The organism is Paenibacillus sp. 32O-W (assembly GCF_007679495.1).
Classification (GTDB): Bacteria; Bacillota; Bacilli; order Paenibacillales; family NBRC-103111; genus Paenibacillus_L; species Paenibacillus_L residui.
In genome coordinates, this window is sequence record NZ_VEGP01000021.1 from 1 (window position 1) to 57,494 (window position 57,494).

Below are 57,494 nucleotides of genomic sequence, written 5' to 3' on the forward strand. Positions count from 1 at the left end.
CCGTTATCGAACACCTTGAACCCGTCTTTGACCCATTTCGTATTGTAGTGCTTTTTGATCTTATAGGGATATTTCGCAGATTTAATTCCCTTTCGTATCGCTTGGTGGGCAGCCTCTCGTGCCAAGGATAAACGGCTATCGCCGTCCTTTGGACAGGCGCGTTTACCGATGAAATATAAGAACAGGTATAAGGTGAAAACTTATACTTTCTTATATTTGAACAAATACTTATGACAAACGGCCTGGATGGATTGACTATGCAAGTGGAATTGGCGTTTGGTTTGCTTCTGAAGCTCTGACTGCGAAATCCATTTCCGATGCTCCGAATAGTAGTTCTTTGCGAGCTCTAAGCACATATTCCACACCTGGGCAGATTCGCGATTACAGGCATATAGTCGTTCGACATCTCGTTTCGAGGCATGGAAACGTACAATTTGAGCTCGAATCATGGAAAACCTACCTTTCCGGAACGTTTGTTCTATATCATCAGTATACCATACATTTGCATCAAAGTGATTAGAACAAACACATGCTCTTCCCAGCGAAAATTTTCGGGAAAGGCGTCATTCATCTCCCACCTGCTTCGCTGAGGAAGGAGACTTCTGACGCAAGTTGTTAAAGAGGCAGCTCCCGCAAGAAAGCACGAATTAAAGACTGAAATGCCGGCTTGGCGCGATTGGCTGTTTCGACAACCTGCTCATGGGTTAATTCCTCCAGTTCCTCGCCAATAGCCATGTCCGTTATACAGGATATACCCAGCACCTTAAGTCCGCAGTGCCGTGCGGCAATGACTTCCCCTACCGTGGACATCCCTATGGCGTCTCCTCCCAGGCGGGCAAGCATCGTTAATTCCGCTGGAGTCATATAGGACGGGCCGCTGATTCCGCAGTAGACTCCTTCCTGCAGCCGTGAAGGAGAGGCGCTCTCTCCCAGCCCCATTTCTTCGCCCAAACGGCGTACCAATTGTCTGTATCCGCGGTCATAGGCCTCCGACATATCGGGGAATCGGGGTCCCCATCCGGAGTCATTCGGGCCAATCAACGGATTCGTTCCGGTCATGTTGATATGATCGCTTATCACCATTAAATCGCCCGGCTTGAACGTCCGGTTCATTCCTCCAGCCGCATTGGTCATCACTAAAGAACGGACTCCAAGAGCTTTCATTACATAGACGGGAAAAACTACTTTCTTCATGGTATAGCCCTCATAATAATGGAGCCTTCCCTGCATAACGATCACCGGCTTGCCTTCCAGCAGCCCCGCCACGAATTGCCCTTCATGGCCTTCCACGGTAGAAACCGGGAAGTGCGGGAGCTGACGGTAAGGGATGCTCACCGCCTCGGTGACTTGTTCCGCGAGGTCTCCGAGTCCCGAACCCAGCACCAGCCCGATCTGCGGGGTTCTTCCCTGCAAAAGATTGCGCAAGCTCTCCGCCGCTTCCCGAACCTCATTCCAATACTGGACTGTCTGCATATTCCCTTCCTCCCTTAATTCAGCTTGGATAGCAAAGTCCGCATCAAATCGATAAATTTGGAACGGACTCTATTGGCTGTGGCGACTACCTCGTCATGCGATAGCGGCTGATCCAGCATTCCCGCCGCCATATTAGTAATGCACGACACCCCGAATACCTCCATGCCGGAATGACGGGCGGCGATTACTTCAGGTACGGTGGACATTCCGGCGGCGTCTCCGCCCAGTTTCCTGAGCATTCTGACCTCTGCAGGAGTTTCATAGGTGGGGCCGGTCATCCCTACATAGACCCCTTCCCTCACTTCCAGCCCCAGTTCAGAAGCGGCTTGTCTTGCCAGCTCCAGCAGCCGGCGGCTGTACCCTTCCGACATGTCGGGGAAACGGGGGCCAAGTCGGCCGTCATTCGGTCCGATCAGCGGGTTTCGGAACATGAAATTGATATGGTCGCGAATAAGCATGAAGTCTCCCACCCGGTAATCAGGGTTGATTCCTCCGGCGGAATTCGTCACCAGTAACGTGCGGACACCGAGTGCTTTCATCACTCTGACCGGGAGCGTAACCGCTTCTCCGTCATACCCCTCATACAGATGAAACCTCCCCTTCATCATAACGAGAGGGCGTCCGTCCAGAGTTCCGACTATAAGCTCACCGGCATGCCCTTCGACCGTAGAAACCGGAAAATGAGGAATATCCCGATAGGGAAGTACGGCGGGCCGTTCTACGGAATCGGCCAGCACCCCGAGCCCCGAGCCGAGAATAAGGCCGACCGACGGGGTAATGGCAATCCGTTGGCGTATCCATTGAGCCGCCTCCTCTATTTTGGCGTATGTGGAGGCTTGTTCTTCATGTGTCATTTGCCTGGCTCCTTTCTCCCATGTTATTAATCCGGTGTAGTGCTTCAGATAAATCCAAGCGGCAGCGTATGCTGCCGTTAGCTACTTTCAAGATTTCGAGGCTATTTCTCCGCTTTATCAAATTAATTGGGACAGAAAGCTGGTTCCGTTCTCTCTCCATTCCACACCGAAGTTATCGGCAATCGTGGCCCCCAAATCGGCAAAGGTCGATCTTATCCCCAATGATACCGGGGATTGCAGTGAAGGACTCCAGACGAGAAGCGGGACGTATTCCCGGGTATGATCGGTCCCGGAATGATAAGGATCATTTCCGTGATCGGCCGTGAGAATCAGTAAATCCTTGCTCCCGATTCCCTGCGTCAAGCCGGGAAGGCTCCGGTCAAATTCCATCAGGGCCTTCGCATAGCCTTCCGGATCGCGTCTATGCCCGTACAAGGAATCGAAGTCGACCAAGTTGGTAAACAGCAGCCCCCGATAAGGGCTTTTGAGTCGGTCCGCCGTCTTCTGGATACCGTCCGCATTGCTTGTTGTGCGGATGGCTTCGGTGACCCCTTCTCCAGAGTAAATATCGTTGATTTTGCCCACAGCAATGCAATCCAGCCCTGCGTCCTTGAGCTTGTTCATGACCGTAGGAGCCGGCGGCTTGACGGCATAATCGTGACGATTGGCCGTACGCGTAAAATTGCCGGACGATCCGACATACGGACGCGCGATGACGCGGCCGACGGCGTACTCGTCCCGCAGAGTCAATTCCCGGGCAATCTCGCAGGCCCGGTACAATTCCTCCAGCGGAATTACCTCTTCATGGGCAGCCAGTTGAAATACGCTGTCCGCCGAAGTATAGACGATCCAGGCCCCGGTTCGCATCTGCTCCTCGCCGAGCTCTTGAAGGATTTCCGTTCCGGAGGCCGGTTTGTTGCCGATCACCTTGCGGCCGGTTCTGTTCTCGAATTCCTCTATCAGCTCCGGTGGAAACCCGTCCGGATAAGTTTTGAAAGGAATGGTCACCTTGAGCCCCATCAATTCCCAATGGCCGGTCATCGTGTCTTTGCCGACGGAGACCTCCGCCATTTTTCCGTAATAGGCTGCGGGATCCGGAACGGAAGGAACCTTGGCAAGCGGCGCAATATTGCCAAGCCCCAAGCGCTTCATGTTCGGCAAATCGAAAAAGTCCACCCTCCCGGCAATATGACCGAGGGTATCGGCACCCTCGTCTCCAAAGCGTGCGGCGTCGGGAAGCTCTCCGATCCCTACGCTGTCGAGCACAATCAGACAAATCCGTTCATACTTCATCCCTGTTCTCTCACTCCTTGTCATCGTGAATCGATAGATACCCTACCATTTCGCCCGGGGATGGGTTCGGTCGTACACTTCCTTCATGCGTGTCCGCGAGACATGGGTATAAATCTGGGTCGTCGAAATATCCGCATGACCCAGCATTTCCTGAACGGCCCGCAAATCGGCTCCGTTGTCCAGCAGATGGGTCGCAAAGGAATGACGCAGCGTATGCGGGGTGATCTCCTTCGTTATATTCGCCTCGCGTGCATATTGCTTAATAATTTTCCAGAATCCTTGGCGTGTCATTCCGGTGCCTCTCTGGTTGAGGAACAAGGCGTCCTCCGGCCGGTCCGGCTTAGCAAGCTGCGGCCTGGCCGACTCCAAGTAACGGTTAAGCCACTCGGTGGCGAGACGCCCAACGGGAATAATCCTCTCCTTGGAGCCTTTGCCTATGCAGCGAACGAACCCCATGCCCAGGTTGACGCTCCCCATATCCAACGAAATCAGCTCGCTTACGCGAATACCGGTGGCATAGAGCAATTCCAGCATCGCCTTATCCCGGATGCCGGCCGCCTTGGAGCATTGGGGCGTATCCAGAAGCCTCTCGACTTCTTCCTGTGACAAAATTTTCGGCAGCTTCTTCTCCTGCCGGGGGGAATCCATATTCGCGGAGGGATCCTTCGCGATCATCCGCTCCTGCAGCAGGAACCGGTGGAAGGAGCGAATCGAAACCATCGTTCTGGACACTGTCGAGGCTGCTTTGCCCTGCTTTCGCAAGTGAAGAAGATAACCCTGTACATCCGTCGGCGCCAGGCTGTCTAAGGAATGTACGCCCGATTCCTTCAAATAGTCAATATATTGGCTTAAATCCCGTTCATAGGCTTCCAGCGTGTTGGAGGAGAGCCCCCGTTCCACGGAGAGAAAATAGATATAAGACTGCAAATAAGACTTCATGGATGACTTAAACTCCCTCCCTGAAAATAGTATGAGCTTTTCCCAAGAGGACTACCCTGTCATGACCCATCCTATACCCCTAGCGGGAAAACTAAACGTCGGCCCAAAACGGAAACTGCCGGTCATTAGGACCGCGCCACACTCGACAGGCAGCTTACCGGCCGGATCCCTGTCTGCAGCCGGGTTCCGTCGCTATATCCTTCCTCACGGCCTGCCAATTCCTTAGCCAGCTTCGCACGCCACGCGCTCAGTTCGTCGGCATATTCCGGCCGGCCTGCAAGATTGACAAGCTCCTGGGGGTCTTCGGTTAAATCAAACAACTGCTCCTCTCCGGTTTGCGAATACCAGATGTACTTCCGGCGGCCGTCGGTTAACCAGTGGTTCGACCACTTGCCCGCGGAATGCTCCCCGTGAAGTTGATTGCGCCATTGAACATCCTTGTCGCCCCGCGCTAGCGGAAGGACACTGCTTCCTTCCACCGTATCCGGAATCGGCAGGTCTGCGCAATCCAGCAGCGTCGGCATTATATCCCTCAGCTCGATGACGTCCCTAACCTCGCTTCCCTTACGGAGCCCCAGCAGGTTTCCGGGATCGGCCAGCAGGAACGGCACGTTCGCGCTGCCCTCATAAGGAAGCGATTTTCGAAACAAGTGATGATCTCCCAGCATTTCTCCATGATCGGAAGTAAATAACACAATTGTATTATTCATCACTCCGAATTCAATCATGGTCTGGAAGAAACGGCCCAATTGGGCATCTATATGAGTGATTAGGGCATAGTAAGCGGCTCTTGCCCGCCTTAAGCGTTCCTTGGGAACATTCCCGCGGGAGGTTACCGGGTCCAGCCCGTTCCGTTCCAAATCCTCGGTATCCGCCCAATCTCCACAAGGAGGCTCGGGAAGCGCCAGGTCCTTATACAGGTCTAAATATGACTGAGGCGGGTCGAACGGCGGATGCGGACGTACGAACGACATCTTCAGGAAGAAGGGTTTCCGCGGATCCCTGCGCCTCAGAAAATCTATGGATTGCGTAACGACCCAATTGGTCGGGTGCCATGCCTCCTGCAAGTGCCAAGGTCTGGCCATTGTGGACGAATTGCAATCGAGGCCGAGGTCTGTCAGATCCGCCTCCGTTCCTGCCCGCTGCCTTAACCACGGCAAATAGTCATCGCATGCGTCGAACGATTCCGCTACCGTATTGGCATGGCGATAACGGTTATGATGCAAGTAACCGTCATGCAGAATTACATTATGAAAACCGCACAAATTGCGGGTTGGATAGACATGCATCTTTCCGACACATTGGGTATGATATCCTGCCGCGGCCAATTCGCCGGGCAGCATGCGCTCGTAATCCCAAGGTACCTTATCCTGGTACCCTACCCTTCCATGGGAACGTTGGCTCATGCCCGTTAATACGGCTGCCCGCGCCGGTATGCAGCTTGGCGTTGCCGTGTATGCCCGGCGGAATAACACTCCGTTCCTTGCCAACTGATCCAGATTAGGGGTTTCCACTACAGGATGATTCAGGACACTCAGGCAATCTCCACGCATTTGATCCACCATGATCAGAAGAATATTCGGTTTCATCGCTTCCATCCCTTCGTCGGCATTTCCAGTCCACCCGGCGGTCTCATCGCTTCTATTAAAGCGTATTCGCCTCACGAACAAATGGCGTTCATGTCACTGGATATGTGCAGGAGGCAAACATTCCATAACGGAGTTCATCAGATTACCCGAATGTCGGCCTATTTGTAAAATTCGCCATTAGCCCGGCGTTTCCTGCTTACCGTATAAGCAGAAAAAACATCCGAAGGGTGCGATACCGCATTTTTCTTCGGATTCTATGCATAAAAAAAGGAACTCTCTCCGCCCAAAAATAGTCTGGAAATCGTCCCCGCTTATGTTATTATTCAATTGTCGGCAATACTTGCCGCCTTCTTTTTATAAACGAAATTAACTATTTATATCGGGACAAGGACGGTGTGATTTACTATGAAAATTCACGTTCTCGGCACCGCCGCGGCGGAAGGATTCCCTAACCCTCATTGCCGCTGTGAGCCTTGCGAAAGAGCCAGAAAACTTGGAGGCCGAAATATGCGATCGCGCAGTTCGGTCATTGTTGATGATATCATCAAGATCGATTATCCGGCGGATTCTCTGTTCCATGCATGGCGGGACCAAATCGATTACGGAAAAATCGAGCATCTGCTGTTTACGCATACCCATTACGACCATTTCTTCCCCGAAGATTTGTATAACCGGGTCGAAGGGTATTCTCATGGCTGCGCTTCCCCTCTACATATTTATGGAAATGATGCCGCTATCTCCCAAACTTATAAAGCGGTTCCAGCGCGTTCGGAACGGTATGCCTTTCACCGACTGCTTCCTTTCCAAACGGTTGCCCTGGGCTCCTTCCGCGCAACGGCTTTGCTGGCTGATCACAATCCGCTGGAGACCTGTTATTTGTATTATATCGAAAAAGACGGAAAAGCCCTGCTGCATGGCCATGACACAGGCTGGTTTCCGGAAGAAACCTGGAGCTGGCTGGAGGGCAAAAAAATCAATATGGCTCTCCTGGACTGTACGAACGGACAGCTGACCACAGACAAGCGGGAAAGAAATCATATGAACGTAGAGACTGTGCGGGAAGTGAAGCGCCGGCTTCGGGAGGGCGGCCAAATCGATGACCAATCCCAGTTGTTTGCCACCCACTTCTCCCATAACTGCGGCTTGCATCATGAGGATTTGGTTCGTATTTTCGCGCCGGACGGGATTCAAGTCGCCTACGACGGCATGGTTGTCCAAATCTGATCCGACTTACGCTACTGGCCATACCAATAGAACATTCTGAGCCTGTCGATCATCCCGTCAGGCTCTTCGGCCAGCATGCCGGGTTGGAACACTTTCACGGCCCTGCCTCCCGGCTCTTTGTACCGGTCGGCGGGCTGAATCCATTCGGAAATAACCGCCAGCAACAGATACATCAAATAAGTAAGGACGATAAATGTAACAAGAAACTTAAATCTTTGCACCCATTTCCGGACAGACAAGATCATGACTATTCCTCCATCCCTTCCTGTTATGGATAAAGTATGATCTTGTCCGTCTATGTATGCCTGGGGCTACAGCAATTCGGACAGTTTCCGGTAAGGGAGTGCCACTGCTTCGGCAACCGCCGGATGCGTGACCGCTCCTCCATATGTATTGACCCCGAGAGCAAGCGCCGGATTAACCTGTACAGCTTCCTTCAATCCTTTGCCCGCCAATAGCTGGGCGTAGGGAAGAGTAACGTTGGTTAATGCCAATGTAGAGGTGCGGGGTACGGCCCCAGGAATGTTGGGCACCGCATAGTGAACAACACCGTGCTTCAAATAGGTTGGCTCGCTGTGGGTGGTTGCATGGTCAATGGTTGCGATCGTTCCTCCCTGATCGATGGCGACATCCACAATGACGGCTCCCGGCTTCATCGTCCGAACCATCTCCTCCGTTACCAGCTTCGGCGCCTTCGCCCCCGGAATCAGCACGGCCCCGATCAGCAAATCGGCATGCCGGACGGCCTCCGCGATATTGTACGAATTCGACATAAGCGTATGCAGCCGCCCCCCGAATACATCATCCAAATAACGCATTCTATCCGGGCTGTTCTCCAGAACCGTTACGTTGGCCCCCATACCGACGGCGATCTTGGCGGCATTCGTCCCGACAACACCGCCTCCAAGAATGATGACATCCGCCGGAGGCACCCCGGGAACCCCTCCCAGCAATATTCCCCTTCCCCCATGGAATTTCTCCAGAAACCGTGCCCCCAGCTGCACTGCCATCCGGCCGGCAACCTCGCTCATCGGCGTCAATAAAGGCAGGCTTCCGTTAGGCATTTGGATCGTCTCATAGGCAATGGCAGTTACTCCGCTATCCGTCAGATGATTAGCCAGTTCCCCGGCGGCCGCTAAATGAAGATAAGTGAACAGGATCAACCCGCTGCGAAAATAACAATATTCGGAGGGAAGCGGCTCTTTGACTTTCATAATCATTTCGGAGCGGCCCCATACTTCAGCCGCATCCTTCCCTATGGAGGCACCGGCCTGAATATATTCCTCATCCATGAACCCGCTGCCGCTGCCCGCGCCCCTCTCGATGAGCACCTGATGTCCTTGCCCGGCAAGCACTGAGGCTCCTGCAGGCGTCAATGCGACCCTATACTCGTTATCTTTAATTTCTTTGGGAACACCTATGATCATTCAAATAAGCTCCTTTCCATCGATTCGATAATCCTTGTTCTATTCTTTCCGGAGAAGCCGTTCTACCATCCGTCCCTCCGAACAGCAACAAAAAAAGCTTCTATGAGAAGCCTTTACTTAGATGTTAATATCCGTTGTAACACTTCGTAAGTAGAGTAAGGCCACAGAAGCTGATTCCGGGTACTAGTCAGGGCCCGGCTATTTATGCCCATCGCATTTTTTTCAACTCAATGCTTTAATAAACTTAAACTATCTAATGTGGTAAAAAAAGCTTCTAACGGAGCCTCTTCGAAGACGAATAACCCGGTTTTAGAGGTAACTTTTTATGCCAATTAGAAAGTTGTTCCATTTTAATGCTTTAATAAACTTAAAACTTTCTAATGTGGTAAAAAAACACTCCTACAGCACATTCAGGCTTAAGAGTGTTTAATTCTACTTTTAACCGGGGCAGCGGCTTGTTCCTTCTCCTTACCGATACACCGATGGCAGATTCCTTGGAAGTCGAGACGATGATCCAACACCTTAAACGAAAATTCCTTCTCGAGTCTTTCTTCCAGCGGTCCCAGCCAATCCTCCATGATCTCATCCACCGCGCCGCATTGAACACATATTAAATGATGATGATGGTGGTGCGAGCTGTCGTTACGCAAATCATAACGGGCTACACCGTCACCGAAGTTCATTTTCTCCAAGACATGAAGCTCGCTTAACAATTCCAATGTCCGATATACCGTAGCCAAACCGATATCCGGATATTTATCCTTGACCAGCATGAACACATCTTCGGCGCTCAGATGATCTTCTTCATTCTCCAACAAAACGCGAACGGTCGCTTCTCGCTGGGGAGTTAATTTATAACCTTGAGATTGAAGCTGCTGTTTAATCTTCTCGATCCGCGTTTCCATTCTCCTCCCCCTTACCAAACTGCCAGCAGTCGAAAGGCATACCGACATTTATTTTCATTATAGGGGGATTATAACGATAAAGTCAAACCTTTTGCACGGACGAGCAGCCTACAGGAGAGAGACCGGCATTTCGGGCAATCCTGCCAGGGCCAGGAGATACGGAGTAACCCACTTCATAATGACCGGGCTGACATACGCCTCGAACAAGGAGACAACGACCACAATCAGGGCCAAGGTCAGAATGGTCGTCGAATATTTTACAAATATAGGATATATGCTGCCCGAGCGCTGGATGAACCGGTTTTTGACCAGATGAATCGAGAAGCTGATCGCCGCTACACTGGCTGTCAGAATGACGGGGATAAGCACCAAGTTCTGAGGCGCGATGGAAGCTAGAGCGAACAGCATCCCTTTCCACGAAAATTGGCCGACCATAAAACCGACGCTGAAGCCGATCAGCACCCCTTTAATAAAATCGAGGGCGAAAATAAGCGGCAGCCCGATGACGGACAAACCGAATATCCAGATAATGCCCACCCATTTCAAATTAAGCGACAGGGCCTGCAGGAAAGAATGCTTGCCGCTGAAATCGCCTTCCGCCCCTTGGTCAATTGTATGGAAGAAATGTCCCAAATGCCGCGCGATTTCCTGCTTCTGCTCCAGCGTCAAAGCTTGGACCAAGACGGCCCCGAACACCACTCCGGTAACAAATAACATAGCAACGAAGACATATAACGATAACTGATCCTTCGAATACATGCGCAAATCCTTCGGCATGCGGCTTCCTCCTCTTGTCCCATTAATTCACCTTATGAGACAAGATAGAAGATTATTCTATGTTTTCGAAGGAGAGGGTTGAGATTGCTAGGATCGGACAACCTTCCCGTAATGGCCCCCGCCTCCTACCTCCACAGGCAGAACCCCTTCTCTGGCCTGCATAATGTAACGGGCTATTTCCCCGCCAACGACTGCTTCCAGCGTTTCCTCCGTTGCCTGATGAAGAATATTCATCTCCGATCCGAACCGGTTCAGGAGCTGATTCAGCTTGGACGGACCGAGTCCGGGAATGAATTCCAGAGGGACCTGGAAGAAATAAGGCGGTCTGGTGCCGGCTTCAGGCGCTCTTTCGCGGTCCGAGATTTCCATGATCCGATCCAGAACCCCGCGCACAATTTTACGGCTGCCGCAGCAGGTGCACCGGTCTACTGCGGAATCCCGATCATCGAGGATGGTATCGCACTGCGAACAGAAGGTTCGATGATATTTCCCCAGCCGCGGGTTCAATCCGTAATTTGCGGTGATGGCTCTTCCTTCGCAGCCGGATAATGCCCGCACCAATTCCTCGAAGGAAGGCTCTTTCATCGCCATTTGGTTATATTCACGGCCAATTTTCCCTAAGGAGTGGGCGTCGGAATTCGTAACGAAGGACAAGGAATCCAGTTCGGAAATCGTGCCGGCCATCTCCGTATCCGAGCTTAATCCAAGCTCTACCGCGGCCAGCGATTCCAGATCCAGCAGATCGGAAATGCGGGAGGAGCAGCTTCCATACACACTCTTGTGCGGAGTGAAAATATGGGCGGGGATGACGATGCCGCCGCGTGCCGTTACTTCCTGCTGCAGCACCCGGGCGGGAACATAGATGCGCTGGGAGCTGAGCTCCACATTCTTCATATGGAGGCGCAGCCATTCTGTAAACCGGCGCATATCGTCCAAGGTAGGCAGATAAACGAGCAGATGGGCAGGCCCCATCCCCGGATCGCGCACTTCGATTTCGCTGCCCAGAATGACGGTCGTGTCGTGATAGCGGATGCCGCCCCCGGGCAGCTCCGTCATTTCCCCTTTATCCAAATAGAAATCAATTTCTTCCTGTACGGAAGGCGATTGACAATCTATGATGCCGATCATCTCTATTCCCTTGCGTTCGGCCGCTTCCTTGGCAATGTTGTAAAAAGTAAGATTGCGGGCAGCGCTGATCTTGACGGGGCTGCCCTTCTCAGTCCGGCCTATATGAATGTGCAAATCGACGTAATACCGGTTCATAGAAAGTCTCCCGTCAGCCGGTAAATCTGCCACGCATAGACGGCGGCTATCGTCTTGGCATCGCTTATACGGCCCTCGGCTATATATTGCTTGGCCTGTTCAAAGGTGAGGGCCGTGCAATCGAGAAATTCGTCCTCATCAAGGTTCGCCTGCCCGGGAGTTAGCTGCTCCGCGAAGAACAAATGCAGGAGCTCGTCCGCGAAACCAGGCGAAGTATAGAAGGAGCTGATAGGCCGCATTGAACCGCAGCGATAGCCGGTCTCCTCCTCCAATTCACGCTTCGCCGCTTCGCTCGGCTCTTCGCCGGGGTCCAGCTTCCCTGCCGGAATTTCCACCTGACTTCTGCCGAGAGGCTTGCGATACTGCTCGACAACCAGCATTTTATCGTCTACCAAGGCCAGCACACAGACCGCCCCCGGATGGCGGACAATTTCCCTTGTCGCCGTTTCCCCGTTCGGCAGCCTCACCCGGTCCACCTGCAGGGAAATGACCTTTCCGTCAAAAATTTTCTCGGTTTCCAGTGTCACTTCAGCGTATTTATCATTAGCATTTGTCATGGTTTCCTTCTCCCTAAAAATAGATTTGATGCTGACGAAAGAAAGTTCCTCCGGAGTGAATCATGGTCATCCGCCGACAATATCGTGAATAACTTGTCCCGGAGATCCATATCTTTTAATTATAACATGATCTTAGCAGGAAAGAGGGGCTTCAATGAAAAGTTATAGAGCTGCTAACCAGTTCAGATTGGTCGGAAAAGCCTGGGAAATCCGCCATTATTTAAACCGGATAAGTCACAACGGAGGACAAATGGAGGTAGCCGAATGGCTGGCCGGCCCTAGCCGCCATTCGGCAAACGGTAATGCGGGTATCTCCACAGACGCCAGCCGGTTTCGGCAGCGGCGGCCACGGCAAGGAAGAAGGCACGGTCTTCATTCCATCCCCTGCCCATCGTCCGAATAGGCTCCGGATAAGAGCGAATCGCTTCCGCGACTTGTTCGGAGCTGTTCCCGCCGACCCAAATCAAGTCATGCTTTCGGGCGCATCCTGATTCTTCGGCTTGCCGCACGATTTGCTGCTTTTCCCACGGCTGCAAATCATCCGGCAATGGAAGGATGGCCCGATGTGAGGCTACCTTAGCCAAAGTCGTCAGCACATGATGACTCAGTCCCCGATGGCGTACCCGTTCATCGGCAAAGCTGACCCTCGGAATAACGATCGGCCGGCCCCCGAGCGCTGCTGCTGCGTTAACAATCTCCCCAGCCTCTATTCCGCTGAAGCCATAGACCGTACCCGTTCCGGCTATGCCGGGCCCCATCGTAACAATGATCAGATCAGCCCTCAGAACATGTTTGGCCGCCAGGAGCGCCGTATATTTATTAACCGCTTCCAGATCTCCTCCGACTGCATGGCCATATGTAACGGTTCCAGCCAGGAATCCGCACTCGCCGAGGATGGAAGCATGCCTGCTGAAGGCCAGCGGAAGAGCTCCCCCATCGGTCATGACATAGACAATTCGCGGCATCCGTTCGGTGCATTCGGCCGCTGCCAATGTCCGGAGCCAGCAGACCGCAACGGGGAGCATGCTGTGAAGCTCTCCTATCAATACCGGAGTCCCTTCCAGGCTTCGCTCCTCCGTAAATAATGAATGATGCTCGCTATCAGGCTCCTCGACGGATTTCACGGCAGTCTGAACGGGAGTATAACGCCATTTCATCATATGTCCGTGCTGCTGCCTATCAATCTTAGTATCTGAAGCGGATTCCGCTCTATTCGAGTTCAGCGGGATTACTCCCGTTTCCGCACAAATTACGGCTTCCTCTGCACCTGAGGTTTTCGCGGCTTTGACAGCTTCAGCAGCCCACTCGTCGCAGGCTTCGATCCGCAGCGAAGCCCCGCGCCCCCAGATCGCCTCTTCGTCCTCCACACATCGGATAGGAATTTTGCTAGTCCGGATATCCTCTGTCGGACGCTTCAGCTGTCCTTGGCGGAGCACGGCAGCCACGAAATCGATGCCTCCGGAGCCAAGCCCCAGGCCGATCGCTGTGCGGTTAAGCAGTACGGTATCTCCCGGGGCCGCCGCTGGGTACAGATCCGTATAGACGACGGCCTTGGTCAGAGTCCGCGGCCCCGACAGCCGAACCCACACCTCCTGATAGCCGTTCCGTCGTTCCCGCTCTTTGACCACCGTCCCCCATTCCCACTCGACCATCCCCATCCCCCCACATGGCTTCTACCGTATATGTATGTCGTTAATGCTGTCCGCATAACGCCATTGGGGAAGATCGTGCCGCACTCCCGCTTGCATCAATATTTTCCTCTATCTTACATTCGGTGAAAGAAGCTGCTGCAGTCTTCTGTGCCGCCTCACCATGAAATGAACCACCCAGACGACTCCGGAGACGAACAGCATGTCGAAGCATACGTTAAACAAAAACAAATGCTTCGCCAAGTCCGCTTCCCCGTCGCCAATGACCGGCACAATAAACTGGATGACGCCAATTAAGGCAATGGTCATCAGCAGCTCCATATACATTCTTGCAGCCGGCCGTTTCGTTTCCAAATACGACTTGACCCAAACCAGAATAAAGGCGCCATAGAAGGCGATAAGAAACCACAGCTGATTGGGAAGCAGATGTTCCTTGAATTTGCTCCACAAAGTATAGGTATGGGACAATGCGCCCGGAGCCTTGTGCTCGCTAAGCTCATAATTGCCCAAATAGGAAGGTTTAATGGCAAATGCCTGGGTCGCGGTAATTTTCAGCTTTTCCCAATAACGGACCGGATGTTTCAGATAGAACAAAGCAATTTTGGAATGTCCTATCTTCTCATCCAACTCTTGTTCAAACTCGGGAGATTTAATATTAATAGGCAAATCGGGAATAAAGTAGTTCGTCCCCGCCAGGACGGCCCATTCCGGATTCAGCCCGAGCTCCTCCAAATCCTTATGCGGATTTGGAGAATCCTTCAATATTCCGTAGAAAACGGTTTGGTACTTATTAATGATCTTGATGCTGCTGCCGTGCGATAGGAATACGATGGCCGAGGTAAGGATAATGAGCACAGAACCGACCATCGCCGTATACTTCCATTTCCTTCCTTCCCCCCATTTCCACAAGCGGAGACTCAGCAGAAACAGTACGATCCCGATCGGCGCATTCTGGACCTTCGCGCTGATCGCGAAAACGGCAGAGACGTAAAAGCCCGCCAGCAAACCGATCGAGGGACGTTCACGCAAGGTTAGCGCGGCGCCGAAGGCAAACGTCAGCAGAAGGAACAGCATCGATACCGGCTCTCCGAATAAGGAATTGAAATAAGCGGCATATGCCCCGTCTGCAAAAACAAGCACGAGCAGGACAGCGAGAACCCAACGGGGCCAGGCCGAGATCGCCCGATGTTCTTTAACAATCCGGTAAAGAGCAGCCATCAGGATCAGGCTGTACAGTCCGGAGAGCACCCGAATATCATACCAATCCGCCTGAAACCATTGTTGGACCCAAGCGGTCAGCTTGACCAGAAGCGCTTGGGAGGACAAATAACCGCCCACAGCGGTTAACGCGTCGTCGACAAAGGCATATTTGCTGAAAAAATAGGAAAAGTATTTATCCGCCTGCTCCACAGGCATATAAGCCAACCCCGCCGAATTCATAATTCTCTCGAAATCCCCGTTGTTCGCCATTCCGACCAGCGGCTTTACCATTAGCAAATAGGCCAAAATCAGAGCAGTAAAAACAACAACCAGCCATTCCGGTTTCCACAGCTTAAGCTTCATACCCGTCTCCTTCTAAATCGTGAAAAATATTTCGAATTATTTCTATCTTACCCCGGATAGAAGAGTTCAAAACCTGCAGTCCCCGGCAATTTCAGCCCCTCTCTCAACAAAGAAAGCTCCTATGTGAAAAATAAAAACTCTTGAACCATTCGGGTCCAAGAGTTAAGAAGTTGAAATCTATTTAATTAGGTTGGCGGGCAATTAATTCTCCGTCATGCTTGATTAAGAGCGCATCGTTTCCTGCACAATGGCTACTACCAGCTCAGCGGTGGCCGCCAGTTCGCGCACCGGCATTTGCTCGGAGGTGGTGTGGATATGCTCATAGCCTACGGCCAGATTGACGGTAGGGATTCCCATGCCGTTAAAAATGTTGGCGTCACTGCCCCCGCCGGTATGGAACGTTGCCGGAGTCCGGCCAATCGCCTTCGCCGCCCTCATGGCCAAGCTGACTACCGGGGTATTCTCATCATATTTAAAAGAGGGGTAAATCAGCTCGCTGTGAAACTCCACCTTGGCGCCCATTTCCTCGGCTGCGGCATAGCAGGAGCTGCGCATCGCTTCCACCTGCCGCTCCAGCTTCTCTTGAACGAGACTGCGCGCCTCCGCCTCCAGCTTCACTTGATCGCACACAATGTTCGTCTGTCCGCTGCCCATGAAGCTGCCGATATTGGCTGTCGTTTCAGAATCTATCCGGCCCAGGGGCATCTTGGAAACGGCACGGCTGGCTACGGTAATCGCACTGATTCCATCCTCGGGATTGACCCCGGCATGAGCGGATTTCCCTTCGAATGTGATCGAAATTTTGGCTTGCGACGGCGCGGCGACCGCAATTTGACCCACTTCACCGTTGGAGTCGAGCGCATAGCCGAACTCAGCCTCCATCAGCTTCGGATCCATGGCGCGGGCACCGTTCAGCCCGGATTCCTCGCCGACGGTAATGACGAACTGGATGCGTCCGTGAGCGATCTTCTGCTCCTGAAGCACACGAATCGCTTCCAGCATGGCGGCAATTCCGGCTTTATCGTCACTGCCGAGAATCGTCGTTCCATCGCTGCGGATGTAGCCGTCTTCGTCCAGCCTCGGCTTAATATCATTTCCCGGAACGACGGTATCCATATGCGAGGTGAAGAAGATGACGGGAGCTTGTTCTCCTCCCTCCGTAGCTTCCAGAGTACAGATCAGATTCCCGGCCCCATGCCCGGAACGCGACGCCGAATCATCCTCCAGCACATGCAGTCCCAGGGCTGAAAATTTCTGCTTCAGTACCCGGCATATTTCCTGCTCATGGCCGGATTCGCTGTTTACCTGAACGAGCTCCATAAATTCTTCGATCAATCGGTTTTGTTGAATCATCGACTTTCCTCCATCCGGATTAGTAGGGTACAATAAGGAGTGAAGCTTTAAGAGGCTTGTCCTTCCGGCTTCCTCATGATCCGATACATAACTTTCCTAACAAATAGAGGAGTGACTTTCCTATGAAAAAGAACAAATTGTGGTTCCGCATCGTCATTTACATCATGCTTGCCAGCATGCTGCTCTCCACACTTCTGTTCAGCTTCGCGTTTATATTCCAGTAAGGCTTGACAGCCTTGCTTGGTACCTTACGCTCTAGTAAATATTCGTGTCGGCATTGTAGCCTTCCAGATTTTCCCTTACCCTTTGCAGGAATCGGCCGCAGATGACCCCGTCCAGAATCCGGTGATCCAGGGAGAGACACAGATTGACCATGGAGCGGACAGCGATCATGTCCTGAATGACAACCGGCTTCTTGACGATCGATTCGAAGGTAAGGATAGCCGCCTGCGGGTAATTGATAATCGGATAGGATAGGATCGACCCGAAGGAACCGGTGTTGTTAACGGTGAAGGTTCCCCCCTGCATATCATCTAGCCCAAGCTTGCCTGCCCGCGCCTTTTTCGTCAATTGGTCGATTTCCCGCGCCAAGCCGGCTATATTTTTTTGGTCCGCATTTTTGATGACCGGTGTGACCACCATGTCCTCCGTACCTACAGCCAAGGAAAGATTGATATCTTTCTTGACAATAATTTTGTCGACGCCCCAGACCGAATTCATAATCGGATAATCGCGGATGGCACTGACGACCGCCTTCAGTAAAAAGGCCAGATAGGTCAGGTTGATGCCTTCTTTCCGCCGGAATTCTTCCTTCCACTTGTTGCGGAGCACGACCAGATTGGTGACATCCACCTCAATCATCGTCCAGGCATGCGGAATTTCCGATACGCTCTGCCGAGTCCGGCTGGCAATAGTATGCCGAATGGGAGTCACGTCGATATAGTGATCCCCTGTACCCGCCTGCTGGGGATCCTCCAGCTTCACCCAGGAGATCGGCGGATCCTGGGACAGATGCAGCCCGGTGGTGCGCACCGGAACCTGGGGAGCCGGCGGATTCACCGCATCTGCCTTCGATTTGGCTTGGGCTCCCGGCAGCGGCGCCTCTTCCCGCTTGCTCGCATAGGCCAGAACGTCCTTCCGTGTAATCCGGCCGCCCAGCCCGGTACCCTCCACCTCATCCAAATTAATGTTATTCTCCGCCGCTATTTTCAATACGGCAGGCGAATAACGGGAACGCAGCCCGGACTCGGCCTCTTCAGGCTTAACCCGCTCTCCGCTTGATACGGACGGTTTGCTGTCTGCCGACTCCATCTCTGCATCCTTCTCCAGACGAACGATACAGAGCACATCCCCGACATCCGCGGTTTCCCCTTCCTTCACCCGAATTTCGGTTATCGTTCCTTCAACGGTCGACGGCATCTCCACGTTTACTTTTTCGGTCATCAATTCGCATAACACTTCGTATTGCTGAATATAATCTCCAGGCTGCTTGAGCCATTTGCTAACTGTAGCCGATACGAGCGTTTCGGCCAGGTGGGGAACGGTGACTTCAACTTCCCGCCCTTTGGTTTGATTCATTCATTCATCCTCCTAAGGATCCTTTCTCTCCGGATTTCATCTTCATATTTCGCCAGGAGCTTTAAATAGCGGCCAGTTGCCTCATCGCTTCCTTAAGCTTCTCCGGATTCAGCAGAAAATTCTTCTCCAGCGTAGGGCTCATGCCGACTGCCGGAACATCGGGGCCGCACAGTCTCATAATAGGAGCATCCAGGTCATAAAACATCTCTTCGGAAATAATCGCCGACACTTCGGCTCCAACCCCGCCAGTCTTGTTATCTTCATGAACGATAAGTACCTTGCCGGTCTTCGCCGCCGCCTCCAGAATCGCCTCGTTATCGAGCGGCTGCAGGGTCCGCAGATCCAATATATGAGTGCTGATTCCTTCCTCTTCGAGCTCCTCCGCAGCCTTCAAAGCATAATGAACCGTCATTCCGTAGGTGATGACCGTGATGTCCGTCCCCTGCCTCTTGACATCCGCCTTACCGATCGGCACGATATAATCTTCATCCGGCACTTCCCCGGAAATAAGCAGATAGCATTTTTTATGTTCAAAATACAGGACCGGGTCTTCATCCCTGACCGCCGCTTTCAGCAATCCCTTCGCATCATAAGGCGTGGACGGAGCCACCAGCTTCAATCCCGGTGTGCCGAAAAATACCGATTCCGGGCATTGGGAATGATAGAGTCCGCCGCCCCCCGTTGCGCCGTAAGGAGCCCGGATGACAACCGGGCAAGTCCAATCCCCGTTGGAACGGTAATGAATTTTGGCCGCCTCGCTGATGATTTGATTCGTAGCCGGGAAGATAAAATCCGCGAACTGCATTTCGGCAATCGGTCTCATTCCGTACATAGCGGCACCTATAGCGACCCCCGCTATCGCCGATTCGGCCAGCGGGGTATCCAGCACCCGTTCCTCACCATATAAATCCCGCAAGTGCTTGGTCGCATTATTGACCCCGCCTTTGCCAACGTCTTCCCCAAGAACGAAAACTTGATCATCCCTTTGCATTTCTTCCTGCATTGCGGAACGAATTGCTTCCAAATATGTGATCACTGCCACCCGGTAGTCCTCCTTGTTTAAGGTTGTGCGTAAACGTGAAGCATCAAATCTTCGGGCTCGGGATAAGGCTGGCGGTCGGCATAATCGGTCGCCTCGTTCACTTCCCGCTGCACCGCTTCATGAAGCTCACGGTCCTTGTCCTCCGTCCAGATTCCGCAATCGGTCAAATATTGCTTGAATTTCGGCAAGCCGTCGTGCTTCCAGTGCTGCTCCACCTCTTCTTTGGTCCGGTAAAGCATGTCATTATCGGAGGTTGAGTGAGGAGACAAGCGATACATGACCGCCTCGACCAATGTGGGACCTTCCCCGCGGAGCGCCCGTTCACGGGCTTCCTTAATGACGCGGTAAACTTCGAGCACATCGTTGCCGTCCACCCGGACACCGGGAAATCCGTATCCGATAGCCCGGTCCACCACTTGCCCGGCGACTTGCTTCTCCAGCGGTATCGATATGGCATATTGATTGTTCTCGCACATAAGAATGACCGGCAGATTATGCACTCCCGCGAAGTTGCAGCCTTCATGAAAATCTCCCTGATTGCTGGATCCTTCACCGAAGGTGGCGAAGGATACGAACGGCTTGCGGTTCATCTTGGCGGCCAGAGCAATGCCAACCGCATGAGGCACCTGTGTCGTTACAGGGCTCGATCCGGTCACGATACGGAGTTTCTTATGGCCGAAATGCCCGGGCATTTGCCGGCCCCCGCTATTCGGATCTTCCGCCTTGGCAAATACCGAAAGCATCAATTCCTTCATGGTCATTCCGACACTTAACACAAAGGCGTAATCCCGATAATACGGCAGAAAATAGTCCTCTTCCCGGTTCAGGGCAAAGGCCGATCCAACCTGGGCAGCCTCCTGGCCGATCCCGGAAACATGGAACTGAATTTTGCCCGCTCGTTGCAGAAGCAAGCACCGCTCGTCGAATTTCCGCGCTCTCACCATATTTCGATACATTTCTATGACCTGCTGATCGGATAAGCCCAAGGAACGGTGTTTGGTCAGTTGTCCGATAGACATGGAGCGAAACCTCCTTTTTTTGAAAAGCTGGTTAAATCCTCTAGGTCTTGAAAACATGCAGCTTGCTCGAATCGGGACAATTGGCTACTCATTTCCATCGATTAAGTGCATAGTCTAAAGTCTGATCAACTTCGTGCCTGAAATAAGTTGTTTCCAATCGTTGTAATCTCTTATCGGTCTTCAAACTTCCTATAATCATTATTACCAGGTTTCTCACAAAATTATTACCTGGTCTTAAGACTTAACTTTAGTATATCATACTATATTCAGCCAGGTCTATGAATAGTTCCAGTTTCTCGGATGCAATCCCAATTACAATCCGATGGCCCGGCCGTCAACGGCCAGCATCGCTTCGCCCAAAATTTCCGAAAGTGTGGGATGAGGATGCACCGCCAAGGATACTTCCCATGGAGCAGCGTCCAGAAGCTGAGCCAATGAAGCCTCGGCAATGTATTCGGTTACCCTCGGCCCGATCATATGAACTCCCAGGAGGTCGTTGGTCTTGCGGTCGGCGATAACCTTGACAAACCCTTCGCTGTCTCCGTGAATCAACGCCTTGCCGATCGCTTTGAATGGAATTTTGCCGACCTTGACATCATACCCCTGCTCCCTGGCCTGCGCCTCGGTCCATCCGGTGCTGGCCGCTTCAGTCCGGGTATAAATACAGCGGGGAATCCGGTGGTCGGGCAGTCGGTTCGGCTCCAGGCCCGCTATATGATCCACAGCCGCTATCGCTTCATGAGTGGCCGCATGGGCAAGCTGCAGTCCTCCAATGACATCCCCTATAGCATAGATGTGAGGCTCCGCCGTCTGCAGATGCTTGTTGACTTTAATTACCCCGCGCTCCACACGGATGTCGGTATTCTCCAGTCCAATATTCTCCACATTCGCCTGTCTGCCGACGCTAACAATGATCTTGTCGGCTGTCAGCTCAATTGAGCTTCCGTTATGTACAGCTTCAATACGGACTGTGCCGGCTTCCTTGACCATAGTATCAGGAAGCACCTTAGCCCCGGTATAAAGCTTGATCCCTCTTCTCGCGAGGATTCTTGCCATTTCCTTCGAAATCTCATCGTCCTCCATCGGAAGAATCCGCTCTGCGAATTCAACCAAGGTCACGCTAACCCCGAAATCGTTAAGCATGGAAGCCCACTCCACACCGATCACTCCGCCCCCCACAATGAGAACGGAAGAAGGAAGCTCTTCCAATCCGAGCGCCTCATCACTGGTTAAGACGGTCTCCCCGTCCACCTCGAGGCCGTCAAGAGTTTTCGGTCTGGAGCCCGTAGCAATGATAAGATGCTGGGGAACAATCGTCTCCATCTCTCCGTCCGCCTTCTCAACGGCAATAGAGCCGCTTCTGGGGGAGAAAATAGAAGGCCCGATGATGCGGCCGTTCCCGGAAACGACATCGATTTTGTTTTTCTTCATCAAATATTGAACGCCTTGATGCAGCTGTTCGACCACCTTCTGTTTGCGCTCCAGCACCTTGGAATAATTTAGAGCCAAGGAAGAGACGCTAATCCCATAGTCTTCACTCTGCTTCATCTCGGCATAGAGCTCTGCGCTTCTCAGCAGCGACTTGCTGGGAATGCATCCCCGATGAAGGCAGGTTCCCCCCAGCTTGTCCCTTTCTATTACGACAACCTTCTTGCCCAATTGGGCCGCACGGATGGCGGCTGCGTATCCTCCTGTACCGCCCCCAAGCACAGCTATATCATATTGGTTGGACATCCTCTTACCCCCTGATATATTGACAGGCTCGCCTGCTATAATAATTAATTACTGATCCATTAAACGTTTTGAGCCGGAATGAATAGACGGCTGCATCATTTATTGTACTCTTTTTGTCTGCCATAAATATAGTATTTGTGCGAAAAACTTCTCTAACGGTACCACAAGAGCTCGCAAGCCCCCGATACGATGAAAAGTTAACCAAACGGCACAGAGGCGTTATTTTCCTATAATTCGGACAAGCTTGTCTGCATAGCGAAAGAATATCGGAAAATATTATCATAGAGTCGAATTAGACACATTCGCCCATTCCTTGTATGATAAAGAGAAATAGATCAATTGGATGGAGAATACAAGATGAGCGACAAAAATCCAAGCTCCGCTTCCCGAATGATTGCGGCACTGTTGTTGGTCATACCGGGAATTGGAGCAACCTATGGCTTCCTGCTAATGAAAAATACGATCTTTGAGCAATTTGATCCGCAGGTTTCTTTTGCCTGGGGGAAATTTTTACTGGGACTGCTTTTATTTATAGTCGGGGTAGGCTTTATTGCCGGCTGGATTTTCTTCCGGGATCAGAAAAGAAACTATGTGGCTCCCCGCTTCAAGAAAAAGCGGACCCGCTAACACTATTCTTGAGTTCTGCCCCACCGGTCCATCCGCGAGAGCCAGCGAATGCCGGCAATAAGATCCGTAATCGAGCGGCGCTCTGCGAAGCGGTGTAGCAAAGCCAGGAGGAGGACGACGCATATGGTCAGCCAGACCGGGGAAACCGAGAACCATAGACTGCCTGCGGCGAACCCTAGTAGATTGGCCCCCGTATCGCCGATCATCAGCTCCCCCCGCAGATCCCGGGGAAATAGCATAAACGCACCGACCCACAGCGGGAACATATAAACGGCGATACCCGGCGCTTTCCCCGCTGCGGCCGCTACACCGATCAGCATTAGCGATATGACGGTAAACGCCTTTAGCGCTCTGCCGGGGCGTACGTCCATAAGATTAATGGTATTGGTCATAAGCGGGATCAGCAGAACCCCCAGCATTCCCCGCAGCTCCATTCCTGCCGTCATGAAAGAAATCCATACCGCCATTGCTAAAGCAACTAGAGCTTTAGCCGTCCCCGAGGTAACGATTCCATCCCGGATTAACGTGTTCCAATGACCTTTGAGACCCTTTATTTCCGCATCCCCCCACCGGTCATCCCACCAGCCGGTCAACCCTACCGCCGTGAGTGCGATCAGATAAACGGGATACGAGAAAGGAATTCCGCCCTGCACAAGTGCACTTCTGAGCGGTTCCCGAAGCCAGTCGACGGAAGCTCCGGCTTCCATTATCCAACCATAGCCGATAGCCAATAGAAGCAAATAAATTCCGAGACCGGTCGGTATCGCTTTGCCGGTATAATTTTCCCTGACCAGCCCTTGAGCCGTCAATAAACGGAGAGTCGGAGGAAGAAGCAAATAAGCGGAAGCTATGAATAAGACTGTAAACAAAATAGCCCAAGCTAGCATACCGGCTTCCTCCATTTACTCCATAATGTTCGCCCTACTTCAGCGAATTGCTTGCCCCGGTGCATCCATCCCGCTGCATCATTGCCCGTCAGCCTGTGCCGGAACGGAATTCCCACCTCTACGATTCTGAAGCCCAGCCCAGCGGCATCAATGGTCAGCCCCACTTCAACACCGAATCCGTCGGATAAAGTAATCTTCTCCAGCACCTGCTTGCGAACGGCTCTTTGGCCGGATAATGGCGCTTGGCATCGGAAGCCGCTCAGCGCCATTATCCCATAGCGCGCAAGCAGCTTGACCAAGCCCAATCCTCCCCGCTTCTTGGCGGGAGCAAAGCAGGCCACCGCCATATCCGCCGTATCCTCCAATACAGGTCTTAGCAATAAGCCTGCGTGTTCGGCGCTTTCTTGCAAATCCGCATCCAGAAATAGGAAAATCTCTCCTGAAGCCGCTTCAATCCCTGAATGAAGCGCCCTGCCTTTCCCGAGATTGAGGGGCAGACGAATCAGCCGCGTGCATAAAGGTTCCGCCTCCTCCGCCGTCCGGTCCGTACTTCCGTCGTCCACGACGATGATTTCGGCGCCGATTTCTTCAACCAGAGACTGCAGCGCCTGTAAAGTTGCGGCAATCGTCCGTTCCTCGTTCCAGGCCGGAATAATGATGGAGACAGCCTTCATTGCAGGGCTCCCGCGATTATCGATCGGGTTAACCGGCTATATCCTTTGGCATCGATCAGCTTGTCCCCCAGCATCATCCGCACCAACAGCGAGCTGCCCATTCCCTTCCGTCCTTTGCCCAGGAAATCCAATATCCCCGTATGGGTGCCGACGGCGACGATTTTGTCGGCTCCTTGTTCATAAGCAAGCAGTAAAGCAGCATCCTCACTTGTCCCCCGGCATTTCCAAACCTGGGCGGACAGTCCGTATAGTGCGGTTTTCTGCAAACCGGGGGCTCTTCCATCCGTATAAGCATGGACGACGATTTCAGCGCCACAGCAGAGGGCCCTGTCGCTCACGCTGTCCATATCCCCGATAATGATGTTTGGTGTATATCCGCAGTGGAGCAAGGCGTCGGCCCCTCCGTCCACTCCTATCAAGATCGGTCGGGAGGCGGCAATGTATGGTTCAAGCGCCTCCAAATCATCTTCGTGATGGGGACCGCGAATGACTGCAAGCACCTCTTTCCCTTGCAGGGATGTCCGCAAGCGAAGCGGCTTGCCCGGCTCAAACAGCCATTCTTTGTCCATATCGGCAAAGATTAATGAGTTGGTAACAAATTGGTAGCAAAGGCCGGGGTAGTCGTTGAGTGAGCGTACATAAGCATCCCTTAAGCCGTCTTCATTGAGCTTGCGGCAAGGGATCAGGAAATCGTCCGTGCGAATCATCGGTCCCGTTATACAGACCTCTTGCCCATCATTAAACCGGTCATACTGCTGCGGGCTGATTTCATACATTGGAATGCCTGCCTGGAGCAGTACATTCGCTCCTCCAGCGGGAAAGTCGCCGGTAATAAATTTGCCCGCATTAATGACGGCCGACACCCCGGCCCTCGCTATAGTCTCAGCCGTCGTCACATCCAGATTGGAATGCTGCAATAAGGCAATCATTCCTTGCTTAAGGAAAGGAAGAAGAGTCTTGGTCCTTCGTCCCGCTTTTATTCTGCCTTTAATGACGATGCCTGCCGTATCCTCCGCAACTACTGCCAATGTCAAGCACTCCGTTCCGTATTGATTTGCTTCTCTTTAGTGTTGCCTATCCGGCGCAAACCATTCTTGGTAACGAAGCCCCGATTGTAAAAACACCCGGCCGGGAGTGTAGATTTTAAAAAAAGCTCTTAACGGAGCCTATTCTAAGATGAATAACCCGGTTTTAAAGGTAGCTTTTTATGCCAATTAGAAAGTTGTTCCATTTTAATGCTTTAATGAACTTAAACTTTCTAATGTGGTAAAAAAAGCAGAGTCCGGATTCGTACCGGCTCTGCCTTAGGTTGTATAATTTTCAACCAAAACGGGTTTATATGATTCACTGGACAACCCGATGATTCTCAGCCGTCCTTCGACTGAGCAGCATAGCTTCCGTTTAGGCAATCAGGAATTTCCGGAATCCTGCTCTTGCTTTCACGACACCTTATGCTCAATACGCAGCTTGTCCGCCACCATTGCGATAAATTCGCTGTTGGTCGGCTTAGCTTTGCTGATGTTGATCGTATAACCGAACAAGTGCGAGATGGAATCGATATTGCCGCGCGTCCAGGCTACTTCAATAGCATGGCGAATGGCTCTCTCCACCCGGCTCGGAGTCGTCTTATACCTCTCCGCAATGGCCGGGTATAATGTCTTGGTAATGGCGCCCAAAATTTCGATGTTGTTGTAGACCATCGTTATCGCTTCGCGCAAATATTGATAGCCCTTAATGTGGGCAGGTACTCCGATTTCATGGATAATGCTTGTAATATTGGCATCCAGATTGCGGCCCTTCGTCATTGGAACAACATTGCTCTTCGAAGAAGAAGCGGCAGTGGAAGTGACCGAGTTCTGGTTATTGGCGACGAGTTGCCGGATACGGCTGGTCAGCACTTCCATGTCAAACGGCTTCAAAATATAATAAGAAGCACCGAGCTGTACAGCTTTCTGCGTGATGGTCTCCTGCCCGAATGCGGTCAGCATTATAATTTTCGGTTGAGGCGACAAATTCATCTCGCGCAGCTTCTCCAGCACGCCCAAACCGTCCAGATGCGGCATTATAATGTCCAGGATCAGAATGTCCGGAACCTTATCCTGCTGTTCAATCAAACGAAGAACTTCATTTCCGTTATAAGCAACGCCAGTAACTTCCATATCCTCTTGGTTATCAATAAACTCCGAAAGCAAGTTTGTAAATTCCCGGTTGTCATCCGCTAACAGCACTTCGATCTTTTGCAAGCTATTATCCTCCTTATGAACTGGAATGAGAGCTTCTTACCTTAAACCATTTCGACATCTGAATTTAAATTCCTGCTGTCGAAAATTATTTTTCTTTCTTTTTTTTCGGTAATGATTTATAATTAATAATTTTAGTTATATTTCTTTCTTTTTCTACAAAATCCCACAAAACCGGCGTTTTGTTTAGACAAATTCCGCAAAAATAAAAAAAGCCCCTATTCTGGGGCTACGCAGCATTTTCTTTATTGGCATTCGGATTTCTCAGTAAAATTCCCGCATCCTGCAGCATCCATTCAATATAACAGCCATAGCCTGAGCTCGGGTCATTAACAAATACGTGAGTCACCGCTCCAATCAGCTTGCCGTTCTGAATAATCGGGCTTCCGCTCATGCCCTGCACGATTCCTCCGGTCTTATCCAACAGTCTCTGATCGGTTATTTTAATTACGAGTCCTTTGGTTGCCGGAAACTCCTGCTTTGCTGCATGCATAATTTCAATATCGAATTTCTCGACCTTCTGGCCGTTCACTACAGTGTAAATATGTGCAGGTCCTTCCTTTACTTCCTCGGCAAAAGCTACCGGGATCGGTTTGTGCTCCAGTCCATGGTCAGGCTGCTGGAACATCCGGCCGAAAATACCGAAAGGCGTATTTTTCTCAATGTTTCCAATCACTTTGCTCTCCTTGAAGAAATGAGCTCTCTTCTCCCCCGGTTCTCCGCTTTGGCTTTTGGAAATGGAGGTAACGTTGGAATGAACAATCTCGCCGCCCCCCACTTCAATAGGCGTTTGGGCATCCATGTCGGTAATGACATGTCCTAGAGCACCATACACCCCCTGATCCTGAGCATAGAAGGTTAATGTTCCGACACCTGCAGCAGAATCACGAATATAAAGTCCGAGACGGTAAGCCTTATCGATGAAATCATAAGCGGGCTGCAAGGAAACATCGAATTGTTCTTTGTTCCGTTTCACGGTCAGCTTCAACGGCTGATTGGATTCGCCGGCTTTCTTGACCAGCTCCCCTACTTTGGTGACATCGTTAATGGCCACCCCGTTAATGCCTGTAATCAGATCTCCCACCTGAATCTTCGCTTCCTCCCCCGGGGATACCTTCTTATCCTCGGATACCGGCACCAGATGATGCCCGACGACAAGAATTCCGGACGATTTTAATTTAACGCCAATCGTCTGTCCGCCCGGGATGACCTTCAGATCGGGAACGACATTCACTTTGACTGTCTTTAGCGGAATTTTGCCAAACAGCTTGACCTTCATTTCCGTCTGTCCCACTTTTTCCGACTGAAGGGTGAATGGTTCCTTCAAATTCAATTCGAACGAAGGCTGGGAGGAGCCGTTCACTTTGATGATTCCCGGGTCTTTGACACTCACTTGCGCCTGAACAGGCATAGACAATGCCAACTGCTTGCCTTGTCCCGAAAAGATGTGCAGCTCCTCGGGGAATGCCGCAAAACTTTGGAAAGGTGCGGAGACGCTGATTAAACCTACGAAGAAGACGAGGAGTAATCCAATCCATCTTGTTCTGTTGCTGGGGTTCAAACATACCACGCTCCCTTACTTCTGCTGCCTGACGAGGCTTGTCGTCAAAAGCGTACCTATAAGTTAACCCCAGCCAAATCGTTTTATTACTGTAAATGATGCCACGAAAGACAAGGAAATTAACGGCTTGGCGCTTCTTCGGAAGCCTTTCTGTCCATAGCCAAACGGATCATTTCCTGGGCATGATGAAGGGTGGTTTCGGTCACCTCGACTCCGCCGAGCATTCTGGCCAGCTCGACTATACGGCCTTGCTCGTCCAAAGCGGTCACAAGGGTGAACGTCCGCTCCCCTTCCACCTCTTTGCGTATAAGGTAATGTCCGTCCGCCATGCAGGCTACTTGGGGCAAATGAGTAATGGAGAAAACCTGGCATTCCCTGGAAAGCCGGGACAATTTCTCCGCTATGGCCTGGGCGGCCCTGCCGCTTACTCCTGTATCCACTTCGTCAAATACCAATACAGGAATTTGATCGACTTTGGCGAAGATCGTCTTCATCGCGAGCATGACGCGCGACAATTCTCCTCCCGAAGCAATTTTGCTAAGCGGCCGCAGAGGCTCGCCGGGATTGGCGGATAGGACGAACTCCACCTGATCGATTCCATTAGAGCCGATCCGGACGTTCTGACCATCTAAGGAAGGACCGTTAGGGTCTTCCATTCTATCTACCCGAACCGCTATTCGGGTGCGTTCCATATGTAAATCTTGCAGCTCACGCTCTATGCTTGAGGCCAGCTTGACCGCCGCCTCCTTGCGCAGAGAGGAAAGACGCTCGGCCTTGGCCATCACTTCTGCCCTTAATTCCGTCCATTCCTTCTGAAGCTTGAGCATCGTCTCATCCTTATTTTCCAGAAGCTCCAGTTCCTTCTGAATTTGCTCCAAATATGCTAGGATTTCCTCCGTGCTTTGACCGTATTTTCGTTTAAAGGAAGAAATCAAATCCAGTCTCTGTTCAATTTCCTCCAGCCTTATTGGATTGAATTCAATTTGCTCCCGGTAATCGCGAAGCTGGTAAGCGGCATCCTCAAGCTGATAAAATGCCGATTGAATCTGCTCAACCAACGGTTGAAGGACCTTGGAATCCACTCTGGCTATATCCTGCAGCTTCTGAATGCATTTGCCCACCGCGTCCAATGCACTTCGTCCGCCACCGCCATAAATGGAATCGTAAGCCTCCGTCACACTCTGGAACAATTTTTCCGCATTTCCTAGCTTGTGCTTTTCTTCCGATAACCATTCATCCTCTCCGGCTTTTAATTCGGCTGCGGAAATCTCCTCTACCTGAAACCGGTACAAATCCTGAAGATGAAGCGCTTCCCTGGCGGATTCCTGCAATTCCTTCAACTGCTTCTGCAAACTCTTGTATTTTGTATACGCGGCCTGATATTCCTCTTTGGCGGCTTGGAGTGTCTTACCGCCGTACAGATCCAGCCAATGTATATGCTGCTCCGGCTTCATCAGAGACTGATGCTCATGCTGCCCGTGTATGTTCACCAGCCATTCCCCGGCTTCGCGCAGCATGGACAGATTGGCCAATTGCCCGTTAATACGGCTGACACTCTTGCCTTGGGCCGATACTTCCCTGCGGATGACCAGATGCTCTTCCCGCGAAGCCTCAATCCCCAGCTGCGCCAGTACATCCCAAACGGGATGATCCGGTTCCAGATCGAATAAGGCTTCGATCTCCGCCTTATCGCATCCATAGCGGACAAGCTCCGAGGAACTGCGACCTCCGGCGATCAGTCCAAGAGCGTCAATAATAATGGATTTTCCGGCTCCCGTCTCCCCCGTCAGCACTTGAAAGCCTTCCCGGAAAGAAAGCTGGACCGATTCGATAACAGCCAAATTGCGGATGGACAGTTCTGCTAACATATATAGCCTCCCATGCAGCTCAGTAATTTAAACTAACGGCTCTAGTTAATTGACCTAATGCTTCTGCCTAGTAGCCCTTTAATCAAATTTCAATATTTCGCCAAGCCCCTTAAGAAATCATGCCGTGGATGCGGTCTACCACCTGTTTGCTCTGTTCCTTGCTCCGGCATATAATGAGGATTGTATCGTCGCCGCAAATCGTGCCCATGACCTCCTCCCATTCCAAGTTGTCCATCAAGGCTCCGATCGCATTGGCCGTTCCCGGCATACATTTCATAACGACTAGATTGTCCGTGAAATCAATTCCTACATAATGATCGGTCAGAGACCTCTTCAAACGATAAGACGGGTTAAAATGCTTGTCCTGAGGAAGAGAATACTTATACCGGCCGTCATTCAAAGGAGTCTTCACCAATTGGAGCTCCTTAATATCCCTTGAAACGGTCGCCTGCGTAACCTGAAAGCCCGCCTGCCGCAAAGCATCTACCAATTCATCCTGCGTCTCAATTTCCTGACTGGCTAAAATTTCGCGTATCTTAATATGTCTTTGTCCTTTCACTTAATCATCACCTTTATCTCCATCGATTTCAAATCGAATATTATGAATTGTGCGAAGCTTCGGATCGACATAGAGAATTCCTTCCGCTTCCTTGAATATTAAAGCATAAGGCATCAGCCGATCTCTCAACCCGCTCCCCGTCATATCCAACGGCATACGCTCCTTGGCCAGCTTGACAACATATAGTCCGTTATCCTTGCGGGCGAAATGATCGACGAAAAGCCGGCTTTGGTATTCCTGTTCATCATTAACCATAATATGAATATTTACTCTGCGCTTCAAGGTCATCACTTCATAGCCCGACTCTTCCAGCAAGGCTACAGCGTCCGTTACCGGAATTTCCTCATCGACTTCAATTTCCCATTCAGTCTCCGGAGGCTTGCTCCACCATCGGCGGAGCCGCGACCATCCCCAAACGATAAGAAGAACCAAAATGAGAAGAAGGATGTACCGATCGATATTTTGCATCCCATCACCTCGGTACAATTATTCTCTTTCGAGATCCGAAATTCCTTTAACAAGCCGTCAAATTTTCTGTTCCATGCAAAGATAAACGGCTATCGTCGTCCTTCGGACAAGCGCGATTGCAACAAAAAAACCCATCATTCCGATGGGTTCCCCACTAATGTATTAGCAGCCTCATTAACGACTTCACTGATCAATCCGTTCATTCCAGCCGGTATCTCCCCTGCAGTGTCAGCGAGCCTCCAATAAGCCAGAAACTCGATGTTTCCTTCCCCTCCGGTTATCGGTGAGAAGGTCAGCCCCTGAAGCGCGAATCCTAATTGTGATGCATAATCGAGAATATCGGTGAGAACCTCCCGATGAACGTCCTGGCTGCGGACGACCCCCGATGGGCCGACCTGACCTCTGTCCGCTTCAAATTGCGGCTTGATCAGCGCCACGGTTTCCGAGCCCGCTGCCAGTATAGCCTTAAGAGGAGGCAGGATGAGCTTCAGCGAAATAAACGAAACGTCAATCGATGCGAATTCCGGCTTCGGGCCTTGCAGCGCATCCGGCTCCAAATAACGGAAGTTCGTCCGCTCCATAACACACACCCGCTTATCGCTGCGAATAGCCCAATCGAGCTGATTATAACCGACATCAACGGCATAGACATAGGAAGCGCCGTGCCGGAGGGCACAGTCGGTAAAGCCGCCGGTAGAGGCTCCTATATCCAGCATCACCTTGTCCCGAAGATCGATCCCGAAGGTCCGGAGAGCTTTCTCCAGCTTAAGCCCTCCACGACTTACATAGGGATGAGAGGCGCCTTTGACCCGCAGCGCGGAAGAACGGGGAACCTTGGTCCCCGCTTTCTCCACACGTTCCTCACCGACGAAGACTATTCCGGCCATGATGGCTGCTTTAGCTTTCTCCTGGCTGTCATAATAGCCTCGCTCCACTAACAGCAAATCAATTCTTTCTTTATCCGAAGGCATTCCCTTATCCAATTCTCCGTTCTAGGCTCTGACTTTTTTGCGGGGCAGCATGGCCTGAATTTGCAGCGCGATATTTTCGGGAGTGAGCCCGACCTCTGTCCGCTGTTCAGCAATGCTTCCATGCTCTACAAAATAATCCGGCACTCCGATCGGCTTAATCTGCATTCCATAAATACCTTTATTCGCATAGAACTCGAGCACCGCACTTCCGAAGCCGCCCATTGCTGCGCCTTCTTCCATGGTGATTATGTTGATCCGCTCTTTAGCCAATTGCAGCAGCATTGCTTCATCCAATGGCTTGATGAAGCGGGCGTTAATTACACGCACATTCATCCCTTGCGGCTTCAACAGCTCAGCCGCCTGCTCGGCAAGCTGCACCATCGGTCCAACCGCGAGAATCGCGTAACCGGCACCTTCCCTTACGACTTCCCACGTCCCTATCGGTATGGGCTTCATCTGCTCATCCATCGCCACACCCAGACCATTGATCCTCGGATAGCGTACAGCAATCGGCCCATCGTTGTACTCAAGGGCAGTTTTCAGCATATGGCGCAATTCGTTCTCGTCCTTGGGCATCATCAGCACCATATTCGGAATGCTTCTTAAATAAGCAATATCATACACACCTTGATGGGTTTCCCCATCGGGTCCAACGAACCCCGCACGGTCAATGGCGAAGGCGACGTTCAGATTTTGCCGGCAAATATCGTGCACCACCTGGTCATACGCTCTCTGCAGGAAGGTCGAATAGACCGCGAATACCGGCTTCATTCCTTCACCCGCCAGAGCCCCGCAGAGGGTGGCGGCATGCTGCTCGGCGATACCGACATCAATCATCCGGTTTGGAAAACGTTCAGCGAATTTAAGCAGACCGGAGCCAGCCGACATCGCGGGAGTCACCGCAATAATCCGGGAATCTTGTTCTGCCAGCTCGATAAGCGTACTGCCGAACACTTCGGTATACATTGGCGGACCTACCGATTTCAGCATCTGGCCGGACTCGATTTTGTAAGGGCTCGCTCCGTGCCAAGCCTGAGAGTTGGCCTCCGCCGGCTTGTAGCCTTTGCCCTTAATGGTAACGACATGCAGCAAGACGGGACCATCCACCTTATCCGCCTGCTGGAACGAATCCAACAGAAGAGGAAGGTTATGCCCGTCAATCGGCCCCATATAAGTGAAGCCCAGCTCCTCAAAAAGCACTCCGTTCACTAACAAATATTTGAAGCTGTCTTTTATTTTCTCGGCTTTCTTGGCCAAAGAATCCCCGATGGCGGGAATTTTCTTTAATATATTCTCGACCTCTTCCTTGGCCTTCTTGTAATGCTTATCCGATCGAATCCGGCTCAAATAATTATGAATAGCGCCGACATTCGGAGCAATGGACATTTCATTGTCATTCAGGACAACGATCATCCTCTTCTTCTCATGACCGATATGATTCATGGCTTCCAGGGCCATACCCCCGGTCATAGCTCCGTCTCCGATAACGGCGATAATTTTATTATCCTCGCCCTTCAAATCCCGGGCAACCGCCATCCCCATAGCAGCGGACAGAGAGGTGCTGCTGTGGCCGGCCTCCCATACATCGTGCTCGCTTTCGGATTTTTTGACAAAGCCGCACAAGCCCTTGTACTTGCGCAGGGTATGGAATTGATCCTTGCGTCCGGTCAATATCTTATGTACGTAGGACTGGTGGCCTACGTCGTAAATAAATTTGTCTTTCGGGCTATCAAACAAATAGTGCATCGCCAGCGTAAGCTCAACAACACCCAAGTTTGGGGCGAGGTGGCCCCCGGTGACCGAAAGCTTTTCAATTAAAAATTGACGGATTTCATCGGCCAAAATTTCCAATTCAGCTACGGACAGCCTCTTTAAATCTTCAGGCTGATTCACTAGTTCGAGCACGTTTATTCCCTCGCTTCCCGTTGAGTGATTTGCGCTTCCGCTTTTTCGGGTTAAAGAATCGAATCTTCAGATGACGCTCCAGATAATAGAATAATTTCCCGATCATGAGCACGATATCCGTTGAATAATGGATAGCAAACGATTTACCCATCGCTTTGCCGCCGACGGTCAAGGCCGAAACCAATGCCGTAAAAACTACGCTGACCGCAATGCTTAGCGCCTGGCTGCTGCTCCCGATGTTGCCCATCAGCTTGATCACGACAACTGCGGATGCCGCACCGCTAATCACCCCGGATATATCCCCTACAACGTCATTACAAAAGTTCGAAAACCGATCCGCATTGCGGACAATGTATATGGAATGCTTAGAACCCCTGACCCGTTCCGATGCCATTCCGTGAAAAGGGGCCTCACTGGCCGCCGCGGCAGCCAAGCCCAATATATCAAAAAAGACTCCGATCAGAACCAGCACTAAAACAATAATCATCCCGACGCCCCAGGAAACTCCTTCGAGAACAGATGTCGAGGTAACCGTAAACAGGCTGGCCAGAAGGAAGGTGACAACCGATATAAAAATACTCCATTTCATGGAGTGCCTTAACGAATATTTCATTATTCGAAAACCGTCTCCCATTCCATGGATTGGAGTGGCAGCTTCTTGAGTAAACGCTGTGGCTTAGGTCCAGTAGGTTTTCCCAGACAAGTCTCCCTGTCGTCGCCGACAGGGCGGTTTCCCTTTATGCCTGTCTTGACGCCGTCACCGACCGCCAGACTGGATTACCACTTAGTCCACACTATAATCCCCAAAAAGCCTCACGAAAGTGAACAGTCTAGGAGTTTTCCTCAGCAGTCCTTAACCATTCCTTAGCCTCTTTTGCAAGCCAGATTTCATACAGCATCCAGCCACTGTTTTTTTGGCCGAAAAAACAGTGTCCTACTTTCTGTAATCCCCTCTGACTCACTCAAGGCAGGCTACGCTGCACGCAAGCCGTTTTAGTATACATGGGCTGACCGCCCTGATACAAGTGAGGCTCGCCTTTGCAGGTTCATACCCCAAGCCGTAGCCGAGCGCACGGTGGCGCAAAAGCCACGAACTTGGGCCTCCGCGGAAGTAGGGTCAACGCCCACATGCCTTTGTGGATCGCCCTCCAACCTTAACTCCCAGCATCAGCCCCCAACTGGGCGTTAGAAGCCAACACCAGGAACTTCATCGATGTGCCCTTTGGCGAATTTTTAGGCCCGCCCTCAGAAATGGTAGACTGACTAGAATACTGCGCCACCCTATAATGACTACCATTATAGCACAGGAGTCAAATCCTTCTCAATGGAAGCCTTCTTACAGAAAAATGGGGTATCCGTCCAAATAAGCGCAAATCTCCTGCGTAAAGCGCTTCTATCAATAATCGCGCTGCATTAAATAATCGGCAAGATCATTCAACCGCTCGGGATGAACGAAGCCTGCGGAAGCGATCGCTTGCTTCCCTTCTTCCGTGAGCTTCTCCACTCTCCGCCGCGAGGCCTCAAGGCCGATAAGATACGGATAGGTCACCTTCTGCTGCTTCTCGTCGCTGTTGACCGATTTGCCCAGCTTCTTCTCGTCGCCGGTAATATCAAGAATATCGTCCTGAATTTGAAAGGCCAGCCCGATCTTGTATCCGAATCGTTCCAGGGCAGTCAATTGTTCCGCATTGGCTCCCCCGAGAATCCCTCCCGCTTTGAGCGAAAATACAATCAAGTCCCCGGTCTTATGCCTATGGATACCGTCCAGCTCTTCTTGCTTGGTCAACCCCTGCTCACCGAGCATATCGGCCACTTGTCCGCCTACCATCCCCTTGGGCCCTGCCAGCTCGGACAGCATTTCGATAATGGCGAGAGCCCGTTCAGCGGGAACCTCGGCTCTGCGGGACACTTGGGCAGCTGTGTAGAACGCATGCGTAAGCAGAGCATCCCCGGCAAGAATAGCCATGGCTTCCCCGTAGACCTTATGGTTCGTCAGCTTGCCCCGGCGGTAATCATCGTTATCCATTGCCGGCAGATCGTCATGGATCAGCGAATAGGTATGGATCATCTCGACGGCACAAGCAACAGGCAAAGCCGTCTCGGCTTCGCCTCCCAGCGCCTCCACAGCCGCCATCATGAGAACAGGCCGCAGCCTTTTGCCTCCGGCCAGAAGCGAATACATGACCGCTTCCCGCAGGGTGTCCGGTATTTCCCATTCTTCGGGAATCGAACGTTTAAGCTCCTGCTCCACCGATGCAGCCGAGGCTTTAATATACTGCTGGATATTTAGAGTTCGGTTCAAACTGATTCACCTTCATCCATTTCCGCTAGAAAAGGCTTCTTGCCTATCGTGCCGTTCTCCTCCACCAGCATCTCGATTTTGCGTTCGATCTGGTCCAGCTTTTGGCTGCACATCCGGGACATCTCCATCCCTTCCTGGAATAAGCCAATCGCTTTCTCAAGCGGCACATCTCCATTTTCCAACTGGGTTACGATTTCCTCCAGCTTATCCATCGCTTGCTCGAAGCTAAGCTCCGTTTTGTCCGTTGTCATCGTTCCTTTCCTCCATCCCCCATACATGGCAATCCAATTGTCCGTCCGTCAACCTTACTTTCACTATATCCCCGGGCTGCACGCTCCGAATCGATTTGATCAACCGCTTCTCCTGTTCGTCATAGACCAGACTGTATCCGCGCTGCATAATTTTCAGCGGGCTTAGAGAATCCAACTGTCGCAGTTGGGATTCGAACCGGCTTCGCTCCATCCGGTACATCACCTGCATAGCCTGGACCATGCGCTTGTACGAGTCCGCTGTTCGCCTGCGGGCATATTCCGCTTGCCGCTTGGGATTATAGCCGCTGATAGCCTGTTCCAGACGGGACTGCTTCCTCCTGGCTTCGGACAATCGCTGCTGAATGCGGAATTGCAGTTGTTCCTTAAGCCTGTCCAAGCGCTCCGCCGGCTGCTGGAGCTGCTTGAGCGGATTCGTAAGAACCTGGGACCGGTTAATCCGGTCGAGTCTTTCGCGCTGCTCCTGAAGCATTCGGTACAATCCGCGACGCAGCCGATGAACCGAATAATGAAGCTGCTGCTTCAGTTCCATATGATGGGGAACCGCCAGTTCTGCCGCCGCGGTAGGCGTTGCCGCCCTCAGATCGGCAACGAAATCGGCTATCGTAAAATCCGTCTCATGCCCAACCGCGGATATAACGGGAATTTCCGAGGCGTAGATGCTGCGGGCGACGATCTCTTCATTGAAGGCCCACAGCTCCTCTAGCGAACCGCCCCCTCGCCCGACGATGAGCACGTCAACCTCCCTTGTCCGGTTGAATGTCTCAATCGCTTTGACGATCGAGGGTGCCGCCTGCTTTCCCTGGACAAGCACCGGGTATAATTGTACCGGCACCGAAGGGAGCCTCCGCTGCAAGGTGGTCATAATGTCCCGGACGGCTGCCCCGGTGGGCGAAGTCACTACCCCGATGGCCCGGGGAAAACGGGGAATCGGCCTCTTGCGCGACGCCGCGAATAAACCCTCGGCTTCCAGCTTCTTCTTCAACTGTTCAAAGGCAAGATACAAGTTTCCTATCCCGTCGGGCTGCATCTGATTGATATAAAACTGGTACTGGCCGTCTCTTTCATAAATGGAGATACTCCCTCTCGCCAGCACCCTCATCCCTTCCTTGGGAACGAAGGACAGCCTTTGGTTGTGGGAGTTGAACATAATGCTCTTTACCCGGCTTTGGGCGTCTTTAAGCGTAAAATACATGTGCCCGCTCGAATGGTGGGTAAAGTTCGAAATTTCTCCTCTTACCCAAACATTTTGCAGCCGCTCATCGCCTTCCAGTGTCACCTTGATATGCCGGGTAAGATCTTTTACAGAAAATATCGTATCCCGGTTCATGTTCACCTTTCGCTTGTCTAGGCTTGAGATGCCTTGTTCTTGGCGGCCTGCAGCGTATTCTGCAGCAGCATGGTAATCGTCATGGGTCCGACACATCCGGGTACGGGAGTAATATAGCCCGCCACTTGCGCGGCATCATCGTAATGAACATCTCCCGTCAGCTTTCCGTTATCCAGACGGTTCATGCCGACGTCAATGACTACGGCCCCCGGTTTGATATGTCTGGCCTCTATCATCTGCGCCCGGCCCACGGCAACAACCAGAATGTCGGCCTGCTTCGTTATTTCCTCCATATTCGGAGTACGGGAATGGCACACGGTAACCGTTGCATTCTCGCGCAATAACAGCATCGCCATAGGCTTGCCGACAATATTGCTGCGGCCCACTACGACGGCGTGCTTACCTTCGATCGAAATTCCGATCTTCTTCAAAACCTCGATAACCCCCGCCGGCGTACACGGAAGCATTCCCGGCTTGCCGATCATCAGGTTGCCTACATTGACGGGATGGAAGCAATCGACATCCTTGTCCGGCGATATGGCGTCAATGACTGCGTCTTCGTTAATATGAGCAGGCAGCGGAAGCTGCACCAGAATTCCGTGAATATGGCTGTCTGCATTAAGCTTCCCGATTAATTGCAATAGCTCCGATTGACTCGTTTCGGCCGGAAGCCGGTAGACCTCGGAATGAATTCCGACATCCGCGCAGGACTTCGCCTTATTCCTAACATAAACGGCAGAAGCCGGGTCGTCCCCAACAAGCACAACCGCCAATCCGGGCTGGATTCCTTTATCCTTCAAGCTCTGAACCTCTTGTGAAATTTGCTCGCGGATTTCAGCCACGATCTGTTTTCCGTTAATTCTCTCCGCTGCCATTCATTTTCCTCCTTAGTGTCAAGGGTTTTCCTAATTTCAGTTTAACCTTTTGAGCGGGTAGTGTAAAGGCGAAAAATAAGAAGGAAAACTAGCTGAATGTTCGTGTTTTATTGTAAATTCACTTTGATTTGATCGACTTCGCGAATCATCTGTCCGAGAACCCCGTTAACGAATTTGCCCGATTCCTCACTGCCGAAGTGCTTGGCCAGTTCAATCGCCTCGTTGACGACAACCTTCGCCGGTACGTCGTCCCGGTAAATCATTTCGTAGGTGGCCAGACGCAGTATTTCTCGGTCCACCTTCGAAAGCCGGTCCATCTTCCAGCCTTTGATGTATTTCTCCAGCAGCCGGTCTATCTCCTCAAGACGGTTATAGGTTCCATCCACCAGCTCCCGGATGTACTCGGTGCTGATCTCTTCATTAGTGACCTCCAGTCCGGCCTCATTCTCATGGACCGCCTCTTCGATGGCCATCTGAATCGCTTCCCGTGAAGTGACCTCGTTCATTTGCATTTGATAAAGGCTCTGCAATGCTAATTCTCTGGCTAAGCGCCGTTTCATTGATTTTCCTCCTGTGATCTAGGGTAAAAAAGCTCCTGACGGAACCTTTTCGAAGATGAATTTGGCAGCTAAATTTCTGCGTTCAGCGGTTAAGCCTACTATACGTTCCGGTTATCCCGGCGGAATCCGAGCGGCCCCGTTAACCCTATTCCAATAAAGCTTCTGCCCCCGCGAAACCTCTGCCCAGGAAAGCTTCCTGCATGAAATCCAGGGCTATTTCCCCGGCTCTATCCAAAGCCAAAAAACCTGCAAGGAACAACCGGATCAGAGTAGTTGTCCTTTGCAGGAATTTTATCTGAACATTCTCCATCTTTCCGATAACCATTGCCAAAGGTTCCCCGCTTGCAGCCGAAGCTCCTTGAGATCGATTTTTTTTCCAACATAATACCCGATAAATACGATAAAAGCAAAAATCAGCATATCCCAGAAACCGACTATCAAATAAAGAATGCCGAGAATAATTCCGCCTAACGTTCCGATGACGGTCCCCGGACGATCCTCCAGCATCTGTTTAAACATCCCGGTACCCCCCTTTATTCAACCCGGCTTTTGAACGTTGGGGAGGACTGGACGATATTGGCCACATAGACCGAAACGATAGCTACCGGAATTCCTGTGATTTCCTCCACATACTGCTTAACGGCTTGCTGGATCTCCTCGGTCATCTCGGGAATAGGCGTCTCGCCGTCGACGACCGTGCGCAATTCAATTTCAATCCCGGAATTGCTTACGCGCACTCTCGCACGCAAATCTCTGACCCCGCGGGTCCGGTTGGCGGATTTCAAAGCGAGGTTCTCAACCGTATCCAGCGATATTCTAATATCTCCATAATCGGTTCTCTGATCAATGGAAGCCGCATTCGCTTGAGCCGGACGTACAGCTATGACAAATAGCCGGATGCTGATCAGAATAACGACGACGAGCGTGGCGATCACTGCGGCGGCTGTCGGATATTCCGTATAGACCTGCTCTACGAATTTTTTGGTCGTCTCCATAGGAATAGCATTAAACGTAGCTATCAGCATAACACTGGCCGCCACGATAATAAACAAACTGAATATAAACAATAACAATCGGTCGATGATTTTGGCCACTGCGGCTTGTCCCTCCTTAAAGGAAACCCCCTGCTTGGAAGAGGGGGTTAAAGTCGGTTTCAGCGGGCTTACTTAACACGTTGAACAGCCGTTTCTTCTTCGTTCGTCTTATCCACGGCTTTAAATTGAACATCATGAATATGTACGTTGACTTCCACTACATCCAGACCGGTCATCGACTCAATCGCCTGCTTGACGTTCTGTTGAATCTCTCCGGCTACCTCCGGAATCTTATGACCGAATTCAACAATGATAGAAACATCGATCGCGGCTTCCTTCTGTCCTACTTCCACCTTGACTCCCTTGGACAGGTTCTTCCGTCCCAGCAGCTCGGCGATACCGCCCGCGAAACCGCCGCTCATTCCCGCGACGCCAGGCACCTCAATCGTTGCCAGACCGGCAATTACCTCAATGACTTCCGGGGCAATCTGAATGTTGCCCAAATCCGTTTTCTCATAATCCGGGGCAATTGTACTCATAATAAATGACCTCCTGATCGCTTTCAGACCGTGCGAATCTCGTACAAGGACAGGTCTGTCTTATCTAAATACTATACCATTGCTGAAAAAATATGACAATCCAAGTTCTTTCGGGCCGGGTTCTTGGAAATTCAGGCGAAAGATCGAACTCTCCCGGTCATCTTGCTTCGAACAGCCAATAGGCTACCCTTGCTTATTGACATCATATTCTTCCAGAAACTTGATATCGAAATCTCCCTTAAGAAATTTCGGATGGTTCAGCAGCTTGAGATGGAAAGGAATCGTCGTCTTGATCCCATCAATCGCAAATTCGATCAGTGCGCGTTTCATTCGTTCTATCGCTTCCTCCCGCGTCTTGCCCCATACGATCAGCTTGGCAATCATGGAGTCGTAATGGGGGGATATCATGTACCCGGGATAAGCTGCACTGTCGACGCGGACCCCGAATCCTCCCGGTGCGAGATAGAAATCGATCTGCCCCGGCGAAGGCATGAAATTCCGGTCCGGGTCCTCTGCGTTGATTCGGCATTCTATCGCCCAGCCGTCGATTTGAACATCCTCTTGAGAGATGGACAGCGCTTCTCCTTGTGCAACCATAATCATTTCCTTGATGATATCGACGCCCGTGATCATTTCGGTAACCGGGTGCTCCACCTGAATTCTCGTATTCATTTCCATAAAATAGAAGTTTCCATCCGGTCCGAGCAGAAACTCCAGCGTTCCCGCCCCCGAATACTGAACGGCTTTCGCGGCGCGAACGGCCGCTTCTCCCATTCTTTCCCGAATTTCCGGCGTCAATACCGGGCATGGAGCTTCTTCCACCAGCTTCTGTCTCCTGCGCTGGACAGAGCAATCCCTTTCGCCCAAATGAACAACGTTCCCATACTTGTCGGCAATGATCTGTATTTCAACGTGCTTCATGCCCGTCAAGTATTTCTCCAAATATACGCCTGCGTTTCCGAACGCCTTCTCCGCTTCCTGACGTGCGGTCGTAATCTGCTGGATGAGCGATTCCTCGTTCTCGGCAATCCTTATCCCCTTGCCCCCGCCGCCTGCGGTGGCCTTGATAATGACGGGATACCCGATTTCACGGGCTATCCGGACAGCATCCTCCACTTCAACGATCAGACCGTCCGAACCCGGGATGACCGGGACTCCGGCTTCCTTCATCGTCTGCTTGGCTACCGACTTGTCCCCCATCCGGGAAATCGCATCCGGCGATGGGCCTATGAAGGTAATGTTGCATCGCTCGCAAATTTCCGCAAAGTCGGCGTTCTCCGCAAGAAATCCGTAGCCCGGGTGAATCGCGTCCGCTTCCGTAAGTGTGGCAACACTCATCAGATTCGTAAAATTAAGATAGCTGTCCTTGGAAAGCGTAGGACCGATGCAGTAGGCCTCGTCCGCCAGCTTGACATGCAGCGAATCACGGTCGGCTTCGGAATAAACCGCCACGCTGTAAATCCCTAATTCCCGGCAAGCGCGAATGATTCGGACAGCTATTTCACCACGGTTTGCAATTAATATTTTTTGGAACTTCATTCGATTTCCTCCTGAAGGTATGGCTGATTATATCGGTTTAACCAGGAACAAAGGCTGACCGAATTCAACGAGCTGACCGTTATCTACAAGAACCTCGACTATTTCTCCGTTTACTTCGGCTTCGATTTCATTCATCAGCTTCATCGCTTCAACAATACAAACCACTGTGTTTTCTTTAACCTTGGAGCCTTCACTGACAAATGGCGGTGCTTCCGGGGAAGGAGCCGAATAGAATGTGCCGACCATAGGCGATGTGATTGTATGTAAATGGGACCTGTCAGGTTGTTGGCCATCCTTGCTCTCGGCTTCCGCTTGAACGGCAGCGGCCTGAGGTAATGGCGAAGCTTGTGGAGTGGCTGCGACCTGCTGCTGGGGGGCCGAAGCTACGTAGACCGTCTCCGATTTGGATGGAGAAGGCTTGCGGATGAACAGCTTGCAATTTTCATTCTGGATCTCCAATTCCTGAAGGGAGGACTGATCCACCAGTTGAATCAATTCCTTGATTTCACTTAATTTAAACATGAAACTCGTTCACTCCTTAATGTTTTTGCGAAGCAAAAACCGGCTTCGAAAGCATAGGGCTTTGGAATTTGTAAAATGACACTGTCCTTATGGAAGGACAGGCAGCGGCATCACTTGCAACGTTAGTAATTATAACATAAACGATGGAAATGGAAAGAGCCCAGTTTACCCGGGCTCCGGCGACAAAAAGCGAGAAAAAAACGCTGAAAACGGAATTTTCGACAGGATTCTTTTTTACCACATTAGAAAGTTTAAGTTCATTAAAGCATTAAAATGGAACAACTTTCTAATTGGCATAAAAAGCTACCTCTAATACCGGGTTATTCATCTTCGAAGAGGCTCCGTCAGGAGCTTTTTTTATGGAATGTATTGTACTTGAATTTTCTCAGGACCTATGTTCATTTCTGTCATTACCAAGTCGGCAATGGTGACCGCTTCGCTTTTTTCCAATTTGTCCGCTTGCACGATGACCCTCCACTTATTGTCCTGCTCCATAACAATGGCGCTCTTATAGTCTTGCGTAAGCTGTTCCTCCAAGCTTTCCACTTTAGCGTTAGTCATTTCAATTTGCTGAAGCTCCTCCAAGGCCTGGCCCACTTCCTCACTGCTCTTCTCCTTGCTATTGGCCAGCTCCATCAATTCTTCGGTCCGTTTCTGCAGACTTTCCAACCGCTTCAGAGCCAACGCGGAGAAATAGTCGGCACCGGAAGTCGCCGTGCTCTCCAATTGCTCCAGGATCTGCTGATCGGACTGGCTGATCGCTCCCTTATCGGCTTCTTGCTGCCCGGCAGTCTCCTTCTGAACCTGGCCGGAAACCGCCTGATCCGAATCGGTCTTAGGATGCTGATCAAGCTGCTGAATATCCACATTAACCTGCTCCAGCGCTGCGCCGCCCGCATTTAAATCCATCTTGTTTACATCCTCGGTGAACAAATAGTAGGCGGATAACACAACCATTAAACTGAGCATGGAAACTAACCATATCGTTTGCCGTTTGGTATTCATTGATCTATTCCTCCTTGATATGCGCTTTGGTATGGGTGGGTGTTGCCCCTGCCGCAATTATTGTTTGCGCGGAACGACCGAGATCCGGTTGGCCGGAACATCCAGGCCTCTGCTTACGGCTTCGACAATCAGCTTTTTGACTGTGGCATTTTCGGCGCCATTGGCTACCACCATCACCCCCCTGATTTTCGGCTTGATATATTTCAGCACGAGCGGTTGTTCGCCGCCCGATTGCTGCATCATGACGGCGTTACTGCTGCGCGTGACATCCGAGTTATTTCTCGTGGAACCGTTCTGGTCCCTCTCGTTGGTGACCTGCTGGCTCTCCTGGGTATTCTTCTCAACGGTTATCTCTTCCGTGGAATCAATCGTAACCAGCACTTCGACCTCTCCGACTCCTACAACCTTCGCCAAAATATCCTTCAATTGCGATTCGTAAGCCTGCTCATATTCACGGAAGACCGAACGGTCCTTGCCGCCTCCCCCGAAGGCGATAGTCTCCTGCGCATCCTCCCGCCACGGCGGTCCGGTACTCGCGGGATCGATCTCTTTGACCGTAATGAAGGAGTTCAAAATCATCAGGGCTGCTCCCGCCAATCCGATAATGAGCAGCATTCGCAGGGCTTGTATCCGTTTAGGCCCGCCTGGGCCGCCGCTCATCCATTGTTCTATCATTTGTTTCCACTTACCCATACGGCACCTCACTACGAGCCCATATTGGACTTCGGAATCGCTGTCGTTGATTCATCTATTGGAGACCGCGGATGCGTTCGGAATGCCCGTCATCCCTTCGTTCGATTGCCATTAGTACCTTCCGGCCTTCCCCCAAAGGTTAGATGGATTTGCCCCGGCCCAATCTGCCACTGTGTATGCAAATACCGGATAACCGTCTCCCGTCTGGATTCGAGCTCCGCAGACCGGCCTCCCCCGCTTGTCCCGGTCGCCCCTTCCGCTTCCGGCGGCGAATCCCGGCCGATAATGACCGGCTTTACCGGTTCAACGGGCTCGATAGGCCGGACCGGTTCGATGTCTATCTTCCGGCCGCCGGCAGCCGGAATGGCATCCTTGGACGACTCGTCCTTCGGCTTAACGAGGGCAAGAACGATATTCATTCGTTCAATCGTCAGCTTCCCCTCGGAATCCTGTCCCGCCGTTATCTGGACACTCTCGACCCGTTCCGTTGTATTCTCAATCAAATCCTTCTTCACTTCCTCCGCCAGCCTCGTTTCCAGAATGGCCACCGCCTGCCGTTCATTGGAGGCTGCCAGCTTCTCCGCCTCGCGGGTGATCGATTCCAGGGAAGGAATCCCTCGGCGGCCGGATTCCGTCTGCAGGGCTTCGGCCGCCCTCATCATTCGATTCGCATCCCACTGGTTTTGCAGCAAGCGAACGACGGGAGAGAGAAGCACCAGAATCAGAAACAAGCCGATGACTGTTTTAACATATCTCTGTAAAGAATTGTTAGGAAGAATCAAGTCCGCAAACGTGGCAATCAAGATGAGCAATATCAATTCTTTCAACCAGCCGCTAAGCCATTGCATCCTCTTCCCCTCCAAGACTGCCCGATCTTCTATCTCATCATGACGGAAATATTGCCGGCCGTGATCATTATCGTGATCGATAGGAAGAACATCAGCCCGACGACCGCCATGGCCGCGAATATATAAATCATGCTCTTCCCTATCGTTTGCAGGCAGGTAACAATCGGGCTGTCACCCATCGGTTGAATGACGGCCGCGGACAAATGGTAGATGAAGGCCAACGTTAATATTTTGACCGCGGGGAAAGCGCACAGCAGGACAATGATGACCACACCTACCAGGCCAATCGCATTCTTGACCAGAAGAGACGCGCCAATGACGGTGTCGGAAGCGTCAGTAAACATCTTGCCGACGACAGGTACGAAGTTCCCGGTAATATACTTGGCCGTCCGGATGGTCACTCCGTCTGCAGCACCTCCGGAAAACCCCTGAACCGATACCACTCCAAGGAAGACGGTGGCAAAAAAGCCCAACAACCCCATACTGACCTTGCGAATAAGATTCGCCAATTGGGTCACCTTGTACCTGTCCGACAATGAGCTGACAATATGCAGCACTACAGAGAAGAACAGGAGCGGGAAAATAAATACATAGACGGCAGTCCCAATGGTATGGATCATAAAGACGATCAGCGGATGCATGATGGACACGGTGGCCAAATTTCCCATGGATGCAAGCATCGTCATCAGCAGCGGAACGACCGCTATCATAAAATTGATCATGTCGGTAATGGCCGACTTGGCGTATCCGATGGCCACGTTAAAGCTGTTGATCGCGATGACGATCAGAACCATGTAAGAGATGGCGTAGGCGATCTTGCTGACCGCATTTTTCTCGAAGGCGCTCTGCAAGGTTTCCAGTATCATGCTGAATACGGTGAGAATCACGATCGTCAGCATCAGCTTGCCGTTAACCAAAATTTCGTGAAAGAAGTAAGAAAGAATTGCTTTCAAAACTCCCGAGAAACTGAAGCCCTGTTGGCCCGGGATTAACTGTTCAAAAAATCCGGGAGTCCGGCCTTCCGGAAAATAACCGCCGTATTCTTTCATCAGCCGGTTCCAGAACTGCTCCACCTTGTCCGTCGGCAAATTCTCGGCTTGCTCCCGTATGATGATATCCACCGGTCCCGCCATAGCGTGTGCTGCAGTATCTCCCAGCGAGGCGCCGAATACAAGAATGAACAGCCACAGGGCCGTCCACGCCCATCTGTTCCGCAGGGTCATCGGCGATCAGCTCCTATGCTTGCTTCGTACCATCAAACCGGCAGCAGTTTGACTACGGTTTCGATAATGACAGTAATGATGGGAATGGCCATGACGATAATCAAAATTTTGCCGGACAATTCAATCTTCGCGGCTATGGCTTCCTGTCCCGCGTCCCTGACAATCTGCGCCCCGAATTCCGCTATGTAGGCGATCCCGATAATCTTCAGAATCGTCTTGAGAAAGACGGGATTGACCCCGGAATTACGTGCCAATCCCTCGAGAACGTTGATCACCGAAGAGATTTTGCCAAGCAGGAAGAAAAAAATGACGATCCCCGTAAAAACAGCGAGCAGGAATGCGAATAACGGCATTTGTTCCTTCAGGACGAGAATCAGAATGGTGGCAAGCAGGCCCACCCCTACAATTTGGATGATTTCCACTGCCTTCACCTACTGAAAAAGAAATATCGTCTTGATTTCCCTGAATAAATCGTTCAGCATGCTGACGACCATGAAAAGCACCACGACAAAGCCGATGACGGTGACCCAGTGAGCCATGTCTTCCTTTCCCATCTGCTTGAGTACGGTATGGATCATGGCAATGATGATGCCAATTCCCGCAATCTGGAATATCGCGTTCACATCCACGTTCATAGACGGCACCTCATTCTTCATTCCGAGCGTTGGCTGGCGGCCAGCCATTTAGTAAACAAGAATAACGATAAGAGCTCCGGCCAGCGCCCCCAGGCTTTTCCACATTTTCGCATACTTTCTCTGATCCTCGGCAGCTTGCTCCTCCTCCGCCAGCAGATGGTTGACGGCGAGCCGCAAATGCTTGAGCTGATCCTCTCTGTCCGTTATTCCAAGGGAATGTCCGAGCTGCAGAAGAACCTCTCTTTCCCCGGCTTTCATGGCGGTATCCCGCCAGCCTTCGACCACGGCCTTGCGCCAGCACGCCTCTGTCGTCATTCCCGTAGGCTGGTCCAAATATTCGGCGGCCCGGCGGAACAGAGCGGCTACAGGCTCCGACAGAGACTTGCTTGAAGCCAGAAGCGCATCCGAGAGAGGAGTGGAGCCGTACCCAATTTCCGTTTCCAGTCTCTGCAGCATGTGGATAAGCTCCCGTATTTGCCTGGGGCGTCTGCTGAGCTGCATCGATTGGTAAAAGCCAAACATCGTTCCGGCACCAATAATGAGTAATCCTCCCAGCAGCTTAAGCATCCGCCTTCCTCCGCAGGCCCGTGGCCGGCACAAGTGCATCAAGCCGCTTTCCGGCGCTGTCGTATGCCGCTTCGACCCTAACGGAGGAGCCTGTTTTGCGCAATTGCACATAGCGTTCGAAAGCCCCGGATTCCCAAAGCTCCTTCAGAACAGGCCGGCGGCGGATGTCTGCGAGGTCCGCTCCATGGGCGGTGGCAATGACCGCTATGCCTGCATGGGCCGCCTCGTGAACAGCCAGTGCATCTTCGGCCCGGCCGATTTCGTCCACAATCAGCACGTCGGGCGACATGGAACGAATCAGCATCATCATCCCCTCCGCTTTGGGACAGCAGTCCAGCACATCGGTTCGCGGACCGACGTCGAATCGCGGAACCCCCTTGTAGCAAGCTGCAATCTCGGAGCGCTCATCGACGATGCCCACTTTGAATGTGTCCATTTCCCGGGGCCATGAAGCCCCTCCACCGCTGATCAATCTGGCCAAATCCCGGATGATTGTCGTCTTGCCGTGCTGAGGCGGTGAAACAATCAGAGTGGAGCGAACCTTTCGCCGCTCCCGGTCCAGCAGCAGCGGCAATACGGGAAGACCGCTGTCCGGCTTCTCCCGGGCGACCCGGATATTGAAGCTGGAGATGTCCCGGATCAGCTTCACCTGCCCCTGGCCCAAGACAGTTCTACCAGCCAGGCCTACTCTATGCCCGCCGGCAATCGTAATATACCCTCGCCTCAGCTCTTCTTCGAAGGAATATACCGAATGATTGGTCAGCAGATCGAGCAGCATCGTGCAATCTTCGTTCGTAGGACGCATCGCTTCCGCCGGATGACTGGCAACCGTCCCTTCCCGGGTAACGAAACCATAGCGGCCCCCATACCCAATCTCTAAAGGCCTGCCCTCCCTGATTCGCAGCTCTTCCAATTGAGAGCCGATAGGAGAAGGCAGACGCTCTACGGCGGATTTCAATGGATGAGGTAGAATGGTCTTTAAGGACTCTAGCATTTTCGGCTGCCTCCAAGTTGTCCAGTGTCTACAACATACTTATGCTTGGCCGAATGATTTATGACAGATTACTTTTTTAAAATCCCAATAAAAATGCAGGTTACCCCGACAATCACCCAAGCGAATTTACCCCAGGACAGCTTGTCTGCGATTCCTATTAAACCAATGGTCGTGGTAGTTAATAGAACGATCGGTCCGACGACCGCCAGACCCGTGTTGACCAAGAGAGCTTTGTCCACCTGATTGAGCCGAAGAATAAGCAGAGCGGCCAAAATTTCCAGGCTCCCCGATATAATCCGAAGCGAAGCCATGCTCATAACGATTTTGTTAATCAATAGACTCCCCCCTTCCTTCTTGATTCATTTACTCTACTCTATGCGGGCTTGTCTCTTTTTAGGATGATGGGCACAACGCTATTTTCAAATGCATATGATGGTCACATGTGGAATCAATTCTTAACGCGAGGAGATTATTTCTATGGAAGCAACCTCACTGGATTGGCATCCGCTTCTATCGGATCCGACCCGAAGCCGATTAGAGAAGCCGCGGACCTGCGGTAAAACCATGGTGATTGACAAAGGGCTGGGACTGCATGCGCTGGAGGATTTGCTGGCCACGACAGCCCCGTATATCGATATGATCAAAATCGGATTCGGCACATCGCCCTTATATCCGAAGCGTCTTTTGGCCCACAAGGTGGAAATGACCAAAGCCTTCGGAATCGACATTTATCCCGGAGGAACTTTTCTGGAAGTCGCTGTCCATGGAGGGGCGGTCGATGAATATTTTGCCATGATTAAGGAAATTGGCTTTAATTCCATTGAAATATCCGATGGAATCATTGATCTGGACCGTAGGAGAAGGAATGAGCTTATCAGCTGCGCGCTTTCACACGGATTGAAGGTCTACACGGAATATGGAAAAAAAGGATGGGGCTCCACCATTGAAGCCTCTGAGTTGGTGGAAACCATGAATGAAGATATCCGGCTGGGAGCGGAATTGGTAACGATCGAGGGAAGAGAATCCGGAGCCGGGGTCGGAATCTTCGATGAGAACGGGGAATGCCGGGACGATCAGATTGAGCAGGTATTAAGCCAAATTCCGGGACAGCATATTCTCATGTGGGAAGCGCCTCAGAAATCCCAGCAGGTCCATCTTATTAACCGGTTGGGGCCGACGATCAATCTGGGTAACGTAGCTCCGCAGGAAGTTCTCTCGCTGGAGGCGCTTCGCCGAGGGCTGCGTGCGGATACCTTCACGCTGGCGGCCGCCGCCCAGAAGTTTGATATTGAAACCGATCCCGCAGCAAAAACCGGTGATTCTCTCAATTTGGGGTATGAAGCATCCGAATGGCGTATTGACGAACCGCTCGCCAAGGTGAGCAGCCTGCATAAACCTAAATAACGCTGTTGTTGTGAATGAATAAGTTAATAGAGAGGAAAAGAATATGCAGATTGAGGTCATTCCCACTCTTAACGAGAAGACAGAACAAGAGTTGGCTGACAAAACAGTCGTTGTCATTGACGTTCTGCGCGCCACCAGCAATATCGTTACAGGACTGTCTCATGGCTGCGTATCGGTCATACCGGTTAAAACTATTCAGCAAGCCTGGGAAATGAAAGAAGCGGGCGATCTGCTCGGCGGCGAACGCAACTGCGAGCGAATAGCCGGATTCGATCTCGGAAATTCACCTTCCGAATATATGTCACCTGCGGTAAGAGGCAGAAAAATCGTCATGACCACCACTAACGGAACGTCAGCCATAAGCAAAGCGAGGAAAGCCAAGCAGGTGTTCATCGGTTCTTTCCTTAATGCGTCAGCCTGCGCAGCCGCAGCCTCAGCATCTGGAAGAGACGTCATGCTGCTCTGCTCCGGCACCCAGGGACAATTTTCCATGGAGGATGGTCTGTGCGCGGGATTGATCGGGGGATTGATCCTGCGCGGTCTGGGAGACGAAGGAAGGATGAACGATTTCGGCCTGGCTATGGAACAGAGCTATCGTCAGGCAAGCAGGGACTTGTCCCGTATCGTTCTGAGCTGCGCCAACGGAATCAGGCTCAGTCGTCTGGGCTGTAAGGATGATGTGCTGTTCTGCTGTCAGGTCGATGCTATGCCGGTCGTGCCGGTGCTGGACGAGGAGCGGAAGGTATGCTTGTTGGCCTTGCCGGATAGTCCGCAGCCTGCTAGCTCCCTCAAAAGCCTGTTCTAATTCCACATGCCCCTCATACACTTAAATAGAATCCACTTGGACAAGGGGCAATCCTGAATGAACGGAAATTTCATCCTCGTCGCATTGATCATTATCGGTCTTATCGGACGGTCCCATATTATTACAACGGCTGCCTGCATACTGTTAGTCGTCAAGCTGGTCAGTCTGGACCGCTATTTGCCGGGAATCGAGCGCAGAGGGCTTGAATTAGGCCTGCTGTTCCTGACTATGGGAGTTCTCGTGCCTTTTGCCAGCGAGAAAATTTCCTGGAAGGAAGTATCCACCGTCTTCACGTCCTGGCCGGGTATTCTTGCTCTTGCCGGAGGAGCGATCGCCACTTATATGAACGGCAAAGGGCTTGAACTATTAAAAATAGACCCACAAATTATTGTGGGTCTGGTAATCGGATCGATCTTCGGGATCGTCTTCATGCGCGGTATTCCGGTAGGCCCCTTGATGGCCGCCGGAATAACCGCTCTATTATTGAAAATTTTCAATTATATTTTCGAGCGTTTCGGCTAGGCCCTTATCTCCGTTCCGCCGGTCCGCCAACGAATGCCTGGACATCCGTATCCAGACCGTAAGCGGTGTGCAGCGCGCGAACAACATCGTTCAACCGGTCGGCATCGATGACACAGGACATTTTAATTTCGGATGTGCTTACCATATTGATACTGACACCCAGCTCGGAAATCGTCTCAAACATGGTGGCTGCCACTCCGGGATTGCTGACCATTCCCGCTCCGACGATCGAAACCTTCACCAGGTTAACCTCAGATACGGCTTCGCGGAATCCGATTTCTGACTGAATGGAAGCAATCACTTCCATAGCTCTGTCTTTGTCGGAGGAAGAGACGGTGAACGAGAAATCGGCGGCTCCGTCTTTGACTCCGCTTTGCACGATAATATCCACATCGATGCCTTCTTTGGCAAGAGCGGAGAATACTTTGGCCAGCTGCCCCACCTTCTCCGGAACCCCCAATATGCTAATGCGGGACACGTTCTTATCGTAGGCGATGCCCTTCACGACAACCCCTTGCTCCATCACTGCTTCCTCCTTCACATAAGTACCTTCGTTAGTTGAGAAGCTGGATCGTACCACCAGCGGGACCTGATAATGCTTGGCGTATTCTACCGCGCGCGGATGCAGCACCGCGGCACCCAAATTGGCCAGCTCCAGCATTTCATCATAACAAATCTCGTTTAATTTACGGGCGACTTTAACTACCCGCGGATCGGTCGAGTAGATTCCGTCCACATCCGTGTAAATTTCACATAAATCAGCTTTAATAGCTGCGGCTAACGCTACCGCCGTCGTATCCGAACCTCCGCGGCCGAGCGTCGTAATCTGTCCGTCTTCAGTCATTCCCTGGAAGCCGGCAACAATGACAATATGGCCCTCTTCTACAGATTTAATAACCCGGTCCGGGCGTATATCGGTAATGCGGGCTTTGCTATGAACAGGATCCGTTATCATCCCGGCCTGCCAACCCGTATAAGATACGGCTGATTCTCCCAATTCCCGGATTGCCATAGCCAAGAGCGCCATGGAAACCTGCTCACCGGTAGATAACAGCATATCCATCTCACGAGCGGGAGGAGCGCCTGAAACTATTTGTTTGGACAAATCTATCAAATCATCCGTCGTGTCACCCATAGCAGATACCACAACAACACATCGGTTTCCTTGTCTTTGTCTATCCACTATTCTTGCCGCGACACGCTTCATGCGATCGGCATCCCCAACAGAGCTGCCGCCAAATTTCATAACGATTAATGACAAGTTGGTTCACTCCCCACCCAAGCATTTAACAATTTTCTATTATAGCATACTCCCGACAAATTGTGACAAGAAACTGTGAAATTCTCCTGCAGAACAATCGAGGGTAAAAGCCATGTTTAATTCTATTCAGCGGCAGGTACTTCCTCGCCTTCCAATAGGATTTTATTTGCTAAAAGTAACGCTAAGGAGAAACGCTGTTTCTTCTGCTTCTTTAACCACCCTCTTGCTATAGCTTTCGATGTTATCCCCCTGCCTCAGAAAGGTTCGATCAGCCGGTTTATTAATACGTATAAAAAGCCTTCAATCCAGAAAAAGAATTAAAATTCCCTTTCCGGACAGAAGGCTTTAGTTAAACCTGCTTGCCACAGAAGCTTAGATTAGGCACGGGAGATATACTTGCCATCCCGGGTGTCGATCAGAAGCACGTCCCCTTCATTAATAAACAGAGGAACCTGTACGTTCAAGCCGGTCTCGAGTACTGCATTCTTGGTAGCGCCGGTTGCCGTATTTCCTTTAACCCCCGGCTCCGTCTCAACGACCTTGAGCTCCACGCTGTTAGGAAGGCTGATGCCCAGAATTTCTCCCTGATAGCTAATAATGTTAACGCTCATATTCTCCTTGAGGAACTTTAGCTCCCATTCCAGACGAGAGGAAGGAAGGCTGAACTGGTCATACGTTTCCGTATCCATGAACGTATGCTCCGTTCCGGCAGAGTATAAGTATTGGGTTTCACGATTTTCCACATGGGCCCGTCCGACAGTTTCTCCGGCGCGGAATGTCTTCTCCACAATGTTGCCATTGCGCATATTCTTCAATTTGGAACGGACGAAGGCCGCTCCTTTACCTGGTTTCACATGCTGGAAATCGATAACCGAGAACAGGTCTCCATCATGCTCAATTGTCAATCCGGTTTTAAAGTCGTTAACAGAAATCATGGTTTATCCTCCTTGAAGAAAGTGAACCCAGGGCTCACGAGTGAAATTAATCAATGACGATCAAATTTTTGTCCGAATATGTCAACCGTTCTATTCCGGTATCCGTTATGACGATATCGTCCTCAATGCGGACGCCTCCGAAGCCCGGAATATAGATGCCCGGCTCGACCGTAACGGTCATTCCAGGCTCCAACACGGTTTCGGACAAATAGGACAAGCCCGGGGCTTCGTGAACCTCCATGCCAAGGCCGTGGCCGGTGCTGTGCCCGAAGTTATCGCCGTACCCTGCCCGCTTGATGATATCCCTGGCTAACGCATCGGCTTCTTTGCCTGTCATTCCCGGCTTAAGATTAGCCAGCGTATGCATCTGAGCCTCCAGCACGATCTGGTAAATTTCCTTATGCTTGTCTGTCGGCTGTCCGAGGCAGACCGTGCGGGTCAAATCCGAACAGTAGTCTTTGTAATAGGCTCCGAAATCGAGCTTAACATATTCATTCGTTCCCAGCAAACGATCACTCGCGACTCCATGAGGAAGCGCGGATCTTTCCCCGGAGGCGACAATCGTTTCGAAGGAAGAAGATGCGGCCCCCCGGCTGCGCATATAAAATTCCATCTCCAGCGCAATTTGCTTCTCGGAAACACCCGGCTTAAGCTTCGTCTGAATGAAGGAGAAAGTGTCATCGGCCAAAGCGGCGGCCTCCTTCATAATTCGCAGCTCATCCTGATCCTTGATCATTCGAAGCTTCTGTACGAGCGATTCTGTCGGCACCAGCTCTACATCACCCAAATCGGCGGAGTAACTCAAATACGTGCCGTAGGTGACGTCATTCTGCTCGAAGCCGAGTCTGCGGATTCCATGCTTGTGCAGAATCTCCTTGACCGAGAGCATAATCTTGCGCTGATGTTCTATGACTTCGAAGTCATTGGCCTGCTCGGCCGCTTGAGCGGTATAGCGAAAATCGGTCAGCAGAACAGCCCGGTCCTGCGTCACAAGAACGTATCCGGAGCTTCCTGTAAATCCGGTAAGATATTTTCGGTTATAGCCATTGGTTACAAAAAGTGCTTCCAGCTCGGCTTTTTCCATCGCTTCTCTTAACCGGGTCAATCTGGACGTTTTCATCGCAATCACCTGACTTCCTTTGTAAGATGCCGGTGCAAAGCCATCAGGCCAAGCTCATAGCTATATTCCCCGAATCCGGTTATTTGGCCCACAGACACCGGAGCAGTAACAGATACATGACGGAAAGCTTCGCGCTGATGGATATTCGACAGATGCACTTCTACGACCGGCAGCTGCACCGAGGAGATCGCATCGCGGATCGCATAGCTGTAATGGGTGAAGGCACCGGGGTTGATGAGGATCCCGTCCATAACCCCGTACGCTTGATGGATGCGGTCGATGAGCTCTCCTTCGTGGTTGGATTGGAAGCATTCCAATTCCACAGACAGCCTTCCGGCCAGCTGCTGCAGGTTGCGCTCTATGTCCGGCAATGAAGTTGTGCCGTAGACGCCGGGTTCACGAATTCCGAGCATGTTTAAATTCGGACCGTGCAGCACCAAAATTTTTTTCAATCAGATCACCTGGATAGTTTGGCTTGATAACGTAGCCATTTTACCATAAGTTTCCCCGGTTTGAGAATACTTTTTGATTTTCGCGGGGGTCTATGAGTTGTTGAAAAAACTTGGAAAGACTTATAAGGTCGATGGTTGGCATGCTTCCGATAGTATATCCATTATATGATTGCGTAAATCATTGGCATTCCGTACCCGTTTTCGTTAAAATAAAGAAAAAGATTAATGTTGAGAAGGTGAACTTATTGTCTCAGAACAACATCTATGGCGGACAGGCGGTAATCGAAGGGGTTATGTTTGCCGGTAAGTCCGTCCATGTTACGGCCGTGCGCCGCAAGGACAAGGAAATCTCGTTTCTGGAGGTTCCTCGTAAAAGCGGTAAGGAATGGGTTCGCATACTCAAGAAAATTCCCTTCCTGAGGGGACTTGTCGCTATTGTGGAATCTACCGCTAACGGCTCCCGCCATCTTAATTTTTCCGCAGAGGTATTTGCCGAGGAGGAAGGCGAGGAAGTCAAGCAGGAAGAATCGTCAATGATGGGCAAGCTGACGCTGGTACTCGGGGTAGCCGTAGTCGGAGTGCTTTCCTTTATTTTCGGCAAGCTTATTTTCACCGTTGTCCCTGCCTTTGTGGAACACATCATTTTTAAAGATCGATTCGAGAACCAAATTTTGCACAATCTGATTGAAGGCCTGATCAAAATCATTTTCCTCGTCGGCTATATTTATATTATTTCTTTAACACCGCTGATTAAGAGACTGTTCCAATATCACGGGGCCGAGCATAAAGTGATCAGCGCTTATGAAGCGGGGGTCCCGCTGACCGTCCAGAATGTGCAGAAGTTCAGCACCCTGCATTACCGCTGCGGAAGCAGCTTTATGGTACTGACGGTTCTGATCGGGGTCATCATTTATTCCTTCGTGCCATACGATAACTTATGGGATAGAATCTGGCAGCGGATCGTTCTTCTGCCGGTCGTAATCGGCGTATCTTATGAAGCTCTGCGCTTCACCAACCTGCTGCGGGATACCCCTGTGCTTAAATACTTGGGCTATCCGGGGCTTTGGCTTCAGATGCTGACAACCAAACAGCCTACAGACGACCAGGTCGAGGTGTCGATCGCTTCGTTCAACCGCATGAGAGAACTGGATTCCGATTTCGGCAAAAAATCCCTAGTTCCCTAAGGAGGCCGTCCATGAGAAGACGATATCCGACTGCGGTTTATATCGTACTAACACTGATCGCCATTGGTATATTATATAATTTGGTCAAATCACCGGGCACCTTCCTGCTCCCGGTCATTATCTTCGGAGCGATTTTTCTGCTGTATAAATTCCCTCCGGCCCGCCTTCGCCGCCTGTTCACGTCCTCCTCTTCTTATTCCCGGCCCAAGCCCAAGCAGCGGACGGGGAGGAGCGGACCCGCACAGAGAAAACGGGCTCGCTTCCGGGTCATTGAAGGAAACAAGAATAATTCCGGGGATGAAGACGAGCCGCCCCGGTATCACTGACGGACGACTGCCATTGCGGCTACGTCCGTCTTTTTGCATTTGGCCAGGTAATCCTCGTACGACCATTTATCGAAAAATTTGGCCGCGGCCTTCCTGCCGGATTCATACAGCTCCATGCTTTTCTCTTTGGACAGATCAAATTCGGTCGTATGAATGCCCAATGTCGGAATTTTAATAGTGCGAAAAGACTTGTGTTCTTCGATGAATCTTTCATCATGTGCATCCATCATGGTCGAGAACAGAGCTTGCAGCATGCTAAGAGGGCCGACAATCCGGTTAGGCTCGTTGCTTCCCCGGCCTACGAGCTGAAATCCCAATGTCGGCAAAATCTTCTCCCCCGGTTCCGCTTCATGGGCATCGAATAACCATAGGGGGAAATTACTCAACAATCCTCCGTCCACTATGTAAACAAATTGATCTGTAAATTTTTCCTTCTTCTTGCGGGGATATCTCTTGCGGATAATGACCGGATCGAAAAAATAAGGAATGCTGGTGCTCATGCGAATCGCTTTGGCCACCGTAAATTTGTGGGGATCGATTCCGTAACGGGA

61 protein-coding genes and 1 pseudogene (1 of these 62 running past the window's edge) are annotated in these 57,494 nt (G+C 51.4%); 9 read left to right on the forward strand and 53 right to left on the reverse strand.

Annotated features, from left to right (window positions below; translation table 11 throughout):
• Positions 1-615 precede the first annotated feature (615 nt).
• From FS806_RS10465 to FS806_RS10485, 5 genes are all read right to left on the reverse strand, one after another.
• Positions 616-1,473 (reverse strand): purine-nucleoside phosphorylase, encoded by an 858-nt coding sequence (locus FS806_RS10465; RefSeq protein ID WP_144935550.1) that lies wholly within the window; start codon positions 1,471-1,473, stop codon positions 616-618.
• Between the two features lie 14 nt (positions 1,474-1,487).
• Positions 1,488-2,327, reverse strand: a complete 840-nt coding sequence (locus FS806_RS10470) for a purine-nucleoside phosphorylase (protein WP_144935553.1) — start codon at positions 2,325-2,327, stop codon at positions 1,488-1,490.
• 117 nt (positions 2,328-2,444) lie between these two features.
• Positions 2,445-3,620 carry a phosphopentomutase gene (gene deoB / locus FS806_RS10475; protein ID WP_144935556.1) on the reverse strand — a complete coding sequence of 392 codons (1,176 nt, stop codon included), beginning with the start codon at positions 3,618-3,620 and terminating at the stop codon, positions 2,445-2,447.
• A gap of 42 nt (positions 3,621-3,662) precedes the next feature.
• On the reverse strand, positions 3,663-4,559 hold the full coding sequence (gene xerD / locus FS806_RS10480; protein WP_144935559.1) for a site-specific tyrosine recombinase XerD: 897 nt from the start codon (positions 4,557-4,559) through the stop codon (positions 3,663-3,665).
• A 125-nt stretch (positions 4,560-4,684) separates the two neighbouring features.
• Positions 4,685-6,148 (reverse strand): arylsulfatase, encoded by a 1,464-nt coding sequence (locus tag FS806_RS10485; protein WP_144935562.1) that lies wholly within the window; start codon positions 6,146-6,148, stop codon positions 4,685-4,687.
• Positions 6,149-6,655: 507 nt separating this feature from the next.
• Here FS806_RS10485 and FS806_RS10490 point away from each other — a divergent pair.
• Positions 6,656-7,372, forward strand: coding sequence for an MBL fold metallo-hydrolase (locus FS806_RS10490; protein ID WP_225312806.1), 717 nt, complete (start codon positions 6,656-6,658; stop codon positions 7,370-7,372).
• Between the two features lie 11 nt (positions 7,373-7,383).
• Here FS806_RS10490 and FS806_RS10495 read toward each other — a convergent pair whose 3' ends face one another.
• The 6 genes from FS806_RS10495 to FS806_RS10520 all read right to left on the reverse strand — a co-directional run bounded on the left by FS806_RS10495 (position 7,384) and on the right by FS806_RS10520 (position 12,301).
• Positions 7,384-7,617, reverse strand: a complete 234-nt coding sequence (locus FS806_RS10495; protein ID WP_144935568.1) for a DUF4227 family protein — start codon at positions 7,615-7,617, stop codon at positions 7,384-7,386.
• A gap of 66 nt (positions 7,618-7,683) precedes the next feature.
• Positions 7,684-8,799 (reverse strand): alanine dehydrogenase, encoded by a 1,116-nt coding sequence (ald, locus tag FS806_RS10500; RefSeq protein ID WP_144935571.1) that lies wholly within the window; start codon positions 8,797-8,799, stop codon positions 7,684-7,686.
• Between the two features lie 416 nt (positions 8,800-9,215).
• The gene (gene fur / locus FS806_RS10505) at positions 9,216-9,704 is read right to left on the reverse strand and encodes a ferric iron uptake transcriptional regulator (RefSeq protein WP_144935574.1); all 489 of its coding nucleotides are present in this window, start codon (positions 9,702-9,704) and stop codon (positions 9,216-9,218) included.
• A 108-nt stretch (positions 9,705-9,812) separates the two neighbouring features.
• Complete coding sequence (gene spoIIM / locus FS806_RS10510) at positions 9,813-10,481, reverse strand: stage II sporulation protein M (RefSeq protein ID WP_144935577.1); 669 nt, start codon at positions 10,479-10,481, stop codon at positions 9,813-9,815.
• A gap of 87 nt (positions 10,482-10,568) precedes the next feature.
• A complete protein-coding gene (locus FS806_RS10515; protein ID WP_144935580.1) occupies positions 10,569-11,744 on the reverse strand; it encodes an endonuclease Q family protein in 1,176 nt (391 codons plus the stop codon).
• Positions 11,741-12,301 (reverse strand): NUDIX hydrolase, encoded by a 561-nt coding sequence (locus FS806_RS10520; RefSeq protein WP_144935583.1) that lies wholly within the window; start codon positions 12,299-12,301, stop codon positions 11,741-11,743. The genes FS806_RS10515 and FS806_RS10520 overlap by 4 nt, the downstream gene beginning before the upstream one ends.
• Before the next feature lie 154 nt (positions 12,302-12,455).
• Here FS806_RS10520 and mciZ point away from each other — a divergent pair.
• A pseudogene (gene mciZ / locus FS806_RS27090) lies at positions 12,456-12,521 on the forward strand (Z-ring formation inhibitor MciZ); the annotation flags it as partial.
• Between the two features lie 58 nt (positions 12,522-12,579).
• On the opposite strand, the gene FS806_RS10530 reads toward mciZ, so the two are convergent.
• The 3 genes from FS806_RS10530 to FS806_RS10540 form a co-directional block, all read right to left on the reverse strand.
• On the reverse strand, positions 12,580-13,953 hold the full coding sequence (locus FS806_RS10530) for a DUF3866 family protein (protein ID WP_222126638.1): 1,374 nt from the start codon (positions 13,951-13,953) through the stop codon (positions 12,580-12,582).
• A gap of 108 nt (positions 13,954-14,061) precedes the next feature.
• Positions 14,062-15,513 (reverse strand): glycan biosynthesis hexose transferase WsfD, encoded by a 1,452-nt coding sequence (gene wsfD, locus FS806_RS10535; protein ID WP_144935592.1) that lies wholly within the window; start codon positions 15,511-15,513, stop codon positions 14,062-14,064.
• Positions 15,514-15,735: 222 nt separating this feature from the next.
• Positions 15,736-16,866, reverse strand: coding sequence for a M20/M25/M40 family metallo-hydrolase (locus FS806_RS10540; protein ID WP_144935595.1), 1,131 nt, complete (start codon positions 16,864-16,866; stop codon positions 15,736-15,738).
• Positions 16,867-16,988: 122 nt separating this feature from the next.
• Between FS806_RS10540 and prli42 the strand changes: the two genes are divergently transcribed.
• A complete protein-coding gene (gene prli42, locus FS806_RS25715) occupies positions 16,989-17,090 on the forward strand; it encodes a stressosome-associated protein Prli42 (RefSeq protein WP_150960518.1) in 102 nt (33 codons plus the stop codon).
• Positions 17,091-17,121: 31 nt separating this feature from the next.
• On the opposite strand, the gene FS806_RS10545 is transcribed toward prli42, so the two are convergent.
• From FS806_RS10545 to lpdA, 4 genes are all read right to left on the reverse strand, one after another.
• Positions 17,122-18,444 carry a dihydrolipoamide acetyltransferase family protein gene (locus tag FS806_RS10545; protein WP_144935598.1) on the reverse strand — a complete coding sequence of 441 codons (1,323 nt, stop codon included), beginning with the start codon at positions 18,442-18,444 and terminating at the stop codon, positions 17,122-17,124.
• 61 nt (positions 18,445-18,505) lie between these two features.
• On the reverse strand, positions 18,506-19,486 hold the full coding sequence (locus FS806_RS10550) for an alpha-ketoacid dehydrogenase subunit beta (RefSeq protein WP_144935602.1): 981 nt from the start codon (positions 19,484-19,486) through the stop codon (positions 18,506-18,508).
• A gap of 17 nt (positions 19,487-19,503) precedes the next feature.
• A complete protein-coding gene (locus tag FS806_RS10555) occupies positions 19,504-20,505 on the reverse strand; it encodes a thiamine pyrophosphate-dependent dehydrogenase E1 component subunit alpha (RefSeq protein WP_144935605.1) in 1,002 nt (333 codons plus the stop codon).
• Positions 20,506-20,817: 312 nt separating this feature from the next.
• Positions 20,818-22,239, reverse strand: coding sequence for a dihydrolipoyl dehydrogenase (gene lpdA / locus FS806_RS10560; protein ID WP_144935608.1), 1,422 nt, complete (start codon positions 22,237-22,239; stop codon positions 20,818-20,820).
• Between the two features lie 357 nt (positions 22,240-22,596).
• Here lpdA and FS806_RS10565 point away from each other — a divergent pair, with 357 nt between their 5' ends.
• Complete coding sequence (locus FS806_RS10565; RefSeq protein WP_144935611.1) at positions 22,597-22,866, forward strand: DUF2627 domain-containing protein; 270 nt, start codon at positions 22,597-22,599, stop codon at positions 22,864-22,866.
• A 2-nt stretch (positions 22,867-22,868) separates the two neighbouring features.
• Here the strand turns inward: FS806_RS10565 and FS806_RS10570 are convergent, their stop codons facing one another.
• The 30 genes from FS806_RS10570 to FS806_RS10715 all read right to left on the reverse strand — a co-directional run bounded on the left by FS806_RS10570 (position 22,869) and on the right by FS806_RS10715 (position 49,269).
• Positions 22,869-23,753 carry a hypothetical protein gene (locus FS806_RS10570; RefSeq protein WP_186328313.1) on the reverse strand — a complete coding sequence of 295 codons (885 nt, stop codon included), beginning with the start codon at positions 23,751-23,753 and terminating at the stop codon, positions 22,869-22,871.
• Positions 23,747-24,427, reverse strand: coding sequence for a glycosyltransferase family 2 protein (locus FS806_RS10575; protein WP_144935616.1), 681 nt, complete (start codon positions 24,425-24,427; stop codon positions 23,747-23,749). The genes FS806_RS10570 and FS806_RS10575 overlap by 7 nt, the downstream gene beginning before the upstream one ends.
• On the reverse strand, positions 24,424-25,455 hold the full coding sequence (steA, locus tag FS806_RS10580) for a putative cytokinetic ring protein SteA (RefSeq protein ID WP_144935619.1): 1,032 nt from the start codon (positions 25,453-25,455) through the stop codon (positions 24,424-24,426). Before steA ends, FS806_RS10575 begins: the two co-directional genes overlap by 4 nt.
• A 411-nt stretch (positions 25,456-25,866) precedes the next feature.
• Entirely contained in the window at positions 25,867-26,670 is an 804-nt protein-coding gene (gene spo0A / locus FS806_RS10585; RefSeq protein WP_144935621.1) for a sporulation transcription factor Spo0A, read from the reverse strand.
• A gap of 226 nt (positions 26,671-26,896) precedes the next feature.
• Positions 26,897-28,228 (reverse strand): SpoIVB peptidase, encoded by a 1,332-nt coding sequence (spoIVB, locus tag FS806_RS10590; RefSeq protein WP_186328314.1) that lies wholly within the window; start codon positions 28,226-28,228, stop codon positions 26,897-26,899.
• Between the two features lie 119 nt (positions 28,229-28,347).
• Complete coding sequence (recN, locus tag FS806_RS10595; protein WP_144935627.1) at positions 28,348-30,096, reverse strand: DNA repair protein RecN; 1,749 nt, start codon at positions 30,094-30,096, stop codon at positions 28,348-28,350.
• A gap of 109 nt (positions 30,097-30,205) precedes the next feature.
• Positions 30,206-30,655: a transcriptional regulator AhrC/ArgR gene (gene ahrC, locus FS806_RS10600; RefSeq protein WP_144935630.1), complete on the reverse strand. Its 450-nt coding sequence runs from the start codon at positions 30,653-30,655 to the stop codon at positions 30,206-30,208.
• A complete protein-coding gene (locus tag FS806_RS10605) occupies positions 30,656-31,123 on the reverse strand; it encodes a hypothetical protein (protein WP_144935633.1) in 468 nt (155 codons plus the stop codon).
• Between the two features lie 134 nt (positions 31,124-31,257).
• Complete coding sequence (locus tag FS806_RS10610) at positions 31,258-32,094, reverse strand: TlyA family RNA methyltransferase (protein WP_144935636.1); 837 nt, start codon at positions 32,092-32,094, stop codon at positions 31,258-31,260.
• 21 nt (positions 32,095-32,115) lie between these two features.
• Positions 32,116-33,999, reverse strand: coding sequence for a 1-deoxy-D-xylulose-5-phosphate synthase (gene dxs, locus FS806_RS10615; RefSeq protein WP_225312808.1), 1,884 nt, complete (start codon positions 33,997-33,999; stop codon positions 32,116-32,118).
• Positions 33,974-34,612, reverse strand: a complete 639-nt coding sequence (locus tag FS806_RS10620) for a hypothetical protein (protein ID WP_144935642.1) — start codon at positions 34,610-34,612, stop codon at positions 33,974-33,976. The genes dxs and FS806_RS10620 overlap by 26 nt, the downstream gene beginning before the upstream one ends.
• A gap of 783 nt (positions 34,613-35,395) precedes the next feature.
• Complete coding sequence (locus FS806_RS10625) at positions 35,396-36,301, reverse strand: polyprenyl synthetase family protein (RefSeq protein WP_144935644.1); 906 nt, start codon at positions 36,299-36,301, stop codon at positions 35,396-35,398.
• Positions 36,298-36,552 (reverse strand): exodeoxyribonuclease VII small subunit, encoded by a 255-nt coding sequence (gene xseB, locus FS806_RS10630; RefSeq protein WP_144935647.1) that lies wholly within the window; start codon positions 36,550-36,552, stop codon positions 36,298-36,300. Before xseB ends, FS806_RS10625 begins: the two co-directional genes overlap by 4 nt.
• A complete protein-coding gene (xseA, locus tag FS806_RS10635) occupies positions 36,527-37,900 on the reverse strand; it encodes an exodeoxyribonuclease VII large subunit (RefSeq protein WP_144935650.1) in 1,374 nt (457 codons plus the stop codon). The genes xseB and xseA overlap by 26 nt, the downstream gene beginning before the upstream one ends.
• 17 nt (positions 37,901-37,917) lie before the next feature.
• The gene (gene folD, locus FS806_RS10640; RefSeq protein WP_144935653.1) at positions 37,918-38,775 is read right to left on the reverse strand and encodes a bifunctional methylenetetrahydrofolate dehydrogenase/methenyltetrahydrofolate cyclohydrolase FolD; all 858 of its coding nucleotides are present in this window, start codon (positions 38,773-38,775) and stop codon (positions 37,918-37,920) included.
• Positions 38,776-38,882: 107 nt separating this feature from the next.
• A complete protein-coding gene (gene nusB, locus FS806_RS10645; RefSeq protein WP_144935656.1) occupies positions 38,883-39,335 on the reverse strand; it encodes a transcription antitermination factor NusB in 453 nt (150 codons plus the stop codon).
• Between the two features lie 291 nt (positions 39,336-39,626).
• Positions 39,627-39,854, reverse strand: a complete 228-nt coding sequence (locus tag FS806_RS10650; protein ID WP_144935659.1) for a DUF2273 domain-containing protein — start codon at positions 39,852-39,854, stop codon at positions 39,627-39,629.
• A gap of 14 nt (positions 39,855-39,868) precedes the next feature.
• Positions 39,869-40,429, reverse strand: coding sequence for an alkaline shock response membrane anchor protein AmaP (amaP, locus tag FS806_RS10655; RefSeq protein WP_144935662.1), 561 nt, complete (start codon positions 40,427-40,429; stop codon positions 39,869-39,871).
• Positions 40,430-40,497: 68 nt separating this feature from the next.
• Positions 40,498-40,908, reverse strand: a complete 411-nt coding sequence (locus FS806_RS10660) for an Asp23/Gls24 family envelope stress response protein (RefSeq protein WP_144935665.1) — start codon at positions 40,906-40,908, stop codon at positions 40,498-40,500.
• Between the two features lie 183 nt (positions 40,909-41,091).
• The gene (accC, locus tag FS806_RS10665) at positions 41,092-42,447 is read right to left on the reverse strand and encodes an acetyl-CoA carboxylase biotin carboxylase subunit (protein WP_144935668.1); all 1,356 of its coding nucleotides are present in this window, start codon (positions 42,445-42,447) and stop codon (positions 41,092-41,094) included.
• A 27-nt stretch (positions 42,448-42,474) separates the two neighbouring features.
• Entirely contained in the window at positions 42,475-42,969 is a 495-nt protein-coding gene (gene accB / locus FS806_RS10670; RefSeq protein WP_144935671.1) for an acetyl-CoA carboxylase biotin carboxyl carrier protein, read from the reverse strand.
• Between the two features lie 357 nt (positions 42,970-43,326).
• Positions 43,327-43,974 carry a SpoIIIAH-like family protein gene (locus tag FS806_RS10675; protein ID WP_144935675.1) on the reverse strand — a complete coding sequence of 216 codons (648 nt, stop codon included), beginning with the start codon at positions 43,972-43,974 and terminating at the stop codon, positions 43,327-43,329.
• A gap of 57 nt (positions 43,975-44,031) precedes the next feature.
• Positions 44,032-44,667: a stage III sporulation protein AG gene (gene spoIIIAG / locus FS806_RS10680; protein ID WP_144935678.1), complete on the reverse strand. Its 636-nt coding sequence runs from the start codon at positions 44,665-44,667 to the stop codon at positions 44,032-44,034.
• An 89-nt stretch (positions 44,668-44,756) separates the two neighbouring features.
• Positions 44,757-45,515: a stage III sporulation protein AF gene (spoIIIAF, locus tag FS806_RS10685; RefSeq protein WP_144935681.1), complete on the reverse strand. Its 759-nt coding sequence runs from the start codon at positions 45,513-45,515 to the stop codon at positions 44,757-44,759.
• Positions 45,516-45,544: 29 nt separating this feature from the next.
• Positions 45,545-46,738 (reverse strand): stage III sporulation protein AE, encoded by a 1,194-nt coding sequence (spoIIIAE, locus tag FS806_RS10690; protein ID WP_144935684.1) that lies wholly within the window; start codon positions 46,736-46,738, stop codon positions 45,545-45,547.
• Between the two features lie 32 nt (positions 46,739-46,770).
• Positions 46,771-47,160, reverse strand: a complete 390-nt coding sequence (gene spoIIIAD, locus FS806_RS10695) for a stage III sporulation protein AD (RefSeq protein WP_144935687.1) — start codon at positions 47,158-47,160, stop codon at positions 46,771-46,773.
• Between the two features lie 9 nt (positions 47,161-47,169).
• Complete coding sequence (spoIIIAC, locus tag FS806_RS10700) at positions 47,170-47,373, reverse strand: stage III sporulation protein AC (RefSeq protein ID WP_144935690.1); 204 nt, start codon at positions 47,371-47,373, stop codon at positions 47,170-47,172.
• 48 nt (positions 47,374-47,421) lie between these two features.
• Entirely contained in the window at positions 47,422-47,940 is a 519-nt protein-coding gene (spoIIIAB, locus tag FS806_RS10705; RefSeq protein WP_144935693.1) for a stage III sporulation protein SpoIIIAB, read from the reverse strand.
• Positions 47,933-48,934, reverse strand: a complete 1,002-nt coding sequence (gene spoIIIAA, locus FS806_RS10710; RefSeq protein WP_144935696.1) for a stage III sporulation protein AA — start codon at positions 48,932-48,934, stop codon at positions 47,933-47,935. Before spoIIIAA ends, spoIIIAB begins: the two co-directional genes overlap by 8 nt.
• Before the next feature lie 68 nt (positions 48,935-49,002).
• A complete protein-coding gene (locus FS806_RS10715; RefSeq protein ID WP_144935699.1) occupies positions 49,003-49,269 on the reverse strand; it encodes a YqhV family protein in 267 nt (88 codons plus the stop codon).
• 142 nt (positions 49,270-49,411) lie between these two features.
• Between FS806_RS10715 and comA the strand changes: the two genes are divergently transcribed.
• Genes comA through FS806_RS10730 form a run of 3 tightly spaced genes read left to right on the forward strand, consistent with a single transcriptional unit; the run spans position 49,412 to position 51,665 of the window.
• Positions 49,412-50,338, forward strand: coding sequence for a phosphosulfolactate synthase (gene comA / locus FS806_RS10720; protein WP_144935702.1), 927 nt, complete (start codon positions 49,412-49,414; stop codon positions 50,336-50,338).
• Between the two features lie 43 nt (positions 50,339-50,381).
• The gene (locus tag FS806_RS10725; protein WP_144935705.1) at positions 50,382-51,143 is read left to right on the forward strand and encodes a 2-phosphosulfolactate phosphatase; all 762 of its coding nucleotides are present in this window, start codon (positions 50,382-50,384) and stop codon (positions 51,141-51,143) included.
• Between the two features lie 57 nt (positions 51,144-51,200).
• Complete coding sequence (locus tag FS806_RS10730) at positions 51,201-51,665, forward strand: DUF441 domain-containing protein (protein WP_144935708.1); 465 nt, start codon at positions 51,201-51,203, stop codon at positions 51,663-51,665.
• A gap of 4 nt (positions 51,666-51,669) precedes the next feature.
• Here FS806_RS10730 and FS806_RS10735 read toward each other — a convergent pair whose 3' ends face one another.
• The 4 genes from FS806_RS10735 to aroQ all read right to left on the reverse strand — a co-directional run bounded on the left by FS806_RS10735 (position 51,670) and on the right by aroQ (position 55,433).
• On the reverse strand, positions 51,670-52,926 hold the full coding sequence (locus FS806_RS10735; RefSeq protein WP_144935710.1) for an aspartate kinase: 1,257 nt from the start codon (positions 52,924-52,926) through the stop codon (positions 51,670-51,672).
• 377 nt (positions 52,927-53,303) lie between these two features.
• Positions 53,304-53,861: an elongation factor P gene (gene efp, locus FS806_RS10740; RefSeq protein WP_144935712.1), complete on the reverse strand. Its 558-nt coding sequence runs from the start codon at positions 53,859-53,861 to the stop codon at positions 53,304-53,306.
• Between the two features lie 46 nt (positions 53,862-53,907).
• Positions 53,908-54,981, reverse strand: a complete 1,074-nt coding sequence (locus FS806_RS10745) for a M24 family metallopeptidase (RefSeq protein WP_144935715.1) — start codon at positions 54,979-54,981, stop codon at positions 53,908-53,910.
• Positions 54,982-54,986: 5 nt separating this feature from the next.
• Positions 54,987-55,433: a type II 3-dehydroquinate dehydratase gene (aroQ, locus tag FS806_RS10750; RefSeq protein ID WP_144935718.1), complete on the reverse strand. Its 447-nt coding sequence runs from the start codon at positions 55,431-55,433 to the stop codon at positions 54,987-54,989.
• A 293-nt stretch (positions 55,434-55,726) separates the two neighbouring features.
• Here aroQ and FS806_RS10755 point away from each other — a divergent pair, with 293 nt between their 5' ends.
• Together FS806_RS10755 and FS806_RS10760 are read left to right on the forward strand one after the other, a co-directional pair.
• Complete coding sequence (locus FS806_RS10755) at positions 55,727-56,617, forward strand: DUF1385 domain-containing protein (protein WP_225312809.1); 891 nt, start codon at positions 55,727-55,729, stop codon at positions 56,615-56,617.
• A gap of 11 nt (positions 56,618-56,628) precedes the next feature.
• Positions 56,629-56,943: a hypothetical protein gene (locus FS806_RS10760; RefSeq protein WP_144935724.1), complete on the forward strand. Its 315-nt coding sequence runs from the start codon at positions 56,629-56,631 to the stop codon at positions 56,941-56,943.
• Here FS806_RS10760 and FS806_RS10765 read toward each other — a convergent pair.
• Positions 56,937-57,494: the 3' portion of a patatin-like phospholipase family protein gene (locus FS806_RS10765; protein ID WP_144935726.1), read on the reverse strand. 423 nt of this gene lie beyond the right edge of the window; the window shows 558 of its 981 coding nt (coding positions 424-981); the start codon falls outside the window, past its right edge — the gene reads right to left on this strand; the stop codon is at positions 56,937-56,939. The two genes, FS806_RS10760 and FS806_RS10765, sit on opposite strands and share 7 nt — an antisense overlap.

Coding starts and splice junctions, on each gene's coding strand:
- accC (WP_144935668.1), bottom strand. CDS start 42,447: ATGAAGTTCCAAAAAATATTAATTGCAAACCGTGGTGAAATAGCTGTC.
- recN (WP_144935627.1), bottom strand. CDS start 30,096: ATGTTAGCAGAACTGTCCATCCGCAATTTGGCTGTTATCGAATCGGTC.
- FS806_RS10520 (WP_144935583.1), bottom strand. CDS start 12,301: ATGACAAATGCTAATGATAAATACGCTGAAGTGACACTGGAAACCGAG.
- FS806_RS10565 (WP_144935611.1), top strand. CDS start 22,597: ATGAGCGACAAAAATCCAAGCTCCGCTTCCCGAATGATTGCGGCACTG.
- spoIIIAG (WP_144935678.1), bottom strand. CDS start 44,667: ATGGGTAAGTGGAAACAAATGATAGAACAATGGATGAGCGGCGGCCCA.
- FS806_RS10545 (WP_144935598.1), bottom strand. CDS start 18,444: ATGAATCAAACCAAAGGGCGGGAAGTTGAAGTCACCGTTCCCCACCTG.
- FS806_RS10490 (WP_225312806.1), top strand. CDS start 6,656: ATGCGATCGCGCAGTTCGGTCATTGTTGATGATATCATCAAGATCGAT.
- spoIIIAB (WP_144935693.1), bottom strand. CDS start 47,940: ATGCTTAAGCTGCTGGGAGGATTACTCATTATTGGTGCCGGAACGATG.
- FS806_RS10660 (WP_144935665.1), bottom strand. CDS start 40,908: ATGAGTACAATTGCCCCGGATTATGAGAAAACGGATTTGGGCAACATT.
- FS806_RS10620 (WP_144935642.1), bottom strand. CDS start 34,612: ATGAAATATTCGTTAAGGCACTCCATGAAATGGAGTATTTTTATATCG.
- spoIIIAA (WP_144935696.1), bottom strand. CDS start 48,934: ATGCTAGAGTCCTTAAAGACCATTCTACCTCATCCATTGAAATCCGCC.
- FS806_RS10675 (WP_144935675.1), bottom strand. CDS start 43,974: ATGAATACCAAACGGCAAACGATATGGTTAGTTTCCATGCTCAGTTTA.
- FS806_RS10575 (WP_144935616.1), bottom strand. CDS start 24,427: ATGAAGGCTGTCTCCATCATTATTCCGGCCTGGAACGAGGAACGGACG.
- FS806_RS10730 (WP_144935708.1), top strand. CDS start 51,201: ATGAACGGAAATTTCATCCTCGTCGCATTGATCATTATCGGTCTTATC.
- nusB (WP_144935656.1), bottom strand. CDS start 39,335: ATGAAACGGCGCTTAGCCAGAGAATTAGCATTGCAGAGCCTTTATCAA.
- xerD (WP_144935559.1), bottom strand. CDS start 4,559: ATGAAGTCTTATTTGCAGTCTTATATCTATTTTCTCTCCGTGGAACGG.
- spoIIIAF (WP_144935681.1), bottom strand. CDS start 45,515: ATGCAATGGCTTAGCGGCTGGTTGAAAGAATTGATATTGCTCATCTTG.
- FS806_RS10755 (WP_225312809.1), top strand. CDS start 55,727: ATGTTTGCCGGTAAGTCCGTCCATGTTACGGCCGTGCGCCGCAAGGAC.
- FS806_RS10465 (WP_144935550.1), bottom strand. CDS start 1,473: ATGCAGACAGTCCAGTATTGGAATGAGGTTCGGGAAGCGGCGGAGAGC.
- FS806_RS10605 (WP_144935633.1), bottom strand. CDS start 31,123: ATGCAAAATATCGATCGGTACATCCTTCTTCTCATTTTGGTTCTTCTT.
- FS806_RS10745 (WP_144935715.1), bottom strand. CDS start 54,981: ATGAAAACGTCCAGATTGACCCGGTTAAGAGAAGCGATGGAAAAAGCC.
- spoIIM (WP_144935577.1), bottom strand. CDS start 10,481: ATGCCGAAGGATTTGCGCATGTATTCGAAGGATCAGTTATCGTTATAT.
- wsfD (WP_144935592.1), bottom strand. CDS start 15,513: ATGAAGCTTAAGCTGTGGAAACCGGAATGGCTGGTTGTTGTTTTTACT.
- FS806_RS10610 (WP_144935636.1), bottom strand. CDS start 32,094: ATGCCTTCGGATAAAGAAAGAATTGATTTGCTGTTAGTGGAGCGAGGC.
- xseA (WP_144935650.1), bottom strand. CDS start 37,900: ATGAACCGGGATACGATATTTTCTGTAAAAGATCTTACCCGGCATATC.
- accB (WP_144935671.1), bottom strand. CDS start 42,969: ATGTTTAAATTAAGTGAAATCAAGGAATTGATTCAACTGGTGGATCAG.
- FS806_RS10495 (WP_144935568.1), bottom strand. CDS start 7,617: ATGATCTTGTCTGTCCGGAAATGGGTGCAAAGATTTAAGTTTCTTGTT.
- FS806_RS10650 (WP_144935659.1), bottom strand. CDS start 39,854: ATGTTTAAACAGATGCTGGAGGATCGTCCGGGGACCGTCATCGGAACG.
- FS806_RS10470 (WP_144935553.1), bottom strand. CDS start 2,327: ATGACACATGAAGAACAAGCCTCCACATACGCCAAAATAGAGGAGGCG.
- prli42 (WP_150960518.1), top strand. CDS start 16,989: ATGAAAAAGAACAAATTGTGGTTCCGCATCGTCATTTACATCATGCTT.
- deoB (WP_144935556.1), bottom strand. CDS start 3,620: ATGAAGTATGAACGGATTTGTCTGATTGTGCTCGACAGCGTAGGGATC.
- efp (WP_144935712.1), bottom strand. CDS start 53,861: ATGATTTCTGTTAACGACTTTAAAACCGGATTGACAATTGAGCATGAT.
- FS806_RS10515 (WP_144935580.1), bottom strand. CDS start 11,744: ATGAACCGGTATTACGTCGATTTGCACATTCATATAGGCCGGACTGAG.
- FS806_RS10725 (WP_144935705.1), top strand. CDS start 50,382: ATGCAGATTGAGGTCATTCCCACTCTTAACGAGAAGACAGAACAAGAG.
- FS806_RS10530 (WP_222126638.1), bottom strand. CDS start 13,953: ATGGTCGAGTGGGAATGGGGGACGGTGGTCAAAGAGCGGGAACGACGG.
- FS806_RS10555 (WP_144935605.1), bottom strand. CDS start 20,505: ATGTCTATCGGACAACTGACCAAACACCGTTCCTTGGGCTTATCCGAT.
- FS806_RS10540 (WP_144935595.1), bottom strand. CDS start 16,866: ATGATTCAACAAAACCGATTGATCGAAGAATTTATGGAGCTCGTTCAG.
- spoIIIAE (WP_144935684.1), bottom strand. CDS start 46,738: ATGACCCTGCGGAACAGATGGGCGTGGACGGCCCTGTGGCTGTTCATT.
- spoIIIAC (WP_144935690.1), bottom strand. CDS start 47,373: ATGAACGTGGATGTGAACGCGATATTCCAGATTGCGGGAATTGGCATC.
- folD (WP_144935653.1), bottom strand. CDS start 38,775: ATGGCAGCGGAGAGAATTAACGGAAAACAGATCGTGGCTGAAATCCGC.
- FS806_RS10485 (WP_144935562.1), bottom strand. CDS start 6,148: ATGAAACCGAATATTCTTCTGATCATGGTGGATCAAATGCGTGGAGAT.
- lpdA (WP_144935608.1), bottom strand. CDS start 22,239: ATGTCCAACCAATATGATATAGCTGTGCTTGGGGGCGGTACAGGAGGA.
- fur (WP_144935574.1), bottom strand. CDS start 9,704: ATGGAAACGCGGATCGAGAAGATTAAACAGCAGCTTCAATCTCAAGGT.
- xseB (WP_144935647.1), bottom strand. CDS start 36,552: ATGACAACGGACAAAACGGAGCTTAGCTTCGAGCAAGCGATGGATAAG.
- FS806_RS10570 (WP_186328313.1), bottom strand. CDS start 23,753: ATGCTAGCTTGGGCTATTTTGTTTACAGTCTTATTCATAGCTTCCGCT.
- ald (WP_144935571.1), bottom strand. CDS start 8,799: ATGATCATAGGTGTTCCCAAAGAAATTAAAGATAACGAGTATAGGGTC.
- FS806_RS10760 (WP_144935724.1), top strand. CDS start 56,629: ATGAGAAGACGATATCCGACTGCGGTTTATATCGTACTAACACTGATC.
- comA (WP_144935702.1), top strand. CDS start 49,412: ATGGAAGCAACCTCACTGGATTGGCATCCGCTTCTATCGGATCCGACC.